This is a genomic window from Blautia sp. CGZ-1-C1, from assembly GCF_056504575.1.
Window position 1 is genome coordinate 1 of sequence record NZ_JBWLUT010000026.1, and the last position, 52,547, is coordinate 52,547.

General features: G+C 44.1%; 50 protein-coding genes and 7 pseudogenes. 5 read left to right on the top strand and 52 right to left on the bottom strand.

What is annotated here, in order from left to right; genetic code table 11:
* The 5 genes and pseudogenes from AC058W_RS01265 to AC058W_RS01285 form a co-directional block, all read right to left on the bottom strand.
* Positions 1-701: pseudogene (locus AC058W_RS01265) on the bottom strand (ABC transporter permease); the annotation flags it as partial.
* Positions 702-713: 12 nt separating this feature from the next.
* Positions 714-1,379, bottom strand: a complete 666-nt coding sequence (locus tag AC058W_RS01270) for an ABC transporter ATP-binding protein (RefSeq protein WP_479389597.1) — start codon at positions 1,377-1,379, stop codon at positions 714-716.
* A gap of 155 nt (positions 1,380-1,534) precedes the next feature.
* Positions 1,535-2,821, bottom strand: coding sequence for a sensor histidine kinase (locus AC058W_RS01275; RefSeq protein WP_479389598.1), 1,287 nt, complete (start codon positions 2,819-2,821; stop codon positions 1,535-1,537).
* On the bottom strand, positions 2,818-3,528 hold the full coding sequence (locus AC058W_RS01280) for a LytR/AlgR family response regulator transcription factor (protein WP_479389599.1): 711 nt from the start codon (positions 3,526-3,528) through the stop codon (positions 2,818-2,820). Before AC058W_RS01280 ends, AC058W_RS01275 begins: the two co-directional genes overlap by 4 nt.
* Before the next feature lie 4 nt (positions 3,529-3,532).
* The gene (locus tag AC058W_RS01285) at positions 3,533-3,706 is read right to left on the bottom strand and encodes a helix-turn-helix domain-containing protein (RefSeq protein ID WP_479389600.1); all 174 of its coding nucleotides are present in this window, start codon (positions 3,704-3,706) and stop codon (positions 3,533-3,535) included.
* Positions 3,707-3,877: 171 nt separating this feature from the next.
* Between AC058W_RS01285 and AC058W_RS01290 the strand changes: the two genes are divergently transcribed.
* Positions 3,878-4,234 carry a helix-turn-helix transcriptional regulator gene (locus tag AC058W_RS01290; protein ID WP_479389601.1) on the top strand — a complete coding sequence of 119 codons (357 nt, stop codon included), beginning with the start codon at positions 3,878-3,880 and terminating at the stop codon, positions 4,232-4,234.
* Positions 4,235-4,339: 105 nt separating this feature from the next.
* Here AC058W_RS01290 and AC058W_RS01295 read toward each other — a convergent pair.
* A pseudogene (locus AC058W_RS01295) lies at positions 4,340-4,648 on the bottom strand (tyrosine-type recombinase/integrase); the annotation flags it as partial.
* Positions 4,649-4,673: 25 nt separating this feature from the next.
* On the opposite strand from AC058W_RS01295, the gene AC058W_RS01300 reads away from it, so the two are divergent.
* Complete coding sequence (locus AC058W_RS01300) at positions 4,674-5,048, top strand: helix-turn-helix domain-containing protein (RefSeq protein WP_479389602.1); 375 nt, start codon at positions 4,674-4,676, stop codon at positions 5,046-5,048.
* Positions 5,049-5,103: 55 nt separating this feature from the next.
* Here AC058W_RS01300 and AC058W_RS01305 read toward each other — a convergent pair whose 3' ends face one another.
* The 13 genes and pseudogenes from AC058W_RS01305 to AC058W_RS01365 all read right to left on the bottom strand — a co-directional run.
* Positions 5,104-5,418, bottom strand: a complete 315-nt coding sequence (locus tag AC058W_RS01305) for a hypothetical protein (RefSeq protein ID WP_479389603.1) — start codon at positions 5,416-5,418, stop codon at positions 5,104-5,106.
* Between the two features lie 19 nt (positions 5,419-5,437).
* Positions 5,438-5,821: a metal-dependent transcriptional regulator gene (locus tag AC058W_RS01310; RefSeq protein WP_479389604.1), complete on the bottom strand. Its 384-nt coding sequence runs from the start codon at positions 5,819-5,821 to the stop codon at positions 5,438-5,440.
* 24 nt (positions 5,822-5,845) lie between these two features.
* Entirely contained in the window at positions 5,846-7,579 is a 1,734-nt protein-coding gene (locus AC058W_RS01315) for an ABC transporter ATP-binding protein (RefSeq protein WP_479389605.1), read from the bottom strand.
* A 3-nt stretch (positions 7,580-7,582) separates the two neighbouring features.
* Positions 7,583-9,397, bottom strand: coding sequence for an ABC transporter ATP-binding protein (locus AC058W_RS01320; RefSeq protein WP_479389606.1), 1,815 nt, complete (start codon positions 9,395-9,397; stop codon positions 7,583-7,585).
* Positions 9,398-9,399: 2 nt separating this feature from the next.
* Positions 9,400-10,878, bottom strand: a complete 1,479-nt coding sequence (locus tag AC058W_RS01325; RefSeq protein WP_479389607.1) for an ABC transporter ATP-binding protein — start codon at positions 10,876-10,878, stop codon at positions 9,400-9,402.
* A 10-nt stretch (positions 10,879-10,888) separates the two neighbouring features.
* Complete coding sequence (locus AC058W_RS01330; protein WP_479389608.1) at positions 10,889-11,590, bottom strand: energy-coupling factor transporter transmembrane component T family protein; 702 nt, start codon at positions 11,588-11,590, stop codon at positions 10,889-10,891.
* Positions 11,587-12,198: an MptD family putative ECF transporter S component gene (locus tag AC058W_RS01335; RefSeq protein WP_118630320.1), complete on the bottom strand. Its 612-nt coding sequence runs from the start codon at positions 12,196-12,198 to the stop codon at positions 11,587-11,589. Before AC058W_RS01335 ends, AC058W_RS01330 begins: the two co-directional genes overlap by 4 nt.
* Before the next feature lie 132 nt (positions 12,199-12,330).
* A complete protein-coding gene (locus AC058W_RS01340; protein WP_479389609.1) occupies positions 12,331-13,287 on the bottom strand; it encodes a helix-turn-helix domain-containing protein in 957 nt (318 codons plus the stop codon).
* A gap of 218 nt (positions 13,288-13,505) precedes the next feature.
* On the bottom strand, positions 13,506-14,312 hold the full coding sequence (locus tag AC058W_RS01345; protein ID WP_479389610.1) for a class I SAM-dependent methyltransferase: 807 nt from the start codon (positions 14,310-14,312) through the stop codon (positions 13,506-13,508).
* A 19-nt stretch (positions 14,313-14,331) separates the two neighbouring features.
* The gene (locus AC058W_RS01350; RefSeq protein ID WP_479389611.1) at positions 14,332-16,065 is read right to left on the bottom strand and encodes an ABC transporter ATP-binding protein; all 1,734 of its coding nucleotides are present in this window, start codon (positions 16,063-16,065) and stop codon (positions 14,332-14,334) included.
* A 1-nt stretch (position 16,066) separates the two neighbouring features.
* The gene (locus AC058W_RS01355) at positions 16,067-17,839 is read right to left on the bottom strand and encodes an ABC transporter ATP-binding protein (RefSeq protein WP_117846172.1); all 1,773 of its coding nucleotides are present in this window, start codon (positions 17,837-17,839) and stop codon (positions 16,067-16,069) included.
* A gap of 109 nt (positions 17,840-17,948) precedes the next feature.
* On the bottom strand, positions 17,949-18,563 hold the full coding sequence (locus tag AC058W_RS01360) for a TetR/AcrR family transcriptional regulator (protein WP_117846173.1): 615 nt from the start codon (positions 18,561-18,563) through the stop codon (positions 17,949-17,951).
* Positions 18,564-18,978: 415 nt separating this feature from the next.
* Positions 18,979-19,227: pseudogene (locus AC058W_RS01365) on the bottom strand (sigma-70 family RNA polymerase sigma factor); the annotation flags it as partial.
* Positions 19,228-19,445: 218 nt separating this feature from the next.
* Between AC058W_RS01365 and AC058W_RS01370 the strand changes: the two are divergent.
* On the top strand, positions 19,446-19,607 hold the full coding sequence (locus tag AC058W_RS01370) for a hypothetical protein (protein WP_015529866.1): 162 nt from the start codon (positions 19,446-19,448) through the stop codon (positions 19,605-19,607).
* A 106-nt stretch (positions 19,608-19,713) separates the two neighbouring features.
* Here the strand turns inward: AC058W_RS01370 and AC058W_RS01375 are convergent, their stop codons facing one another.
* From AC058W_RS01375 to AC058W_RS01405, 7 genes are all read right to left on the bottom strand, one after another.
* Complete coding sequence (locus AC058W_RS01375) at positions 19,714-20,082, bottom strand: metal-dependent transcriptional regulator (RefSeq protein WP_117677316.1); 369 nt, start codon at positions 20,080-20,082, stop codon at positions 19,714-19,716.
* Between the two features lie 17 nt (positions 20,083-20,099).
* Positions 20,100-21,851, bottom strand: a complete 1,752-nt coding sequence (locus AC058W_RS01380; RefSeq protein WP_479389612.1) for an ABC transporter ATP-binding protein — start codon at positions 21,849-21,851, stop codon at positions 20,100-20,102.
* Positions 21,844-23,625 (bottom strand): ABC transporter ATP-binding protein, encoded by a 1,782-nt coding sequence (locus tag AC058W_RS01385; protein ID WP_118609979.1) that lies wholly within the window; start codon positions 23,623-23,625, stop codon positions 21,844-21,846. Before AC058W_RS01385 ends, AC058W_RS01380 begins: the two co-directional genes overlap by 8 nt.
* 121 nt (positions 23,626-23,746) lie before the next feature.
* Positions 23,747-24,604 (bottom strand): AraC family transcriptional regulator, encoded by an 858-nt coding sequence (locus AC058W_RS01390; protein WP_181977732.1) that lies wholly within the window; start codon positions 24,602-24,604, stop codon positions 23,747-23,749.
* Between the two features lie 94 nt (positions 24,605-24,698).
* The gene (locus AC058W_RS01395; protein ID WP_119242525.1) at positions 24,699-26,234 is read right to left on the bottom strand and encodes an ABC transporter ATP-binding protein; all 1,536 of its coding nucleotides are present in this window, start codon (positions 26,232-26,234) and stop codon (positions 24,699-24,701) included.
* A gap of 4 nt (positions 26,235-26,238) precedes the next feature.
* Positions 26,239-26,976 carry an energy-coupling factor transporter transmembrane component T gene (locus AC058W_RS01400; protein WP_008728411.1) on the bottom strand — a complete coding sequence of 246 codons (738 nt, stop codon included), beginning with the start codon at positions 26,974-26,976 and terminating at the stop codon, positions 26,239-26,241.
* On the bottom strand, positions 26,976-27,554 hold the full coding sequence (locus tag AC058W_RS01405) for an MptD family putative ECF transporter S component (RefSeq protein ID WP_479389613.1): 579 nt from the start codon (positions 27,552-27,554) through the stop codon (positions 26,976-26,978). Before AC058W_RS01405 ends, AC058W_RS01400 begins: the two co-directional genes overlap by 1 nt.
* 709 nt (positions 27,555-28,263) lie before the next feature.
* On the opposite strand from AC058W_RS01405, the gene AC058W_RS01410 reads away from it, so the two are divergent.
* Entirely contained in the window at positions 28,264-28,590 is a 327-nt protein-coding gene (locus AC058W_RS01410) for a helix-turn-helix domain-containing protein (protein ID WP_479389614.1), read from the top strand.
* Here the strand turns inward: AC058W_RS01410 and AC058W_RS01415 are convergent.
* The 19 genes and pseudogenes from AC058W_RS01415 to AC058W_RS01505 form a co-directional block, all read right to left on the bottom strand.
* A complete protein-coding gene (locus AC058W_RS01415) occupies positions 28,483-28,803 on the bottom strand; it encodes a DUF1016 N-terminal domain-containing protein (RefSeq protein WP_479389615.1) in 321 nt (106 codons plus the stop codon). The genes AC058W_RS01410 and AC058W_RS01415 overlap by 108 nt on opposite strands.
* Before the next feature lie 170 nt (positions 28,804-28,973).
* Positions 28,974-29,174 (bottom strand): annotated as a pseudogene (locus AC058W_RS01420) (type IV toxin-antitoxin system AbiEi family antitoxin domain-containing protein); the annotation flags it as partial.
* Between the two features lie 223 nt (positions 29,175-29,397).
* Positions 29,398-30,189, bottom strand: coding sequence for a CPBP family intramembrane glutamic endopeptidase (locus AC058W_RS01425; protein WP_119242522.1), 792 nt, complete (start codon positions 30,187-30,189; stop codon positions 29,398-29,400).
* 110 nt (positions 30,190-30,299) lie between these two features.
* Positions 30,300-30,446, bottom strand: a pseudogene (locus AC058W_RS01430) (transposon-transfer assisting family protein); the annotation flags it as partial.
* Between the two features lie 31 nt (positions 30,447-30,477).
* A pseudogene (locus AC058W_RS01435) lies at positions 30,478-30,696 on the bottom strand (LPD16 domain-containing protein); the annotation flags it as partial.
* A gap of 139 nt (positions 30,697-30,835) precedes the next feature.
* On the bottom strand, positions 30,836-31,228 hold the full coding sequence (rpsI, locus tag AC058W_RS01440; protein ID WP_479389616.1) for a 30S ribosomal protein S9: 393 nt from the start codon (positions 31,226-31,228) through the stop codon (positions 30,836-30,838).
* 17 nt (positions 31,229-31,245) lie between these two features.
* Positions 31,246-31,674, bottom strand: coding sequence for a 50S ribosomal protein L13 (rplM, locus tag AC058W_RS01445; RefSeq protein WP_117677246.1), 429 nt, complete (start codon positions 31,672-31,674; stop codon positions 31,246-31,248).
* A 255-nt stretch (positions 31,675-31,929) separates the two neighbouring features.
* Complete coding sequence (gene truA / locus AC058W_RS01450; protein ID WP_008705977.1) at positions 31,930-32,670, bottom strand: tRNA pseudouridine(38-40) synthase TruA; 741 nt, start codon at positions 32,668-32,670, stop codon at positions 31,930-31,932.
* Between the two features lie 289 nt (positions 32,671-32,959).
* Entirely contained in the window at positions 32,960-33,763 is an 804-nt protein-coding gene (locus AC058W_RS01455; RefSeq protein WP_118630313.1) for an energy-coupling factor transporter transmembrane component T family protein, read from the bottom strand.
* Entirely contained in the window at positions 33,760-34,668 is a 909-nt protein-coding gene (locus tag AC058W_RS01460; protein ID WP_117677248.1) for an energy-coupling factor transporter ATPase, read from the bottom strand. Before AC058W_RS01460 ends, AC058W_RS01455 begins: the two co-directional genes overlap by 4 nt.
* Positions 34,659-35,504 (bottom strand): energy-coupling factor transporter ATPase, encoded by an 846-nt coding sequence (locus AC058W_RS01465; RefSeq protein ID WP_117677277.1) that lies wholly within the window; start codon positions 35,502-35,504, stop codon positions 34,659-34,661. Before AC058W_RS01465 ends, AC058W_RS01460 begins: the two co-directional genes overlap by 10 nt.
* Before the next feature lie 100 nt (positions 35,505-35,604).
* Positions 35,605-36,210: a ribosome biogenesis GTP-binding protein YihA/YsxC gene (gene yihA / locus AC058W_RS01470; protein ID WP_117677249.1), complete on the bottom strand. Its 606-nt coding sequence runs from the start codon at positions 36,208-36,210 to the stop codon at positions 35,605-35,607.
* Positions 36,211-36,320: 110 nt separating this feature from the next.
* Positions 36,321-38,636 carry an endopeptidase La gene (lon, locus tag AC058W_RS01475; RefSeq protein WP_118247526.1) on the bottom strand — a complete coding sequence of 772 codons (2,316 nt, stop codon included), beginning with the start codon at positions 38,634-38,636 and terminating at the stop codon, positions 36,321-36,323.
* A gap of 20 nt (positions 38,637-38,656) precedes the next feature.
* Positions 38,657-39,976: an ATP-dependent Clp protease ATP-binding subunit ClpX gene (gene clpX, locus AC058W_RS01480; RefSeq protein ID WP_117677251.1), complete on the bottom strand. Its 1,320-nt coding sequence runs from the start codon at positions 39,974-39,976 to the stop codon at positions 38,657-38,659.
* Positions 39,977-40,108: 132 nt separating this feature from the next.
* The gene (gene clpP / locus AC058W_RS01485) at positions 40,109-40,690 is read right to left on the bottom strand and encodes an ATP-dependent Clp endopeptidase proteolytic subunit ClpP (RefSeq protein ID WP_008705991.1); all 582 of its coding nucleotides are present in this window, start codon (positions 40,688-40,690) and stop codon (positions 40,109-40,111) included.
* Positions 40,691-40,784: 94 nt separating this feature from the next.
* The gene (tig, locus tag AC058W_RS01490; RefSeq protein ID WP_117677252.1) at positions 40,785-42,071 is read right to left on the bottom strand and encodes a trigger factor; all 1,287 of its coding nucleotides are present in this window, start codon (positions 42,069-42,071) and stop codon (positions 40,785-40,787) included.
* Positions 42,072-42,477: 406 nt separating this feature from the next.
* Positions 42,478-43,038 (bottom strand): DJ-1 family glyoxalase III, encoded by a 561-nt coding sequence (locus tag AC058W_RS01495; protein ID WP_117677253.1) that lies wholly within the window; start codon positions 43,036-43,038, stop codon positions 42,478-42,480.
* 122 nt (positions 43,039-43,160) lie between these two features.
* On the bottom strand, positions 43,161-43,739 hold the full coding sequence (locus tag AC058W_RS01500) for a zinc-binding metallopeptidase family protein (RefSeq protein WP_479389617.1): 579 nt from the start codon (positions 43,737-43,739) through the stop codon (positions 43,161-43,163).
* Between the two features lie 34 nt (positions 43,740-43,773).
* Positions 43,774-44,658, bottom strand: coding sequence for an amidohydrolase (locus AC058W_RS01505; protein ID WP_479389618.1), 885 nt, complete (start codon positions 44,656-44,658; stop codon positions 43,774-43,776).
* A 140-nt stretch (positions 44,659-44,798) separates the two neighbouring features.
* Between AC058W_RS01505 and AC058W_RS01510 the strand changes: the two genes are divergently transcribed.
* Complete coding sequence (locus AC058W_RS01510) at positions 44,799-45,254, top strand: CYTH domain-containing protein (RefSeq protein WP_055058348.1); 456 nt, start codon at positions 44,799-44,801, stop codon at positions 45,252-45,254.
* Positions 45,255-45,430: 176 nt separating this feature from the next.
* Here AC058W_RS01510 and proC read toward each other — a convergent pair whose 3' ends face one another.
* From proC to AC058W_RS01545, 7 genes and pseudogenes are all read right to left on the bottom strand, one after another.
* Positions 45,431-46,225 carry a pyrroline-5-carboxylate reductase gene (proC, locus tag AC058W_RS01515; protein WP_118138018.1) on the bottom strand — a complete coding sequence of 265 codons (795 nt, stop codon included), beginning with the start codon at positions 46,223-46,225 and terminating at the stop codon, positions 45,431-45,433.
* Positions 46,226-46,357: 132 nt separating this feature from the next.
* Positions 46,358-46,804 (bottom strand): D-aminoacyl-tRNA deacylase, encoded by a 447-nt coding sequence (gene dtd, locus AC058W_RS01520; RefSeq protein ID WP_008706007.1) that lies wholly within the window; start codon positions 46,802-46,804, stop codon positions 46,358-46,360.
* 429 nt (positions 46,805-47,233) lie between these two features.
* A complete protein-coding gene (locus tag AC058W_RS01525) occupies positions 47,234-47,860 on the bottom strand; it encodes a lactate utilization protein (protein ID WP_178762217.1) in 627 nt (208 codons plus the stop codon).
* A gap of 147 nt (positions 47,861-48,007) precedes the next feature.
* Entirely contained in the window at positions 48,008-49,375 is a 1,368-nt protein-coding gene (locus tag AC058W_RS01530) for a DUF6034 family protein (RefSeq protein ID WP_479389619.1), read from the bottom strand.
* A 123-nt stretch (positions 49,376-49,498) separates the two neighbouring features.
* The gene (locus AC058W_RS01535; RefSeq protein ID WP_119242519.1) at positions 49,499-50,782 is read right to left on the bottom strand and encodes a sensor histidine kinase; all 1,284 of its coding nucleotides are present in this window, start codon (positions 50,780-50,782) and stop codon (positions 49,499-49,501) included.
* Positions 50,783-50,787: 5 nt separating this feature from the next.
* Complete coding sequence (locus AC058W_RS01540) at positions 50,788-51,447, bottom strand: response regulator transcription factor (protein WP_025581106.1); 660 nt, start codon at positions 51,445-51,447, stop codon at positions 50,788-50,790.
* A 516-nt stretch (positions 51,448-51,963) separates the two neighbouring features.
* A pseudogene (locus AC058W_RS01545) lies at positions 51,964-52,547 on the bottom strand (DUF4179 domain-containing protein); the annotation flags it as partial.

The following is a 52,547-nucleotide window of genomic DNA, read 5'->3' on the forward strand; positions in this document are numbered from 1 at the left end:
ACATCTTCCAAATTGCTGTCGCTGTATAGGTCGATATGGAGCATCACCGTTCCTAATACCTGCCCGTTTGCCAACTGTTCCACTTGGTCGATACCTGCACACTGGCTTTGAACAAAGGCTTCGGAAACCCATGCCATACTTGCCATAGCAGCAGAATTTCCATCCCAATAGCCGGAGAGGGTAAAGGTGCTGGTGGTGATTTCTTCCCCGTTTAAGTCCTTACGCCATTGCAGGGTGATTTCCTGCCCCAATTCATAAGGCAGCCCCATTTTATCAAGGGTAATAGTGTCCAAAGCAATCTCATTTTCCTGCACCGGCATAGTTCCCTCGGTGGGATAGGAAAAGCTGGAACGGGCATAGTTTTCATCCCCATAGCGGATTTCTACCTGCCGCCCGGTCAATTCCTTGTTTTCAGCAATTCCAACCACAATGCTTTTGCCAAAGTCCCGGACAGCTTCATGGGTGGTGATCTTCTCCACATCCGCGTCCGTCATGATGCCGGAACTCAAATGGCTGTTATATCCGGCCTGCTGAAAATTCATGTTCCGCAGGTTTTCAACCATGCTCTGTGACAGGACAAACAGAGATGTAAACATTACCGTTGTCAGAACAATGGCAAAGATGGCAACCAGATTGCGCGTTTTGTTTGCCTTGAAACTGCGGTTTGTCAATATGCGTATCATTGATTTTTGTCTTTTCATGGTATCACCGCCTTACTCTGCAATCCGTCCATCTTCGATATGAATGGTACGATCTGCCTGCGCTGCAATTTCCGGGTTATGGGTAATCATTACAATGGTCTGATGAAATTTCTGGCTGGTGACTTTCAAAAGCTCGATCACTTCATCACTGGTCTTGCTGTCCAGATTGCCGGTCGGCTCGTCGGCAAGGATGATTGCCGGTTTGCTGGCTAAAGCTCTTGCAATGGCAACGCGCTGCTGCTGGCCGCCGGAAAGAGTGTTGGGCATATTGTAGAGCTTCTTTTCCAGCCCCAGCAAAGCCACGATCTCTTTGATAAATTTCTGATCCGGCTTTTTCCCGTCAAGCTGGATGGGCATAACGATATTTTCATACACATTCAAGACGGGAACCAGATTGTAGTTCTGAAAGATAAAACCGATCCGCTGGCGGCGGAACACAGTCAAGTCCTCGTCTTTCAGCTTGCCCAGCCCGTAATTATCTACTCTGACAGAGCCGGAAGTGGGGCGGTCTAATCCCCCCAGCATATTCAGCAGGGTTGACTTGCCGCTGCCGGATGTGCCGATGATGGCAACAAACTCGCCCGGCTCAATGGAAATGCTCACGCCGTCCAGCGCCTTAACAATATTCGGCTCGGTGCCGTATTGCTTTGTCAGTTGTTTGGTGCTTAAAATACTCATGTTCTATAACCTCTCTTTGCTTTTTGTGTTTTTTCTTCATTATATCCGGGCAAAAGAAAGGCACAATGGAAAATGCGTAAACTAACATCTACAATGAAAAAACTAAGTCTGCACAAAAAAGAAACGCCGCTTCGTGAAGAAGCGGCGTCAATCTGTTAAGGAATCGGGATCAGGATTTTCAGCAGGTAAGTTCCATCCCCCTGATGGAAGCTGCACTGTCCGTCGTATTTTTCAACGGCTTTTTTAATATTGGGAATACCAAAGCCATGTACGAAACGATCTTTCTTTGTGGTTCCCTCGGCTGGCCGTGTCCCCGGTAAGGTGTTGTTTTCCACCGCGATAATCAGCATATCCCGAACACGCTCGGCCTTGACAGTAACCAATCGTTGATCTTCCGGCAACCGTTCGCTGGCCTCCATAGCATTGTCGATGGCATTGCTGAAGATGGTGCTGATGTCCAACGGCTCTATGAAGTCCATACCCTTGAAATCAACCAAAGCCGAGAAATCAATCTGCTTTTCGCGGGCTTTTGCTGCCTTATCCTTTAGAATGATGTCAAGAAACTCGTTTCCTGTATGCACATAGTCCTCATAGTCTGCAATTTGAGAGCGGAGCGTTTCGGCCATCTGCCGGGTTTCTGCTGTATTCTGCCTGTTTTCCATGACAAGCAGGTGGTTTTTCAGGTCGTGGTAGATGGAACGGACACGTTCTTCTTCGACAATGCGCTCCTTGTAATAATCCCGCTGTGTTTCCATCTGCTGTACTCGGTATGCTGTCTGCATGGAATCATAGATATAGGCTGCCAGATACATACAACTGAAACTGGAAAAAATAGAAGCCCCACAGATGGGATAAACAATCACAGTATTTTCAGGCATAAAGTAGATAATTGTGAAGATTGCCACAAATGAGGCAAGAATCAGCATATCAATAATCAGCCATGTCTTTATGTTCAGATGGGACGGAATTTTTTCCAAAAACCTCCGCAAAACCAACCATGCACCAATCCAGAACATAAGTAACCGCAGCAAAAGGGACACCGTATGAATGGCTGTACTGGTGAGCATGAGTGTTGAGGATTGTAAAGCCTCCTCATAACTTGCTTGGGTTACGATTTTGAATAATCGACCCCCGGTGTCAAGCATTAAGTAGTTAATGGCAATGAGTGCCGGATAAAAAACAAGTATGACCGATAATTTCTCCATGAATGTCCCGCGATAAAACAGTAGAACATAGAGAAAAAACAAAAACATTGTACCAAACAGACTTCCAGCATCATTGGAATAGATAATGGAATCAGCTAAATAGCCACAAATCAGAAACGCTATAACTTTTAGTACCACATTTTTGCGGAGAGGAAGAAAGGATTTCAAAATAAGAAAGAAAATCGCTGTATATCCCCATGCCAATAAAAAAGAGAGAATTTCAAAAAAGCGGATCATAAGAAATTCCCCCAATAGTCCGTCAGCCGTTCCATAAATTCTTTCCGTTTGGGCTGGCTGATGGGAATGACCTCACCTGTAATCAATTCAATATCCAGCTTCTTGATGCCTTTCACATAGAACAGATTGACAATATAGCTGGTATGGCAGCGCACAAAGTCTTTGTCGCAAAGTTCCCGTTCCACTTCTTTCATGCTCTTATAGCAGATAATATTTTCCTGCTCGGTATGGAACATCAGATTGCGGTTATAGGTTTCAACGTATCGAATGGATTTCAGCGGCACTTTATATTTGCCGGTATCGTTGGTAATCACCAGAGAGGGGGTATCTTCTTTCTGGCTGCGCTCCACAAATTTGTCCATTTCTGATTTGAGCCGGGCATATTTCATGGGCTTAATGATGTAGTTCGTCGCATGGTATTTATATCCCTCAAGCCCATACTGTGTCAGAGTAGTGAGAAAAATAATACCCACGGTTTCGTCCATCTGCCGGATGCGCTCGGCAGCATGAAGTCCGTCTACCATCTTCATTTGAATATCAAGAAAAATCAGGTCTATGGTTGGATCGTATTTCTCGATTAGCTCCATACCGTCATAGTACGGGGTAATCTTTATGTTCCGTCCTGTTTCCTTGCTGTATTGGTTCAGTAAGTCGGTCAAATACTGAACAAAGTCTTTTTCATCATCACAAATTGCTATATGCAGCACTGTATCACCTGCTTTCGTTATACCGTCTGTCCTTTGGCTTCTCTGCCTCCTTGGGGATCAGCCAGACACCGGCCATTTTGACAGCACCGGGGATGCGTCCATCGGTGCAGTAATAATTTATCTGACGGGACGAAACGCCCCATTTTGCGCTTGCCTCTTTGAGCGTCATGTAATCCATGTTCACACCTCCGACAATTTATTTTATTATATTTCATTTGCTCGAAGAATACAAGCCCGCAACCATGCTGTTAAAAAAAGAAAATCGGTATAATCATACTGGCAAACCGGAATGATAAGGTTATTCCTCAAATTGAACCGGAACGATACAATATTATTGAGGTGAACGATAATGCCGATTGACGATTTAACCGCCTTGGGAGATGCGCTCCAAGCAGCACGAAAACAAAAAAATCTGACGCAGGAACAGCTGGCAGATGAATCCCATGTTTCTACCAAACAGATTGCCGATATTGAGAAAGCCAGGAGAAATCCTTCTTATCTGATTTTGAAAGCATTGGCAAAGGTGGTTCATCTTTCACTGGACTCGCTTATGTACCCGGATCTCTCGCCGGACGAAGCAGGGCAGAATGAGATGAAGCTACTTTATATGAACTGCCCGCCGGAGATGCGGGAAACCTTATTGCAACACACTCGTGGATTTACAGAGGAACTAAAGGAGCTTTCCAAGAAACTTGAAACAAAGTAGGCCAGTGAGCGAAATTTGAAGGTTTCGTCACTGGCTTATTTTATTCCTACGGGAAGAGCGAGACATCCTTGCCTCGCTCCTGCGTTGTTTCCTGCTTTTATAATGTTATGCCTGTGCTGCATCCCACTGGGCAAATGCACCACCCATTGTTCTTACCAGCTCATCCGGTCTGTTGTATTTGACCTTTGCGTAAATGTCCATCGTAATTTTACTGCTCTCATGTCCCGCCAGGTATTGAACCGTTTTCGGGTCTACGGACGAATGAATCAGATTCGTAATGTATGTATGCCGCAGCTGGTGCGGCGTCACTTCAAAATCTAAGCTGTAAATCACTTTTCCGTTATGTGCTGCCTTTTCACCGAGGACCGGCGTAACCGTATGCTTTACACGCTTTCCATCCTCGTAGCGATAAAATATGATTAAGGAGACGATAGTGCCTATGGAACTGATAAAAGAGCTGGGACGAAGAATACAAAAAGCGCGTAAGGAAAAAGGACTGACGCAACAGGAACTCGCAGATCAGAGCCATTTTTCGCTGAAGCACGTTCAAAGCTGTGAAAGAGGGGTAAGGAACCCTTCCTTTGAGGTTCTGCGTGCTTTTTGCAAAGTCTTGAATTTATCCTTGGATTCCCTGATGAATCTCGATTTGCCAGAAGATGAGCAAGCCGCCAACGATATGCGGCAGCTTTACCTTTCGTGCCCTCCGGCTGCCAGAAAAGTGCTGTTAAACTCGACCCGCGCGTTGGCTGATGAGCTGAAAGAGATGGTAAAGACAGCTGGGGTTGATCCAGATGAACATTTAGAGGATAAGTAAGCTGGTGGAGGAATAACAATCCTCCACCAGCTATTTTTTTGCCACTATGCGGCGGTCATATTATCGGGCCGTTCCCAGCAGACGCGCCAGTTTCTTCAGTCCGCTGCATCAGCGCGGCGTACACTTCCTCCCGTAGCTGCTTCTGCTCCAAGATTTCCTCCGGGATGAGCGGCCGGTTGAGGGCATCGTTTTCAATGCCATCCTCCCGGTTCAGAGAGTAATGGGCCTTGTGCCGGAACTTCCGGCGCTCGTAGGCAGCATCGTCCTTCTCCTGGCCCCGGATTGCCGCCAGTACTTCCTCGGCCACGTCCACAAAGACATCGGTTTTATACACATCGGGATACAGTTCCCGAAGATTGATCTTCTGCATTATGTACCTCCATTTCGATTCACAGGTTGATGAGTGAATCGAAATGAAGGCGGTGAGCGGCACCTTTCGGGGAAATTCCCGAAAAAACGACAAGCAAAAGCGCCAGCATCCGAAGAACGGCAGTCTTGGGGTCAACGCCTGCGGCGATAAGCTGCTCAGTAAAGAAGCAGTGACGCTTATAGATTTTTTCAGCCACCTCGCGGCCCACATCGGTCAGATGGAGAAAGTGATCTTCGTCCATCGTAAGAAAGCCGCCGTCTTTCAAAGTGTTTACTGCCACACATACGCTTGGCTTTGACACTCCCATGTGCCGGGCCACATCTACGGAGCGCACCATACCCGTTTTCTTATGGAGAACAAGGATGGTTTCCAGATAGTCCTCCCCGGACGCACGAAGTTTCATGGAACATCTCCCTTCTAAAACAATTTACACAGCCCAACCAAGACTCTCCTGTTGGATATGGAACAGTTTATGGTACAATCCGTTCTTTTTCATCAATTCATCATGTGTACCGTGTTCCACCAGTCTACCGTTATCAAGAACGAGAATTTGGTCGGCATCCACAACGGTACGAAGCCGGTGAGCAATCATAATGACTGTCTTACCCTCCACCAGCTTTGCAATGGCCCGCTGGATTAAAACCTCGTTCTCCGGGTCAAGAGATGCTGTTACTTCATCAAGAAGAATAATCGGGGCATCTTTCAGCAGAGCGCGGGCAATGGAAATCCGCTGACGCTCACCACCAGAAAGAGTGCTGCCGTTTTCTCCAAGGACAGTCTGATAACCGTCCGGCAACCTCTGGATAAATTCGTCACAGTATGCCGCCTTTGCCGCCGCCATGACCTGCTCCTCGGTAGCGTTCATATTGCCTACACGGATATTGTTAAAAACAGTGTCGTTGAACAAGGTCACATCCTGAAATACAAAGGACATACAGCGCATCAGGTGTTCCGGTTCAATGGTGCGAACATCCATACCACCAATGGAAATCAGACCTTTTCTTACATCCCAAAAGCGGGCAATGAGTTTGGAAATTGTGCTTTTGCCGCTGCCGGAAGGCCCTACCAGGGCCGTTACGCTGCCAGCAGGAATAGAAAAAGACACATCCTTGATAACATCGTCCTGGTTATATCCGAAAGTGACATTTTTCAGTTCAATGTCATACTTGGATACATCCTTATCCTCGCCCTCCATAGCGGGCGTGGTCAGCAGGGTACGCATACGGTTGGTGACAGTCTCCAAATGAAACAGAGAAGTCAACTGTGAGAGAATGGCAAGGATCGGGCCGTAAATCTGCGTGGAGAACATGAGCAGCACCAGCAGAGGGAGCAATTCGATTTTGCCGCCGGTTATCAGCACCGTTCCAATGAAAATAGTAATGCCAAGCCCTGCTTGCAGGATCAGGCTGGCTCCCTGAACCAGAATACCGGAGGCCAGTTCCACTTTAATGGCGATTTTTTTCATGGCCTGGAGTGCTTTATCCAACGCATCAAAGCGGGAACCGCCAAGACCACAAGATTTGATGATCTTAATACCTTCCAGGTATTCCTGAATCTGGCTGGACGCCTCCAGTTTCACATCCACCTGTTTGTCAAACAGATGAAGTTGCAGCTTGCGCCCGCCCAAGATGATAAGGAATGTAACCGGCATCGTGCAGAAAATCGCAAGGGCCATGCGCCAATCAAAAAACGCCAGACAAATACAAGTCAGAGTAACAGAGATTATATTCGCAATCAGCGGCGGGATGGTACTGCTGAGCATGGATTCCATGCTGCTGCAATCCGCCATCATGTTTGTGGTAATGTCGGACAAATCCTTTGTGTTAAAGAAGCTCATGGGGAGCTTGCGAAGACGCTCCGCGATCCGAAGTCTGGTCGTGCTGGCCTCCTTATAGGAAGCAATATAGGTTTTCCTATAATCGTTTTTCGCAGCCAGAAACACCAGAATAGCCGCCACCAGCCCCAAGCCGAGCAATTTCCACAATGCGGCCCACGAAATTGTTTCTCCAGTAAATGGCTTTAACAACTCCCAAAAGAGCAGGCAGGCTACCATAGACGGAAGCAACAGCGCAATATTAGTTATTGTGCAGGCCGTAATCGCTTTTTTCAGGTCGGAGTAGCCTTTCTCCGACAGCATTAACTTTTCTTTCAGCTTACTCATAGATCACACCGCCTTTCCTGTGCCAATTTTCCAGTTGATCGACTCCGTATAGCTGCTCCACATCTGCGCGTATTTTCCGTCCTTCTTCAGCAGCTCGTCATGGGTGCCGGATTCAATCAGACAGCCCTTTTCCATGACAAGGATCTGGTCAGCATTACGAATCGTAGACAGGCGATGGGCGATCATTACAACCGTTTTATTCTGAATCAGCTTTTCAAAGGCTTTTTGAATCAGGTACTCGTTCTCCGGGTCACTGAACGCAGTTGCCTCGTCCAGAACGATAATGGGCGCGTCTTTTACGATAGCCCTTGCAATGGCAATCCGCTGGCGCTCACCACCGGAAAGATGGACGCCGGTGCTGCCGATTACAGTCTGATACCCGTTCGGAAGCTGCTCAATAAATTCATGGCATCTTGCAGCCTTTGCCGCCGCAATCACCTGTTCTTCCGTAGCATCTGGATTTCCCATACGGATGTTATCCAGGATGCTCTGCTTGAACAGGAACGTATCCTGAAATACGAAGCTGACCTTATCCATCAGCGCATCCAACGGAATGTCCCGAATGTCAACGCCGCCGATCTGAATACTTCCGTCCGTCACATCATAAAACCGGGAGATCAGGCTGGCGATGGTACTCTTACCGCCACCGGAGGGGCCGACAATGGCTGTCACCTTGCCCTGATCCGCAAAGAAAGAAACATGAGACAGGGCCTTGACCTGGGAATCGGCTTCGTAGGAAAAGCTGACATCCCGGAAAGCAATCCCATAGTTTTCGATTGTTGCCGCCGTACTCTTTTCGGGCAGGGCCGGGATACGCAGGATTTCATCCATACGCTCCACGCTGCCGTCAATCTGCGTAAAGGACTCAGAGATATACATGATTTTATTCAGGACACCGGAAATCGCATGGACAATAATCAGGTAGAAAATAAATGTCAGCGAATACTCCCTGAAATCCGTAGTGTGCATCCCGATCAGAATGCCCACCGGAATCAAAAGCAGATAAATATTGTTGATGATCGTGGTAAAAGCAGGCATACAGTTTTGCCAGCCCAATGCGTACTCCAACACAAAAGAGGTATAGTCTGTAATGGATTTGCCCAACCGCTTAAAGGAATCGGCGGTCTGATTAAATGCTTTGATCTCCGACATACCGCGCACATATTCCACGGAGGCGCTGTTCATGTTTTCCTGAGCGGTCTGGAAACGGTGCATTTTTTCCTTTGCTTCTCCGTTGAAGCCTGCAAACTGCACAATAAAGGCCAGAACAATACCGACCAGACAAACCACGCCATACCGCCAGTCAATTCCAAGAAGAATGATGACCAGAACAAGCGGTGCGACCAGCGAGGCCACAAAGTCCGGGAGCTGGTGAGCGATGAATTTCTCAACGCTTTCAATGTTTTCGTCCATGATTTTTCTCATTTTGCCGCTGCCCAGGGTCAGATGATACCCAAGGGGAATCTGCATGATGTGGTCGGCAAAGGCCACCTTCAATTCATAAAGCGTTCCAAACGCCGCAACGTGGGAACACAACAGGGCAAAAAAGTAAAATACGATGTTCCCCAAAATTCCAGCCAGGGCCAGCCATCCCCAGGTCGAAATCGTGGAAACATTCAAGAGCGACATATCCGGGTAAACAAACAGGATTTCCCGAATGATGTAGTAGATTGATAAGTACGGTACAAAAGAACAGATCGCAGCCAGCGCCGCCAAAAAACCTGCCAGGAACACCAGCCCTTTATGGCCGGAAGCCAGCTCCAGGCAGCGTGCCAGTCCGGTTTTCGCTTTCGGCTGCTTCTCGTTTTGCTGTGCCATTTCTAACCCTCCTTTTTGTCATATCCAATTTTGTCTAAAAGAAGCTCTGCGCCTCTGATTTGAAAATCATCGGTAATGCAGCCGTTCTCCAGGCGTATTGCCCGCTCACAGCAGGCAAGCGCACACTCCGCGTCATGGGTAATGACGATAATGGTGCGCCCCATCTTTGCCAGCTTGCGGATCATCCGGCTGACATTCCGCATATTCGTACCGTCCAGCCCGCTTGTCGGTTCATCCAGTACGATGATCGGCGCTTCGTGCATTAGAGCCACGCCAAGAGCCAGCCGCTGCTTTTGCCCTCCTGACAGCGTAGAGGGATGCTGTTTGATGAATGGCGTCAGTTCCAGGGCCTCCAGGATTTCTTCCGCCGCTTGTTTCCGCTCCGGGTTGACTTCTGCGCCGGTAGTCAGTTCGTCAAGCAAATCCTCACCGAAAAGCTGGCTGTCTAAATCCTGGGGAATGTACCAGACCTTTCCCAAGCGGCCTTTCGGTCTGCAATGCTTTCCGAACAAAACGACTTCGCCGGATTTCTCTTTCAATAGCCCTGCCAGGATTCGTCCTATGGTGCTTTTGCCCGTCCCGTTAGGGCCAATCAGGGCTACCACTTCTCCCTTGCAGCATTGAAAGTCAATATCCTTTGCCACAATCGTCTCACCAAAAGAGTGGTTCAGCTTTTTCACTTCCAGAACAACCTCGCTGGTTGCCGCAGATGGGATTTCCGCCTGCTCGATCTGGTGCAGGTCAGGAGTGCGAAGCCCCAGCACCCGGATCTCCTCATTGGACAGGGCTTTCATCTGCTGCGCGGTAAATTCCCGCACAATTTTCCCTTTCTGCACACACAGGAAGCGGTCTGCCAGATCCATCAGATAATAAAGCCTGTGTTCCGCTATGATGATGGTTTTTCCCTGCTGTTTCAAATCGCGGATAATGTCTGCAAAGCGGTAGGTAGATGCAATATCCAGATTGGCAGACGGTTCATCCATGACATAGATTTCCGGGTCAATCGCCTCCGCAGACGCAATCGCAACTTTCTGGCGCATCCCATAAGACAGGCTGTGCAGACTGTGATCCAGAATGTCCTGAATTTTGATGTCCGCCGCCGCCCGGTGAACATGGCTCTGAATGTCCTCATGGGAATACCCGTAGTTCTCACAGCCGAAAGCAATCTCACCGGCTACCTCATTGGCAAAAAACTGGCTCCTGGGGTCTTGAAATACATTCCCTGCGATTTTGCCGCGCTCCCAGGACGGAATCTCTTTCAGCGGTTTTCCGTCCACAAAAACCTCGCCGCTTAATTTCCCCTCGTAAAAGTAGGGGATCAGGCCGTTAATCACTCTCGTCAAAGAGCTTTTCCCGCTCCCTGATGGGCCAGTCATAACAATGACCTCCCCGGCGGCAATATCTAACGATATATGTTCCAGTTGATTTCCGTTCCCGCCATAGGAAAAGGTCAGGTCACGGATCATAATTTCTTTTCCCATTCCATTCCTCCTATAAAAGACAGCAGCACACGGCAGCTCCCACGCTGACAACAATCAAAAAGTAATCCAGCGCAGCGATCCGGCTGACATAGTAGCTTTCTTTCTTGTAGGGGCTTTCAATTCCTCTGACAATGGCAGAAGCGGCTAACTCGTCCGCAATCTTTAAGGAGCGGAACACCATCGGAACAATGGCGTATTCCAACGTGTCCATCGGATGCCTCAAAACATTGCCAACCGATTTTAAGAAGCCACGGATTTTCATGGCTTCCCTGACTTCTCCAAATTCATGCAGCACAGTCGGAGCAAAGCGGAGCATGACGATCAAAACAAGCATGATACGGGTGGGGATAGGCATTTTCCTCAAGTTGGCCGTCAGTTTCCCGGACGGAATTTTCGCCAGAAGATAGGCTGGCATAGCGGGGAGCAGCAGCTTGTAAATCATGCTGAGTAACAGCGGTGACGGGATACTGATCTGATACTTTGTCTCGATCATCAGCCATACAATCGCTACCAAATAGACCGCAAAGCATCCAATAGCCTGCTTATACAAGCCGAACCAGCACAGGATCAGAAAAATCCAAAAGGTAAAAATCCCATGTCCCCAAAAACTCGTGGTAAGGAAAGTCACAAGGCAGGCGCACAGCGTCAGGAAAAGAACTGTGCGCCCGTCAATCCGGTCAATCCGCCTTTGCTTTTTTTCTCCGGCCATCATCCTACAATGCCAGCTTTTTGGAAATGCTTTCTGAGCAACCGCTGGCCGAACAATGTACCAAGAATTGCAAGAACCGCAGTAATGACAACACCCAGAAGCATCAGCGCCGGAGAAGTCACCATAGAGAGCTGCATATTCAAGGTATTTGCATCAAAACCGCTGCTTGCTGCCATTTCCTGATAGCTGTCCCAAGACCACCACAGCGGTACGGCACAGCCTACAAAATTTCCGATTGAGTTGACCATCCAGCCAATTCGGTTGCGAACTGCACTTCGGTATGTATTCTTGCCAACCATGCATAACTCGGCAATGAGGGCTACAATCAAGAAATAGGGAACCAAGAACATATAACCCATAACACCTTGGATTAGTCCATAAACCGTAGCCCAAGCAAACAACAATCCGTGTTTGTTAATGCGATTTGCCGCAACCAAATAAAATGTTGCTCCAATAAAGGCATCAATACCAGCAGAGCCGTATAAATATACTGCTGGGAAAGGCAATGTAACCATACTAATCACCATTGCAATTGCGAAATTGATGACCATCATTGCGGCAATCGTCATAATATCGCGAATGCCAAACTTTTTCTTCACCGTTTGTTCCATCTTTGAAACCTCCTTAAAATAAAATGACAGTGTAGTTAGTAACAACTAACTACGCTGTCATTCTACACCGGTTTGCAGTCTCTAACTACTCCAAAGGGAAAAGTAAATCAAGAAAACAGCCCAAAAGTTAAATCACTTTTTTGCTTTACGGTAATCCTTTGGAAGCATTCCAAACACTTCTTGAAAGGCTCGCGCAAATTTACTAATATTTGAATATCCAAGTTCACCGGCTATTTGCGTGATTGATTGATCTGTTTCCTGCAAATAAACAGCCGCAAGATTCATTTTATACTTTTTGATATGTGCATAGGGCGTATCGCCATAAATCTGTTTGAAAATAGCTTGAAATGTGACCTTGCTCATTGGCTCTTTTCGCAAGAGTTCTTCTATGGATAGTTTTTTGTCGAGGTTTTCTATAAGCTGATGTCGGATACGCTTAATGATTTCAATTTGCTCTTTGGAATAATATGTTGCTTCATACTGATCTTCAATCCGCAGTTGTTTGATATGGTAAAACAATTCCAATAATTTAATACGGAAGTAATCTTTTCCTTCCACGCCTTTTGCAGCGTATAATTCATCAAAGATATGTAACAATCGCTGTGGTGTCCAGCATAAAAACCACTTTTTTTCTATTTCCAATTCTTGTCCAAAATTTAAGACATTAATATTATAGTAAGAAAAAATTTGTTTTGTTTTCGCATCAATAGAATCTTTGTCAATCACACAACTCAATCCAACACTATATCCAAAGGGAAAAGAATATGCCGCAGGAACATTAGCAAGAGCATTGATACATAATTCTCCTTCTTTCATGTGAAAAACCTTATTATTCCTTAATTCAAACTCAACGCGTCCCTTTTGGTAATGACGAATTTCAATGATATTTTTATTGGGAATCGGTTCATGAAAAATATCTGAACAGTTAAAATCCATAAAAATTAAATTGATACCAGGGAATAATGAGTAATCATATAAAGTTCCAGTCCCATTGCATTTATATTTTATTTGAACATAATCATTATATTTGTCAGAAATTATAGCACATTCCCCGTACCATTCTGGTTTGTGGAGTTCACTCATGCTCATTTCCACCTCCCTATCAGTTGATATAAACTAATTATATAATATTTTTTTAAGTAGTTTAGTTACCAATTAGAAAGAATCACTCTGTGCTTAATTTTTATTTGAGTAATACATCATCGCTCTAATTTATTGGAAAACAAATCATTGTAGAGTTGATTGTGGTAACATTTATTACATGTTATAACAAGATTTAACCTCTTTTCTTTTCCACGCAAAAGCATCTATAGTTTCAACTGTATCATCTTCACCATGCAGAACCAATCAGAAACCGCCATACTGACCTTCGTGGACATCTTTAAGCCGTTTTTAGGGATGTAACGATAGTATGGTTCATCCGCAATCACCTTTGCATTACCCCCGATCTTTGCCGCCAGTTCTTCCACTGCATCGACATAAAAGAACATCTGCGCATCGGCATGGCCTACCTGCCTCATGTACTTCTTTTGCATCATTGCCATGCCTTTTCTGTTCACGGTATCAAAAACAACTTCCATATTTCCAAATTGTCCAATCATACGCAGAAGGGCAATGACCTTATTTTCCTCAAAATAATGGAATAGTCCACCTGAAATAACGAGAATCGGAGTATCAAGCACCTCATCGCGGACTTTTTTGATCCAGTCCTTTGCAAAGGCATTCCCGGAAATATAGCATTCACGCTCCGGTTCGGGAAGAAGCCCTCGCCGGTATTCGATCACATGAGGCAGATCCACAGCATACCAGCGTGCCCTTCCGTTATCACAGCGGTAATAGGTTGTCTCCAGGCCACAACCCAGTTGGACAATCGCACCGTTCGGTCTGCGTTCCAGAAAATCCCGAATAATCCGATCCATATTAGCAGACCGGGAAGCAGAGGCCAAAAGGGTATATTGGTTCTGCTTATTCTGCTCAATCAAGTCCGAGGGTAGCTTATTTTTCAATTCCAATGCTTTTTTATCATATAAAATTTGCGGGCAATGCTCACTGGCATAGATTCTGCCCAGCATAGGGACAAACAGGGTATCCTCCACAACGCCTAATTTTTGCATAACCAGCCCTCCTTTTTCTTTATGAAAGTTTCCAATTCTGGCTTTCTGTCTGCAGTTTTACCATATGGGCATATACACCATTCTTTTCTTCCAGCTCCTTTGGTGATCCTTCTTCTGCCACGGTGCCATCAGAAAGGACAACAATTTTATCTGCTCCTGCTACGGTACGCATCCTGTGGGCGATGACCAGAACCGTTTTATCTGCGATCAGACGAGAAAGGGCTGTCTGTATCAGAGTTTCATTCTCCACATCCAGGGAAGCAGTAGCTTCATCTAAAAGAATGATCGGCGCATTTTTCAGAAATGCACGGGCAATAGAGATACGCTGGCGCTCTCCGCCGGAAAGTTCACAGCCATTTTCCCCGATATTGGTATGCCATCCATCCGGCAGTTTTTCCGCAAATTCATCTACATTAGCAAGTTTCGCAGCAGCAATGACCTGTTCATCTGTGGCATCTTTGTTTCCGATTCGGATATTTTCCAGAATCGTATTGTCAAACAGTGTAACATCCTGGAATACGATGGAATACAGAGAAAGCAGTGTTTCCGGGTCAATTCGGGATACATCCATGCCTCCCACGGTAATCTTTCCTCTGTTAATATCCCAGAACCTTGCTGCCAGCCGGGATACGGTTGTTTTTCCGCCGCCAGATGGGCCGACCAAAGCCGTAACCTCTCCCTGTTTTGCCGTAAAGGAAACATCTTTCAATACGGTTTCTCCGGTATTGTAGGCAAACCCAACATGGTCAAAGACAATATCATACCCCTGATTGGAAAGCCTGTCGCTGCCCTGCTGGATCGGATGATCGAGAATTTCATTCATACGGGCAATGTTGGTTCGTGTACTGATGACTGCCGCAAGATTCTGGAGTGCGCCCTGCAAAGGGTCATATAAACGGGATACTACCAGAAGGAACATAAAGAATGTAAGCACGGAGAGGCTTCCTTGCATGAGCAGAACAGCTCCTGCCAGCGCAACCGTTGCAATACCAAGCTTCAGCACCAGCGATGCGGAAACCACAAAAACAGCAAGGCCGAATTCATTGAGGATGGAACGATGCTCCACGGCACGGATCTTCTTTTCCAGACCTTTTAAATATGCCTGCTCCGCGTTGTTCGCTTTCAGGTCACGAACCGTTTCAATGCACTCCTGTATCCCGTCTGCGCAGGCCATCTTCACATCCATCGCTTTCTGATTCAGATTTTCCTGAATCTTTGCGGAAAATCCCACAATCGCAAAGGCAACCGGCAGAACCCATAAGGCAGCCAGTGCCATTCTCCAGTCCGTAAAGAGCAGACCGATGGAAATCAGAACTGTAGAAATGATCGAACCCGCAAGCTCAGGGATAAAATGTGAAAAGCTCTGTTCCAGGAAGGTACAGTCCGCCATAATGGTGCTGGTAAGATCGGCTAAATCCTTTTTCCCGAAAAAGGAAAGGGGAATCTTACGCAGATGCTCTGCAAGGGTAATGCGGCGGATACCGCTTTCTTTGTAAGTGGCAAAATAGGTCGCATTATATTGAAAGAAAGTGGTCAGCAGAATCAGGCCGATACACACCACGCAGCCTGCCACATAAAATGGAATTTTCCCACCGGGAACACCTCCGTTCATCAGATCGCTGACCATGTAATATAAAAGACCTACCGGAAACATAAAAGACAGATTCTGAAGGACACAGGCCAGGCAGCCTTTGATCAGGTCTTTTGCTCCCTGTTCAGACAGGGCATATTTTTTCTGCAGTTTTTTGATCATATCACTGCACCTCCTTTGTTACCTTCCATTGCACGGAAGTCTGATAATTTTTCCACATACGGCTGAAAATGCCGTCTTTTGCAAGCAATTCACGACTGTTCCCGCACTCGGCAACCTGTCCGTCCTGAATGACAAAAATCTGATCCACATTTGTTACGGTAGAAAGCCTGTGGGCAATCATAATCACGGTCTTTCCCTCGGAAAGTCTTGAGAAAGCAGCCTGTACGCGGCTTTCGTTATCCGGGTCAGCAAAGGCAGTGGCTTCATCCAGAATGATGATCGGTGCATTTTTCAGCATTACACGGGCAATGGCAATTCGCTGCTGCTCGCCGCCGGAAAGATAGACACCCTTTGTACCGACAACCGTATCCACACCCTGTGGGAGTTTTTCCAGAATATCATCGCACTGTGCGTGATGAAGGGCAGCCAAAATTTCCTCACGGGTAGCTTCCGGTTTCCCCATACGCACATTTTCCAGAATGGACGCCTTGATCAGACGGCTGTTCTGAAATACGAAAGACACCGTATTCATGAGTTCCTCCTTCGGGATGTCTTTCACATTGACACCACCTATTGTTACCATTCCGCTCTGGGGATCAAAGAATCGGGAAATCAGGTTGGCAAGGGTTGTTTTACCACCGCCGGACGGGCCGACAAAAGCTACGGTTCGTCCTTCAGGAATGGTCAGTGAAATATCTTTTAATACTTCTTTTTCTCCGTCATAGCTGAAATGAACCGATTTCAGTTCCACGGAAGCGTTTTGCGGATGCATTGGGTGTTTGGTTTCCTCCAGAGGCTTCAAATGCAAAACGCTGTCAATTCTCTGTAAAGCGTCATCTACGATCATGGCATTTTCACTTTGGAACATGATGCGTGTCAGTGTAACAGAAATAACCGGCGTAATAATGATATAGAAAATGAGATCCAGTAAGAAACCGGAAGTCACACCGTCTTGTGTCAGCAACAGTCCTCCGGCGATCAGTGTGGCAAAAACTCCGTTGATCGCAGCTGTATAGAACATCATCGGTATCCGAAGCTGCTTGGTATAGGCGATCACCCATACTTTATAGCGGTCAATGGAGTCTTTAAACTTCTTAAAGGAAAAGATCGTCTGGCCAAATGTTTTTACCACCGGAATACCGCGGACATACTCTACCGCTTCGTTGGACATATCATCCAGCGCATTCTGGTATTCTTTCATCTTTTCCTGCATCTGCTTTCCGGTCATTGCCATCATAATCAGAAAGCCCAGCACAACCGGAACAAGGCTCAACAGCCCCAGTCTCCAGTCAAACACGAACAACAGCACCAAAAGACCGCAGGGGGTTGCAATGGCATTGGCTCTGTCGGGAAGCTGATGAGCGAGATAGGTTTCGGTGGCTGCACTGGATTCGTTGACGATTTTGCGCAGTTTTCCGCTGCCAAAACTCTCGGCAAATCCAAGAGGAAGCTTAACAATATGCTCCATGGTCTGGATACGCAGGTTTGTGGCAATACGAAATGCCCCTAAATGGGAACACATAAGCCCGGCTATGTAGACAAGCACCGCCAGGACAGCAAACAATACTGCCATCCAGCCATTGCCAGTCAGGTTCTGTGCCTGGCCAAAATCTGGTGCCACCTCCAGTACTTCCTTGATCATTTTCCAGATGTAATAGAATGGCACCAGAGCAATCAGGGCACTGATTGCAGAAAGCACCCAGGAAGCATAGGTCAGGTACTTATGGCTGCCTGCAATTTCCAGCAAGCGTGATAAATTGGATTGTTTTTTCAAAAAAATTCCTCCTTTTCTTTGTGTTTATGATAAAGAGAACACGTCTATGTTCTTCAATATCCGAATTTATGTTAGCTATAGCTAACTTACAGGCAAAAATTATAAGGCATTACTGCCCCATAATTTTCATCCATCCCGCCGTATAAAAGGCGCGCATTTCTCTAACGTAGTTTTCGGCATCTTTGAGCGGCATTTCGTGGATGATCAATTCAAAAAAAGTATGAAGCATTCCGGTGATCAGAATATGCTCCAGCGAAGGATCGATATGCGGAGAGGGCCGTCCAAGCTGCCTTAAGACATCCTGATAGGCATGCGTCCCATCTACCTCAATCTCCACCATTTCATCAATTAGCCCGGCAAATTTTGTCCCTTCCGAACAGCAGAGAATCAGTTTACATTCCTCTAAATGTTCGTACGCATAATAGAGAATATCGTACATGCAGATTCCCGAAATATCACTCATGACTTCCGGCTGCTGGGCAGCTGGTAGTTCGGCGAACTCCTGCTGTGCCTTTATAAAACGGTTACGAATATATTCATAATGTTCACCAACGATGGCTTCAAAAAGTTCTTCTTTGCTTTTGTAATATCCGTAAAAGGCTCCGGTAGTCATTCCCACGGATTTCACAATATTCCGCAGGGAAGCGTCTTTATATCCTTTTTCTAAAAATTCTGCTTTCGCTGCCCGGTGGATATTTTCTAAAGTCGTTCCATTTCCGTTAATTTTGCATACCTCCTATATAACAGTGATATATAACGCTGTTATAATTATAATCTCTAAAAATTATTTTGTCAAGAGCAGCAAGAAACAGTTGCATAAAAATAGCAATCCAAACGTTACTGTTCACTGGTAATATCCCGCGAGGTGTGAACAGTAACACCGAAAAAGATTTGCATAAATTTAATTTCTTCAACTGGTTGTATATGAATGTAGAATGATGTATAGTATTTGCGAGAGGCACCTTCTTTCGTAAATGTTGCAATGTTTGTTTGGTTACTTTCATTATACAACACAAACGATTTAAGGTGTCTTTCTTTTTATGCAAAATCACGAACTTGCTCATTTATAGCTTATTATATAAGCCTTCCGATTTCTTTGACAATGGAACAAGTGCCAGCCGAATATCGTCAGCAGTCACTTCTTCCATATACATCTCTCCCAGAGGTTTGATGATCTCCGGTGTTTGCGGCTTTAACAGCACCGCATTTTCAATGCCATTCTCGCAATCCAGAGAATACTGTGCTTTATAACGATACATCTTTCGCTCATACGCAGCCTCCGCACGTTCGGCTGCTCGAATAGTCTCCATTACTTCCTCTGTCACATCTACAAAAAAATCTGTTGTATAAACATCAGGATAAAATTCCCGAAGGTTAATTTTCTTCATTATGTACCTCCATTTCGATTCACGGGTGATTGACGAGTGAATCGAATGGAGGTGGGGAACGGCACCGGTATACAGCCGGATTATCTCCGAAAAAAAGGCAACAAAAAACGCCAGATTCCCGCAATGGGAAACTGGCACGCCAAGAACAGTCATTATTATACTGAATCACATGGAACGATAATGCCGATGCGATGCTATACTTGCCCGGAGGAGGGGCAATGCTTTTTTTAATTGATGTAGATCATGGGAGCTTTGAAAAAGCAAAAGAGACACGGCAAATTAACCTCCAAGCGGCTACCGTGTCCCTGCAAGTCGTCATTAGTTTGTGTAAACGCAAAGAAACGGCGGCTCTGAAATTGTCCTTCAAAACCGCCGATTGAGTTCAAACCTTAAAATAGCGCACGAAATTATCTGCCCCAGTCAACGGTTTTTTTCTTTCCCCGGACGGGGCAGATAACTTATTATGCAGAGCGGAGCCGGTGTGCGCTAATCGGTTCCTTGTACTTTCTCCTTCAGCTTTCGGAAAGATGTATCACTGATGGCGTGTTCAATCCGGCAGGCGTCTTGTTCCGCTGTTTCCTGATCGACGCCAGCAGCGACAAACTGCTCCATAAAAAACAAATGGCGTTCATAGATTTTCTCGGCAATCTCCCGACCTATGACGGTCAGATGAAGGAACCCATCATCAGCCACGGTCAGAAAACCTCCATTTTTCAAAACGCCTACCGCATGGCTGATACTCGGTTTGCTAAAGCCCATGTGCCGGGCAAGATCAATGGAGCGGACCATGCCCATTTTCTTTTGTAGAACAAGGATAGCCTCCAGATAATCCTCCCCAGACGCATGAATCTTCATCAGTTCCTCCTTTATGCTTATTGTTGAATCCTCCAGCCCTCAGTCTGTTCCCGAATCTTAATAAATTCCTGATAGGTTCCCCTTTGAGCCAGCAATTCCTTATGGGTTCCTTTCTGCACGACGGTTCCACCATCAATGACAAGAATTTGATCCGCATTTTCAATCGTCGCCAGTCTATGGGCAATCGTTATGATTGTTTTACCATGTGTCAGTGCGGAAATAGCCTCTTGAATCAAATGCTCATTCTCTGGGTCAATGCTGGCCGTGGCCTCATCCAAAATAACAATCGGCGCATCTTTCAGCATGGCTCGGGCAATCGAAATCCGCTGCTTTTCACCGCCGGAAAGAGAAGAACCGCCCTCCCCAATGACGGTATCATATCCATCTGGCAAGGCCATAATAAAGTCATGGCAGCGCGCTTCTTTTGCAGCGGCAATCATCTGTTCCTCCGAAGCGTCCGGGCTGCCGAATTTGATATTGTTACGGATTGTATCCCGGAACAGATATACATTCTGGAACACCATACTGATATTTTTTAGTAAACTGTCACAGGTAAATTCTCGAATATCTGTTTCTCCTAAAGTGATTTTTCCGGCGTCAACATCATAAAAGCGTGCAATCAGGCTGCACAGGGTAGACTTGCCGCTCCCGGAGGGACCTACAATCGCTGTTGTGGTATTCTGCGGAATCGTGAAATTCACATCATGCAATACAGTCCGTTTATCGTAACCAAAGGATACATCCTGAAAAGTAATGTCATACGAGGTCGGTGTAATATCTTTTCCGTCCTGGTCGATATATTCTGCATTTTCCAGAGCTTCCAGCTTATTCATAGCGGAATCTATAAGACCCAGCATGTGAGCCGCGTCGTTAATGTTTTCCACACTTCCAAAGATTACGAAAGAAAACAGAACAAACATCAGGAAATAAGCAAGACTCATTTGCCCGTTAAGTGTCTGCCATGCACAGATAAACACAATCCCCATAGATGCCAGTTTTAAGGAGAACAGATGCAAGCAGTTAAATGGCGTATAGCCTTTTTCTACTTTGATATGAATATTTTTCAAATCCGTATTTGCCTTGCGGAAACTTTCGATAGAAGCCCCTTCCTGTCCGAACGATTTAACGATGGACAGCCCGCGGATATATTCAATCGCAGAGCCAGACATATCCTCCATGGCCTGGTGCGTGATAGCAGCGGTCTTTTCACTATGCCTGCTGATACCATGTAAGGCCAATGAGGAAAAGGCAACGCCGACAACAGAAATCACTGCTGCGGCTGGACTCAGGAAAAGGAAACACAGGAGAATTGCAATAAACTTTGCATATCCGTTGATGATGATGTCAACCATCTTCATTCCCTGCAATTCGAGTGTGGATAGCTCCGTGGTAACACCTGTCAGAATATCGCCCACGCTGTTTTTGGAAAAATATCCCAGAGGAACCCTTTTCAGCACATCGCCTAAATGGATTCGCTGCCCTGCGGCTACTTCATAACCAATGCTTTCCTGCAACACCGCCCGCAAATAAGAGAGTAGAAAGTTAAGCGCAATCGAGCCAACAATAATCCAAAGCATCTGCCAGATCAGGGAGGATTCTATTGTGTTGCCTGCCCAATAAGCTGCGATTGCTTTATCAAGGGCATAAGCGGCAGCCATTGTAGGGATCGCCGTAGACAGGCTGCTGAAAAAGGAAAAAACAGAGCCAAGATAGAGGCGTCCCTTATATTTCCCCGCCCATTTAATGATCCGTTTCATAGACTTAAACATGAGCGGCCACCTCCTTCTTTTCACTCACAGACCAATTCTTCGCCCCGATGTGGGCTTTCCACATATCCGCATAAAGCGGACACCGCTTCAACAATTCTTCCTGCTTTCCGCAATCCACAATCCGGCCTTTTTTCAACACGACAATCTGATCTGCGTTCTGAATGGTGGAAAGGCGGTGGGCGATCACAAGAAGAGTTTTACCCTTTGATAACGCCATGATAGATTTCTGAATTTTATCTTCGTTCTGCGGGTCAGTAAATGCTGTCGCTTCATCCAAAATAACAATCGGAGCATTTTTGAGGATCGCCCTCGCAATCGCAATTCGCTGTTTTTCGCCGCCGGACAGCCTCTTTCCGGCATCACCGGCAGAGGTATCATATCCTTTGTCCAAACGCACAATAAATTCATCACAGCAGGCCGCTTTCGCCGCCGCATATACTTCTTCATCTGTGGCGTTTGGATTTCCAAGACGGATATTTTCTTTCAGGGAGCAATTAAACAGGAAGTTATCCTGTGTCACAAAACTGACCAGTTCGGAAAGCTGGCGTATAGACAACTCTTTGATATTCTTCCCCCCAATGGTAATGTTGCCGCCTGTCACGTCCCAAAACCTTGCAATCAGACGGGCAATCGTTGATTTACCGCCGCCAGACGGTCCTACAAGTGCCGTAAAACTTCCCTCTGGCAATTCCAAGTTCACATCATGCAGTACTTCATTTTGCTCGGAGCCGTCATAGGAAAAGGTTACATGCTCCAACACAATATCATTGCGGGGTATGGATACGATTTTCCCTGAATCCGGCAGCACAGGCAGGTTCAAAAGTTCATTTGCCGCCTCTACTGCATATTCCATAGACTTTGCTTCGTTAATGAAAGTGGTTGCTTTCATCAACGGCCCAACAATGCTGAGGGAAAGAATAATCCCCATTGCAAGCTCTGCGGGGGAAATACTTCCATTCTGTACCAGCAGAAGGCCGACAGGAAGAACCCCCAGTAGCGTTGTGGGCATAATCGCCATCATCAGGTTCATCGTTTTCCATGTGCTCTTAAACCATGCCAGGGTAAACTCTTTGAACGACTGGACAGCATTAACAAATTTTTCATAGGAGCTTGTGCTTTGATTAAAAGCCTTTACAACCTCGATGCCTTCCACATACTCAATAATAATACTGTTGACATGGTTATTTGCCTCCATATAAGCGGCGTACTGACTGTTATAATTCCTCATAAGGAAAAACATAGGAATCATGGCCAGCACCGGAGCAATCAGAACCGCCAATCCCATGCGCCAGTCAATGAGCATCATCCAGGTAAAAATTGCAACAGGGAGTAGGAGGTTAGAAGTCAATTCCGGGATCATGTGTGCCAAAGGCGGCTCTAAATCCTCCACCTTATCCATGATGATATTTTTCAGATAGCCGATTCGCCGCCCCATCACTTCGCCGAGAGGCGCTTTCATCAGCCGGTCCGCAATTTTAAGCCGGATTCCTTCCAAAATGGTATAGGCTGAAATATGCGCCAGGATCGTAGAGATTCCATGGCAGGCAACCCGCAGCAGGTAGCCCACTGCTCCAACCAGACACCAAATCAGAATGCCATTCAGGGTCACATTCTGATTGATAAATGCCAGCAGGATTTCATATACAGCCCAAAAAGGAATAAACCCTCCTGCAACGCTCAGAATGGCGCAGAATACCGAAAGAGCCATTTTCCCCTTGCATGGTGCGGCGAAGGAAAACAGAATTTTCACCCAATTATCTTTTTGCTGCTTCATTACAATCACCTTCCTTCTTTTTAGTCAGCAAAGAAAAAAGGATGGGTAGTCTTTGCTAACCATCCTCATTGTAGCAGTATTCAATTCTTCTTTCCTCTCCAAAACGGCATTTATGCACCGTTTAGAAAAAAGATTTTCGGTATTCCATCGGCGTCTGCCCTATCACCTGCCGGAAAGCTGTTGCAAATTTACTGGGGCTTTCATATCCCACAACTCCTGCAATTTCCGCAATCCCTTTTTTGGAATCCTGTCGGAGCATTGTGGCAGCAACGTTCATCCGATAACGGCGAATATAAGAATACATGGAATCTCCGTATATTTCCTTAAAGCAGGTTTTCATCCCCGTCAATGAAATCTGGAATCGTTCAGCTAATTCATCCATCGTGTAATGCTCCTGCAAATTTGCCGTAATAAGATCATGGATCGCTTTGATTTTTTCTACCTGCCCTTTATAGAAATAAGGGCGATCTTCTTTGGAATCAGAAAACTGCAAAGCGTCCAGATATAAAAGCAGCTCCAGGGCTTTTACTTTATAGTAGTCACCTTTGATCTGCTGCGGGACAAAGTAAAGCTCTGAAAAAATATGTTCAATTCCTGGCTCATTATGAATCACAAACGGTTTCTTGTCATTGCAATACTTTTTTTGAAGCTCGTACAAATCAACAGAAAATCCGCCAAAAAAGTCTTTCAGCGCCGGCACAGCAATGTCCAGATCAAATCCCAGGGTCATCCCATGATAGTGGCAGAGTGGAAAGTAGAACCGTCCCGAATGGGAACGCCGGTCATCCACACGCATCTCATTCTCTTGCAAATAGCTATACGCATGATTGTCAATCTCGCTTTCGATCCGTCCCTCCCTGCAATGGTCTATATAGAGAAGCGAACTGTCCGTACTACTCTGAAAGTAGGAGGTACATTCTTTCAGGTGCATATCGCTATACATCACAAAAGCGCCATCAAAAATTTTGTGGGCTGTCATGGTTCCCTCGCCGCTCTCGTCAAAAAGCTGCAGGACAACGCAATCCTCAGTTTCAATGACATTTTTAACATTTGAGCCGCAGTTTATTTTACCATCAAACAGTTTGATTTCCGCCGCCTCCTTCCATCATAAAGAAATTAAATAACCGTTCCCGTCCTTCCGTATCCTGGAGGAAATAGTTTTCTTCCAATCTGCCGTTTTCCAGATGGATCACATAATTGCAGCACCTGAGTATAAATTCAGGATCATGGGTCACAATCACAATGGTTTTTCCTGAATCGGCAAGTCCTTTGACCGAATCGGCCACCTGCCTCATATGAAAGAGATCAAGGCCGCTGGTAGGTTCGTCAAATAGTATAACCGGACGTTCAGAGGCAATCGCAGAAGCAATCGCCACACGTTGTTTTTGCCCTCCCGAAAGCCCCATCGGATGGCAGGCTTTGTACGGGAGCAAATCCATTTCTGTCAAGATAGCCTCTGCCTTTGCCACATTTTCAGGCGATTCATCGGAATCTTTCCCCGGCATACTTAACAGGACTTCCTCTAAAACGCTCTCCGTAAAAAGCTGATGATTTACATCCTGCATGACCATATAGCATATCTTCAGCCGCTGTTTGCTTGAATAGGAAGTACCTTCTTTTTCGAGGATACCTTTACATCTTTTTTCCAATCCGCATAAGCAACGGGATAGTGTCGTTTTTCCGGCTCCATTGTGCCCGATGACCGCCGTTACATTTCCGGCAGGAAGCTCTATATTTTCCAGAGAAAGCGTTTCCGGCTGTTTCCTGTATGCGAAATGGAAGTGGTTCAGTTTCCATATCCCCTGCCCTGAATGTAGACTGGCAGGCTCAATGTCTGCAAACTCACCCAGGCCAAGAGGCCGTAATCCCATTTTAGCTTTTTCCGCCGCCGGAATCAACTGAAATTCCGGCAAAGTATAATCCCCTTGTATTTCCCCGTCGCTTAAATATATGATCCTGTCTGCCAGATCATAAAGATAGTAGAGCCGGTGCTCCGCAATAATAATTGTTTTGCCCTGTGACTTCAATATTTTTAACAGTTTCCGAAAATCAGCGATGGAATAGGCGTCAAGGTTGGAAGATGGCTCGTCCAAAACAAATACATCCGGTTCCACAGCGGCGGCAGATCCACAGGCGATTTTTTGCTTTTCCCCACCGGAAAGGGAGAAAACACTTCTGTCCAGTAGATTTGTAAGGTTCAACTGCTCTGAGACCAGTTTTACCCGCTTTCGGATTTCTGCTTCTTCCAATCCATGGTTTTCACATCCAAAGGCAATTTCGCTGGTCGTATCCACATTAAAAAATTGAGAACGTGGATTCTGAAAAACAGAACCCACTTTTTTTGATATATCAAACAGGGAAAGCCCGCTCATATCTTCTCCATCAAGCATGACAGTGCCTTCCAGCTTTCCATCGTAATAATGAGGAATCAGTCCGTTAAACAGCCGTGTCAGTGTGGTTTTACCGCAGCCCGATGTTCCACAGAGCAGTACAAAATCCCCGTCGTTAATAGACAGGTCAATATTTCTTAATGTTCCGTGTCCTTCCCTGTCCCCAATGTCAGTTTCATTTGGATGGTAGGAAAAAGAAACTTTTTTACATTCGATCATAGACCTACCTCCCTGTAATCATCGTGACAATAGGAATTGCAAAAGCCACCACACATAGCAGCAGGAAAAAAACATCCTGCACATGAAAGCCGATCTCGCAGATGTTTGTCCTCTTGACCGGACCGCCCAATCCTCTTGTCAGGGCTGCCGCATTTAATTCTTCCCCGATCTTGACGGAACACATGATGACAGGGACAAGCCTGTATTCCAGCATTGCACTGGCTTTGCCCCCGCCAAAACGGATTCCTCTCATTTTCATAGCGTCCCCTATGGCATTATATTCTTCTACAACCGTAGGGAAAAATCGGAATATCACGGACATAGGAATGATAATCTGCTCCGGTAAATGCAGCTTCTTCATGGAGGCAACAAACTCGCTGACCGTCGTTGTCCTGACCGTGATGTATCCCATCATAATCCCCGGCACAAACCGCATAAAGAAACCGCAGATTGCAACAACAAGAAAGTTAGGAAGGCCGGACAGGTGGGGGAGCGCCCATAGTTGCAATATATAGCTGCCGCCATATAAAACAAAATAGATAACCGATCCCTTCCACGATTTTTCCGTGAGCAGCAGGATCAATGGAACAGCAGCCAAAATAGGAGCAAACTGTTTAGAAGCAGCCCCACCTCCGCCGCTCAAGACAAAGAGGGCAATCGTGATAAGCAATGCCAACTTTGTCCGAGGGTCTAACGACAGGCCGGTTTCCTTTTTTTTGCTTGCTAACAATTCACGGCGCATTATGCAATACCCGCACGCTTAAAGTGCTTTTTGAAAATTTTCTGGCCGATCACACCGCCGATCACGCCGCAAACGAACCCGGCAATCAAAAGAAGGGGGAGCGTATATTCCGAGATATAGCTCATAATGGAATCTGCATACTCTTGTCCATAACCGCTGATTAGCTGCTGATAGTAGCTGTCCCGTGTTGCAACAATGGGGATGTAGTTTCCGATGATCCACATAGAAAAAACACCATGCGATATGATTCCTTTTTTTGCACTCTTATAATCGCCGGATTTCAAAACAAGATCAGCCAGGACACCGAACACGGCACCGGTAATAATGCTCCAATACCCCATGCCGGTCAGCAACATTAAAATACCGCAGATCAGTCCTGTCAGCGATACCATTCCAAACTTCTGGACTTTAGAATAATACAGCATCATTACGATTCCGCCAATCAGCGGAACCAGCACGATCAGAAGCGGAAGAAAAATAGGGATAAATCCCAGCATGGCAATCGCCATCATCACCACAAAATAGATCGCAGTGAAGATTCCAACATTGATAAGGTCTTTTCCTTGTAGTTTATTCATTATTTGGTCCTCCTGTTTGCTTTTGTGTTAGCACCAACTAACCGCATTTCAGTATAGCAGATATGTCGGTATGTTTCTTCTCCAAAAAGGCATTTTCGCTCCAAATAGACAATTACTTTGCTTTGCTATCTTTACGGGGAGTGATTGCCTGCGTGTGTGCGTGAACATAGAACTATTCAACATTGAACAGAGGCGGTTCTTGCATAATTTGAAATGGAAACAGCCAAAATCTCCGCTTCAAATTGTAGTATTAGTAGAGGGAGAAATAGAAGGTAGGGTTTCGATAGCAAGCACAGCAAGCCAGTACCCGCTTGCGATTTTTCAGATTTTCAGGTCCCTTGCCCGAAAATGAAAAATGTTTGTTGAGATAATCTCAAACTCTTATGAAGAATGGAGGCAGCGCATGGCGAACCGGAAACGGAATATCCAGATGAATTTTTATGTCACAGAGAATAAAAAACGGCTCATAGATGAGCGGATAAAACTGCTAGCCTCCCTACCGCATTCAATATCATTCTCGTTTGGCAACGAACTAAAAGCTGAAATCTGCAATTCATCCTCATAGTTCAATTAGTAGCCGGAAACGCCATAATCATGGAGCAACCATGTTATCAAAAAGAAATCAGCATAATCAGTCCTGTTCTCAAGCACAATAAGGTTATTCCTTTGTGCAAATCGGAACGATAAAATATATTTGAGGTGAACGATTATGCCGATTGATGATTTAACTGCTTTAGGGCAGAAAATGCGGGAAGCACGAAAGAATAAAGAGCTGACACAGCAGGAACTTTCTGATCTGAGCCATGTTTCTGTAAAGCAAATCGCCAATATCGAAAAAGGGAAAATGAATCCTTCCTATTTGATTTTGAGAGCATTGGCAAAGGTCCTGCACATCTCTTTAGATACGCTTATAAATCCAGATATTTCTCTAGAGGATGAGGGTGTCAATCAGATGAAAATGCTTTATTCCAGCTGTCCGCCAGAAATGCGCGACACCCTGTTGTACGCTAAATCCCTTCCCAAATTCTGCTGTTAGCTGTTCAGATAAATACTGAAGCAGCTTCTTTCCATATTCTGCTCTGTCACTTTCTCCACACGCTTTATAAATCTGTTCCCCAATCTCCCAATAAGTTATTACCATTGTGGAGTTCACCGCAGCACTTAACCTATGCTGTGCTGATACAATAGACTGGCGAATGGAATGATAGGTCTGTTCCGCATTTTGATTTATTTGCAAATTGTTATCCATTTTGTACCCTCCTTACTTTAGGTGCTATTAAAATATTATACCACGGAATCAATAAAAACTCTCAAATCAATATCTATTGATTGATTTTGCATTTTTTCTGCAAAATCTTCAATCAAAATCTCTTTCGGCTCTTTTTCTGAGTGTCAATGACTTCAATCTGTCTTTTTTTATCATAAAAGCACCTCCAAATACTGCCGTAAAATCTTTTCCACCTTAAACATCCCAGCATATTGCATTAAAGCTCGCAGGTTCTTATCTTTTCTACGAGCATACGCTTTCAATGCCCCCTGAAATGTTTGAATTTCAATTCTACTTCGGCTTCTGAGCAAATCACAGATCGTTCGCTCCATATCATAAACCGGTACGGTATAGATCATCAGCTGCTCATGGAACGGGTACTTGTAAAGGCGGGAAGCAGTGGTGAGAAACCCCGCCCATTCCTGCCAGCTCCCCGTGAGATGTGTTGCCACCTTGTCCGCCATCTGTGCATATAGTTCAGCTTTGGTTGGCATGGTATTCTGTCCTCCTTTCGGTTTTTGGGTAAAAGAAAAGCAGGAAACCTAAAAGATTTCCTGCTTGTTGCTTTATGGCTTCTTATGCAATATTCTTCTTTTTCTTTGCCACAATAAATCCAATTATCATAAGCACATTCAAAACAAATACTACAACACTGCCTTCAATTTTATAAATTCCACCAGATAGCAGTTGATTGCCACCGAATGTCATATTAAACAAATGCGGATAGTCCTCTGCAAGTGATACTCCTCCCAAAATAATCGCTCCTACACTATTCCAGAGAAAATGAACGATTATAGGAGCAACCAAAGAATTTGTATATTCCAAAACTGCTGTCATAAACAAACTCATTGTCAAAACATTCAAAACAGGGAGAATTCCCGCTTCAAAAGCACCTCCATGTGCAAAAGTAAACAGCATGGTAGACACAATAGTTGCCGCAACTGCATTGTAGTTTCTCTTTATCATCTGATATAGATAACCACGAACCAACATTTCCTGCATAATTGTGTTGATAAAGGCTGATAGTATCCAGAGCCAAAGCATAGAAATATGATTAGTATCTTCTATCTGCGCAGACCCGGTAAAAAGCAAAATACCAACAGATATACCTAACCAGCTTAGTCCCACTATCCCTCCTAATGTACTATTATAGACAGGGCGTTGTGTGAGATGTAACTTGGTTTTTTTATGATCTACAAACCCAAAAATGACGGTCATAACAACAATCGCTAAAAACGGTATTAGTTCTGCAAAAAGCCTCCACAACGCTGCATTGTCAATATCAGGAATCGGTATAACTGATGCGCAAATTGCCCATCCAACAAAGAAAATGATAGATTTTAATGATACTTCTATTAGCTTTTTCATATTTCTAAAACTCCTTGGTGCTTTCTAATTTACACAAAGTACATTATACATCATCTTGTCAAGGAGCTACATCCTTTTTTAGTAAAACTCTACTTGAAAAAATAGTAGAATAAATAGCTGTCGGTCAGCTCCCTCAGTTCCGTTTCCTCCGGCGAAAGCTCGCCGCGCATTTCACGCAGGCTGTCAATCAGCCCGGTACGGCTGCCGGTATTATAAATGCACATCAGGTTCATTTCTTCAAAAGTAAAGTTTCCCATATCAAAGCTCCCTTTCCGCACTCTTTTTGGGTGCTGTCTTTTTATGTTTTGCTTTGGGCTGGTTTTTCAGCTGATCCTGCAAGGTCTCGATCATAGACAGGGGTGCGTGTCTGAGCAAAGTGCTGTCCGGATCGTTATCATCACAAATCTGGAGAACTGCATTTTTGCGGGAAAGCTCCAGTGTGTCCAACTGACCGCCATCCAGCTCTTTCATGGACGCGGTATCATAAAGGGTATAGTCCCATGCGGACCACTAAAAATTGGGTGAAATCGGCTCTCGTTTTGCCAAATTTGGTCAAACTATATCAGCCCATTTGGCATAAGAAAACCCCGGAAAACCTTGATTTTCCGGGGTTTTGTAAACCTTTTGATATAGTCTGAACAGTCGATTATCTCTTGCTGAACTGCGGAGCGCGACGAGCTGCTTTGAGACCGTATTTCTTACGTTCTTTCATACGTGGATCACGTGTTAAGAATCCAGCAGCTTTAAGAACTGGTCTGTAATCGTTGTCTGCCTGAAGAAGGGCTCTTGCAACACCATGTCTGATGGCACCAGCCTGTCCTGTGTATCCACCGCCATAAACGTTAACTAATACGTCGAATTTGCCTTCTGTTTCTGTTGCAGTTAAAGGCTGACGAACGATAACTTTCAGTGTATCTAATCCAAAATATTCATCGATATCTCTTTTATTGATTGTGATCTTACCGGTTCCAGGTACAAGATAAACTCTTGCGATTGATTTTTTTCTTCTTCCTGTTCCGTAGAATTTTGCGCTAGCCAATGTTTTCTACCTCCTAATTAAAATGTTAAAGCTTCTGGTTTCTGAGCTTCATGTTTGTGTTCCGGTCCTGCATATACGAAAAGTTTCTTGTACATGCTTCTTCCTAAAGGTCCTTTTGGAAGCATACCTTTAACTGCGAGCTCGATAACTCTCTCAGGTTTCTTTGCTAACATTTCTTTTAATGTGGTTTCTCTCATACCACCTACATAATCGGAGTGATTGTAGTAGATTTTCTGCTCTAATTTCTTACCTGTAACTTTGATCTTGTCAGCGTTTACGATGATTACATAATCACCTGTGTCTACGTGTGGTGTAAACTGTGGTTTATTCTTTCCTCTTAAAACGCTTGCTACTCCGGAAGCCAGACGGCCAAGAGTGCATCCATCAGCGTCAACTACATACCATTTTCTTTCGATTTTATCTGGATTAGCCATATAAGTCTGCATGGTTTTACCTCCTGTTATTTATCAACGATAGTTTAATTAACCGCGGAATTTCCCGCGAATATAAGTTATTGGAAACGCCGGTGCTAAAAAACGCGGAAATGTCCGAAACCGCTGATAAATACTTTCGCCTGGGCTATTGGCTTAAGCATTTCGCACTACGTCACATTTGGTTATTATATTATAATGACCTGTTTCTGTCAATAGATTTTATGTCGTTTTTTCAACTTTTTTCGTTACTCCCCCTTTTTTTATTTTCTAGTCAAAAAATTCAATTCCCATTAATGTGAGTCCCTGCGCCGGTGCTGTCGGGCCTGCCATTTCGCGGTTGCAGGCTTCCAGGATCGTTTTTACTCTTTCCGGTGGATACTGTCCGTTTCCTACCTCGATCAGGGTTCCGGAAATGATGCGGACCATGTTGTAGAGAAATCCTGTTCCTGTCACACGAATGGTTACGATGTCTCCGTCACGCCATACATCAATTCCTGTCACTGTGCGGATGGTGGTTTTTACCTGTGCTTTTGCACCGCAGAAAGAGGCAAAATCATGCTGTCCTATCAGATATGAGGTTGCAGCCTTCATCTTATCTACGTCTAGTTTATAGTGATAGAAATATGTGTATAACCGCTCTGTAGGAACCGGAAATTTGCGGTTCAGAATGCGGTATTCATACGTTTTCTCGCTGTCACAGTAACGAGGATGGAAATCCGGCTCTACTTCTTCAGAAAGCTGAATGCGGATATCCTCAGGAAGCCGCTGGTTAAGTGCATAGGAAATTTTTTCTCCAGGGATACGAGTGTTAGTGTCAAATACCGCCACGTTTCCCATAGCATGAACACCTGCGTCTGTACGGCTTGCACCAATCGTTTCTATTTTTTCGCCAAGAAGTTCTGACAGGGTATCATTTAATACCCCCTGCACGGTAATTCCGTTTGGCTGTGTCTGCCATCCACAGTAGTTTGTACCGTCATATGCAACTACAAGTCCAATTCTTTTCATCTGTTTTCCTCCATAAACAATATGCTGCAACCCACTCTATCGGATCACAGCATATAAATGATATCAGGGTCAAAAGGTCAGAAAGTCGTTCGTGTTTGCACGATAAGACTTTTGAACTTGGGACCCGCCAAACATGAGGAAGTAACGATTTACGTAGTAAATCTGCGGATTCCGAATGTTTGAGAATTGCGGGAGCTGCTTTGCAGCGGAGCAATTCGTAGATATCAAGTTAGGGGCAAAAGACCTTTTGACCCTAACATCATATAAATATCATTATAAAAAGTAAAAATCAAATTCCCACGACTCTGAATACAATCGCAATTCCCAGATAAGCAAACATCACCACATACGCAATATAGTCTCTGCTTTCATAATGCAGAGGTTTCATCTGGGTTCTGTTGTCTCCGCCGTGATAGCATCTTGCTTCCATCGCCATTGCCAGATCGTTGGCTCTGCGAAATGCGGAAATAAACAGCGGTACCAGAAGTGGAATCATGTTCTTAGCTTTCTGGATCAGATTTCCGTTTTCAAAATCTGCGCCACGTGCAATCTGTGCTTTCATGATCTTATCTGTCTCTTCAAGAAGAATCGGGATAAATCTTAATGCAATGGACATCATCATGGCAATCTCATGGATTGGTACATGAAGTTTATTCAGTGGTCTGAGCAGACGTTCCAAACCGTCTGTAAGCTGATTTGGCGTGGTTGTCAGTGTCATAACGGAAGAACCAATCACAAGATAAGTCAGGCGGATAGCCATTCTTCCGGCAAGTTTCAGGCCTTCTTCTGTTACATGAAAGATTCCCCACTGCCAGAGAACTTTTCCTGGAGTCAGCAGGATGTTAAATACTACAGTGATCATAAGCAGCATTACGATTGCTTTCAGTCCCTTGAACATGAATTTCGGCGGAACTTTTGAGATTATGATCATGCCTGCCAGAAATAAAGTTGCTACTGCATATCCCGGAAATGTATGAAATACAAATACAGAAATAATAAATACAAGTGTACCTACCAGCTTCGCTCTTGGGTCCATTCTGTGAAGAACAGATTTGGCAGGATAGTACTGTCCTAATGTAATGTCTCGGATCATGCTTCCTGTCCTCCCTTATTTTCCTTCTCATCTGTACGGAGCAGCTTCTCCGGAGCAGTCTTTTTCAGCACTGCCAGAATATTCTCTTTCGCTTCCTCCACCGTAGTTGCGGTCACATCTACATCCAGTCCTTTTTCTTTGAGAGCATGCATGATATATGTGATCTGAGGAGCTGCAAGTCCCATAGCTTCCAGTTCTCTGTAATGGGCAAATACTGCCTTCGGCGCATCATCATAGGCTATTTCTCCATCATTGACTACGATCAGTCTCTCCGCATATTTGGCAATATCCTCCATACTGTGAGATACAAGGATAATCGTAATTCCTCTTACTTTATGAAGCTCTGCAATCTGATCAAGGATATCATCCCGCCCTTTCGGATCCAGACCTGCAGTCGGCTCGTCCAGAATGAGAATTTTCGGGTTCATAGCCAGAACTCCGGCAATCGCAACTCGTTTCTTCTGTCCACCTGAAAGTTCAAACGGAGATTTGCTATAATTTTCTTCCTTAAAACCTACATGCTGCAATGCTTTCTTAGCTTCTACTTCTGCCTCTTCTCTGGACAGTCCCTGATTCATCGGTCCAAAGCAGACATCAGAAAGGACATCATTCTCGAAAAGCTGATGCTCCGGATACTGAAATACCAGGCCTACCTCACTTCGCAGTGCACGGCGGTCGTATTTCTCTCCCCAGATATCCTCTCCATTGTATGTGATCGTACCGGAAGTCGGACGGATCAGTGCATTAAAATGCTGGATCAGGGTAGACTTTCCGCTTCCTGTATGCCCGATAATTCCAATAAACTGTCCATCCGGAATAGAAAGATTTACATCTTTTAGCGCATGGATTTCATAAGCAGTTCCCGGACTGTAAGTGTATGTTACATTCTTTAATTCTATAGACATAAGGCATTCACCAGCTCCTCTGTAGTCAGTATTCCCTCCGGAATATCCACTCCGGCTTTATGAAGTTCATGTGCCAGAAGTGTTACCTGTGGCACATCCAGTCTGTATTCCTTCAGAGTCTCCACCTGAGAAAAAATCTCCTTCGGTGTTCCCTGCATCACTACTTCTCCGCTGTCCATCACATATACTTTATCTGCGCGTACAACCTCTTCCATATAGTGTGTGATCAGAATTACAGTCACTCCCTCCTGCTTATTAAGATCACTGACTGCCTCCAGAACTTCCTTTCGTCCATTCGGATCAAGCATCGCAGTTGGCTCATCCAGAATGATGCATTTCGGGCGCATTGCCATCACACCGGCAATAGCAACTCTCTGCTTCTGACCTCCGGAAAGCTTATTCGGAGAATGATAACGATAAGAGGTCATGCCTGTCTTTTTCAGGCTCTCATCTACTCGCTCCCAGATTTTCTCTGTCGGCACTCCCATGTTCTCCGGTCCGAAACCTACATCTTCTTCTACCACAGTTCCTATGATCTGATTGTCAGGATTCTGAAAAACCATGCCCGCTTTCTGGCGGACTTTCCATAATTCCGGCTCTTTAGACGTGTCAATCCCATCTACCCATAACGTCCCTTCCGTCGGAATGAGAAGCGCATTCAAATGCTTTGCAAGAGTAGATTTTCCAGAACCATTATGTCCCAGAATAGCCACGAATTGTCCGGCTTCAATGTCCAGGTTTACATCATTGACAGCACGCTGCGTATCCTGCACGTTGCCATCTTCATCATACTTGAGATAGTCAAATCCCAGCTTGAACGCCTTGATAATTCCCATAATATTTTTGTCCTCGTATTTGTATTCACTGTCCATTTTATTCCCAGAAAATGTACTCTGCAATCAACGGACAGCAACTATTCAGTAACATTTTATTTTCTCAGGCTTCTTCAGTAGCTGCCAGTCCGGTCAACTCATCGATCAGAGTCCAGATTTCATCTCTTCCCTGCTTTGTTTCAGCAGAAAAAGGAATGATGATGCCATCTTTGCTCAGCTTCAGCCCTTCTTTGATTGCTTTGATATTCTTCTGAACCTGGCTTCGTTTGAGCTTGTCAAGCTTGGTCGCTATAATGATCGGCTCATAACCATTATTCAGGATCCAGTCATACATCATCTTGTCATTTGCAGATGGATCATGACGGATGTCAATGAGAAGAAAAACAGCTTTGAGATCTTTGGATGTATGAAGATATCTCTCGATCATCTTGCCCCATTTTTCTTTCTCAGACTGTGAAACCTTTGCATATCCATAGCCAGGCAGGTCTACCAGATACATAGTTTCATTGATATTGTAAAAGTTAATGGTCTGTGTTTTTCCCGGCTGCGCACTTGTTCTGGCAAGAGATTTCCGATTCATCAGTCCGTTGATCAGAGATGATTTTCCTACATTTGATTTTCCTGCAAATGCAACCTCCGGTCTGTTGGTATCCGGAAGCTTACTGGTGATACCACAGACGATATCTAATGATACATTCTTAATAACCATTGATTTCCTCGCTTTTATTTTCACAGCAAAGAGTCAGTCATTTCCCAGACTGGCTCTTTGTTTGCTGTTCACTTCGATTCTGAGTAATGCTCTTTATCATTACTGTGTTATCAGGATACAAGTGCTTTATTCAGTACTTCTTTCATAGAACTTACAAATGTGATAGTAAGTCCGTCTGTGATTTCTTTATCTAATTCCTGAATATCCGGCTTATTCTCTGCCGGTACTAATACTTCTTTGATCTTCGCATATTTTGCGGCAAGAAGTTTCTCTTTTAAACCACCGATTGGAAGTACTCTTCCTCTCAGTGTAATCTCACCGGTCATGGCAAGGTCTGCTCTTACCGGCTTCTTGATAATAGCGGAAAGAATGGCAGTTGCCATGGTAATACCCGCGGATGGTCCGTCTTTTGGCACTGCTCCCTCCGGAATGTGCACATGAATATCGTTTTCCTGGAAAAATTCCGGTTCTACTTTATAATCTGAAGCAATGGAGCGAATGTAAGTGATTCCCGCCTGTGCAGACTCCTTCATCACATCGCCAAGCTGTCCGGTAAGCATAAGCTCGCCTTTTCCTGGCATTACATTGACCTCGATCTGAAGTGTATCTCCACCTACCTGTGTCCATGCAAGACCACGTGAAATACCAATCTCATCTTTCTTATTTGCCATAAGATAATTGAAATGTTCTTTTCCAAGAAAATCTGACAGGTTCTTAGAAGTAATTGTGACTTTTTTCTTATCTTCTTCCATGATCAATCGCGCAGTTTTTCTGCAGATCTGACCAATGGTTCTCTCCAGATTTCGAACTCCGGCTTCTTTTGTATAATTATTGATGATCTTCTTAAGGGCTGCTGTCTGAATCGTCAACTTTCCTTTCTCGATACCATTCTCTTCCATCTGTTTTGGAATCAGATGTTCTTTTGCAATGTGCTCTTTCTCATTCTCTGTGTAGCCTGCGATCTCGATCAGTTCCATACGGTCAAGAAGAGGTCTCGGGATTCCCTGAACATCATTTGCAGTGGCAATAAACAGTACCTCTGAGAGATCCTGTGGAACTTCTATATAATGATCCAGAAATCTGCTGTTCTGCTCCGGATCAAGCACCTCAAGAAGCGCTGCTGAGGTATCTCCTTTGTAATCACTGCTGGTCTTATCGATTTCATCAAGAAGCATCAGTGGATTACTTACGCCTGCCTGCTGTAATGCAGCTGTGATTCTACCTGGCATAGCACCTACATAAGTTTTTCTGTGACCACGGATCTCTGCCTCATCTCGTACACCGCCCAGACAGATGCGCACATATTTCTTATGCATAGCTTCTGCAATGGACTTGGCAATAGATGTCTTACCTGTTCCCGGAGGTCCCACGAGACAGAGAATCGGGCTTTTCCCTTTATGTGTCAGTTTACGGACAGAAAGGAATTCCATCACGCGCTCTTTTACATCTTTTAATCCGTAATGACCATCCTGGAGTACTTTCCAGGCTTCTTTCAGATCATCGGAATCCACAGATTTCTTATCCCATGGAAGCGACAGCATTGTCTCAATATAACCACGGAGTACCGCATTCTCAGAAACATTGGTGTTGGTATTCTTAAATCTCTCGATCTCCTTGCTGATCTTCTCTTTTACTTCATCACTGGCCTGAAGCTCCTGAAGCTTCTTCTTAAACTCCTCTGCATCATCTGCAGTATTGTCTTCTCCCAGTTCTTCACGGATCAGTTTCAGCTGTTCTCTTAGAATATATTCTCTCTGATTCTTATCGACTCTGGCTTTCACTTTCTTCTGAAGATCTCTGCCAATCTGCATGATCTCAATCTCATTACTTAAGATCGCACCCAGAACTTCATAGCGTTCTTCCAGTGTCAGTGCTTCCAGAATCTTCTGTTTATTCTGATAAGACAGCGGAATATTTACCGCGATCTGCTCAACAAGTTCCTCTATATTCTCTATATTTAAAATCTGTGCTACCAGCTCTTTGCTGACTTTTCCATTCTCCATGCAGTATCTGTGAAATAATTCTTTCAGACTCCTGTGCATGGCTTCCATCACTGGCTCAGGCATCTGCATTTCTTCTTCATCAACCGGTGTGATCTCTGTTTTAATAAATGGAAATTCCTGCTCAAATTTCACAAGTGTGGCGCGTCCTGTTCCTTCTACAAGTACGCGCAGAAGGTTCTGAGGAAGCTTCACAACCTGCTTGATATAAGCGATAGTTCCTACGCGGTACACGCCTGCCAGATCCGGTGTCTCCACCTCAGGATCAATCTGTGTTACCAGAAAAATCTTCTGGTCATGAAGCATGGCTGCTTCAATCGCCTTGACAGAGCGTTCCCGGCTTACGTCAAAATGAACGATCATCCCCGGAAGAATCGTTGTTCCCCTGAGGGCGATCGCCGGCAGCACCATATTCTGATTTGTCATTTATTGTTCAGTCCCTTTCATCAGGCTGTTTCCGGCTTGTCTTTCTTATGTGTCCGGGACGATCTTCTGCTTCCGGCTGTCTTCGCCTTTGCAGGAGCTTCTCCGCGGACGATCTCCGGCTCACCGGTGCCTTCTACTACATCTTTTGTAATTATGCACTTACGAATTGTATCATCTGACGGAATCTTATACATCAGATCCATCAGTGAACCTTCCATGATTGCACGAAGTCCTCTGGCTCCAGTCTTACGTTCCAGAGATTTCTTCGCAACAAGCTGCAGCGCATCATCTTCGAAATTAAGCTCAACGCCATCCAGCTCAAATAATTTATGATACTGTTTGGTAAGTGAGTTCTTCGGCTCTTTCAGAATGCTGATCAGTGCATTCTCATCAAGGGCATCCAGAGTTACAACTACCGGCACACGTCCGATAAACTCAGGAATCAGACCGAATTTGATAAAGTCTTCCGGCATTACATCCTTCAGAACTTCTCCTACATTCCTCTCTTCTTTTACGGAAACTTCTGCTCCAAAACCGATAGACTTGGTGTCCTGTCTGGACTCAATGATCTTCTCGATTCCGTCAAAAGCACCACCACAGATAAACAGGATATTGGTCGTATCAATCTGGATGAATTCCTGATGCGGATGCTTACGTCCACCCTGCGGAGGAACGCTTGCAACTGTTCCCTCAAGGATTTTTAAGAGAGCCTGCTGTACACCTTCTCCTGAAACATCACGTGTAATAGATGCATTTTCAGATTTTCTCGTGATCTTATCAATCTCGTCGATATAGATAATTCCATACTGTGCACGCTCAATGTCATAATCTGCCGCCTGAATGATCTTGAGAAGAATATTCTCAACATCTTCACCTACATAACCGGCCTCTGTCAGTGTTGTGGCATCTGCGATAGCAAATGGTACATTCAGAAGTCTTGCAAGTGTCTGGGCGAGTAATGTCTTACCGGAACCTGTTGGGCCAAGCATCAGAATATTACTCTTCTGAAGCTCTACCTCGGAATTTCTGGATGCAAGGATTCTCTTGTAGTGATTATAAACAGCAACGGCAAGAGCTTTCTTCGCAGCATCCTGTCCGATTACATAATCATCCAGAACTGCATGGATTTCTTCCGGTTTCAGAAGATTGATATCAGAGTTCATGATTTCACTGTCATCATAAGGATTTAATTCCTCTTCCATGATTTCTGAACAGATCCCAATACATTCATCACAAATGAATGCTTTACCATCCGGACCTGCGATCAGTTTTCTTACCTGGTCTTCTGTCTTCTGGCAAAAGGAACATCTTATTTTTCCTTCTCTCATCTTTTCTGCCATGAATTTATGTCTATCCTTTCTAAATTTGATTTAAAAAAGAATCCTGCTTTGCAGGATTCTCCGCCTGCGGCGGGTCGCTTTAGTGATATAATAAGACTCCTGTGATGATTCACAGGAGTCTTATCTTTCGCATTATTTATGCATGACTACACCGTCAATCAGTCCATATGCCTTTGCTTCTTCAGCAGTCATATAGTTGTCCCGATCTGTATCACGCTCAACAACTTCTATCGGCTGACCGGTATTTGCAGCCAATAATTCATTTAAAGTTCTCTTTGTCTGTGCGATATGATCCGCCACGATCTGGATCTCTGTTGCCTGACCCTGTGCACCACCGGATGGCTGATGGATCATGATTGTAGAATGCGGAAGAGCAAATCTCTTGCCCTTTGCACCTCCTGCCAGAAGAAATGCTCCCATGCTGGCAGCCATTCCAAGACAAATGGTGGAAACATCGCATTTGATGTACTGCATGGTATCATAAATTGCCATGCCGGCTGTTACGGAACCGCCCGGGCTGTTGATATACAGCTGGATATCTTTACCAGGATCTTCTGCTTCCAGGAAAAGAAGCTGTGATACGATCAGTCCTGCACTCACATCATTTACTTCCTCACCCAGAAAAATAATTCTGTCTTTCAGAAGCCTTGAATAGATGTCGTAGCTTCTCTCTCCCCTGCTTGTCTGTTCAATGACATAAGGTACTAAACTCATATAAACGCCTCCATTTTCGCGGCTGACTTTTTTCCGGGAAGAAGAAACAGATAAGTCTGCCTCTCTCCCGTATTAAAATTTGATTACTTTAAAATTAAACTTCTTTAGCAGCGTCAGCGATAACAGTAACTGCTTTCTGAACAGCCATGTCTTTCTTCATCTGCTCAAGTTCACGCTCTCCAAGTAATTCTTTTAACTTGTCAGCTTCCATTTTGTATGCTTCAGCCATCTTGGAGATTTCTTCATTTACTTCTTCCTCTGTTGGCTGAATGTTCTCAACTTCTGCAACTTTCTCAAGAACCAGTCTTGTCTGGATTCTCTTTAATGCCTGTGGTTTCATGTCTTCCATCATCTTCTCAGCTGTCATGCCTGTGAACTGGAAGTACTGATCCATGGATAATCCCTGAGACTGCATTCTTCTGCTGAAGTCATCAAGCATCTGACGGCACTGTGTCTGAAGCATAGCTTCCGGAATATCCATCTGTGCATTTTCGATTGCTTTATCTACTGCAGCATCTTCTTTTGCACGTTTTGCTTCGTTTTCTTTTCTTTCTACAAGGTTTGTCTTAATGTGTTCTTTGTACTCTGCAAGTGTATCGAACTCAGAAACATCTTTTGCAAAATCGTCATCCAGTTCCGGAAGTTCTTTTGCTTCGATTTTCTTAACCGCGCATTTGAAGATTGCTTCTTTACCGGCAAGTTCTTTTGCCTGATATTCTTCAGGGAATGTAACTTTAACATCTACATCATCGCCAACTTTAGCGCCAACAAGCTGATCCTCGAATCCCGGGATGAATGTGTTGGAACCAAGTGTCAGAGGATATTCTGTAGCCTGTCCGCCGTCAAATGGTACTCCGTCTACGGATCCTTCGAAGTCGATTGTTACAACATCCTGTAACTGAGCTCCGCGGTCTTCTACGTTGATTGTTCTGGAGTTTTTCTCCTGCTCTTTCTTGATCTCAGCATCTACGTCTTCATCTGTTACTGTGATCTCAGTCTTCGGTACTTCTACACCTTTGTAGTCACCTAATGTAACTTCCGGTTTAGTAGCTACTTCTGCTGTAAAGATAAATGCTTTTCCCGGCTCAGCCTGTGTGATGTCGATTGTTGGCTGGGAAACGATCTCAAGTTCGCATTCAGCTAAAGCTTTGCTGTAGTGTTCCGGAATCAGAGCGTTAACAGCATCTTCAAGGAATACTCCTTTTCCATACATCTGCTCGATCATTTTTCTTGGAGCTTTTCCTTTACGGAATCCAGGAATGGAGATTCTTCCTTTTGCTTTCTGATATGCGTTCTGCATAGCTTTCTCTAAATCTTCAGCGGCAACTTCGATAGTAAGTTTCGCCATGTTTTTTTCCATTTTTTCCACCTGTAAACTCATGTTACGTGTTCCTCCTTAATTTTCAGGTTATAATTTGCGACTGGTTTTTTCAGCTGCGTTATATCATTCACAGTTTTTACCTATTTCTATATATTCAAGTCTAAGCTCCGCTCCCACCATTTACAGAAGCGGGAGAGTCACTGTTCACTCCGTGCCCAGTAACACGCTTCGCGATGCACAGAATTTATGCTATCGCATAAATTCGCGCGATATGTCTCGGGTTTTCCGTGAACTCCGTTCACAAAAAACACCTCGCGGAATATTCCCCGTGGACAGTAACGCAAAAGGCCTGTCTATAACTTAATTATATATTTACAGTCATTGTAGCAGTATAGCACAAAAAAACTAAAAGTGCTAGTGTTTTTTCGCAGAAAATTCGCGGAAATACAAGGTTTCTGCGGATTCTTTAGCGTTTGTATACTATGGACTCTGCGATTTCGTCTGCTTTTTCTTTGCTTTCAAGCTGTTCGATGATGGAAAGTGCGAAATCTATGGCTGTTCCAAGACCTCGGCTGGTAGTGATATTTCCATCTGTTACTACACTGTCTTCACTGGTCTGGGCGCCATCTTTGGCAATGACTTCCATGAATGACGGGTAGGATGTGGCTTTTTTGTCTTTGAGGAAACCAAGTCCTGAGAATACGCTTGGAGCTGCGCAGATGGCTGCGATTTTTTTGCCTTTGTTGTTGAAATCTGTCAGGAGGTCGGTGAGTGGTTTGTATGCTGCAAGGTATTTTGTTCCTGGCATTCCACCTGGGAGAACGAGGATATCGGCATCGGTGAAGCTGGTTTCTGTAAATGTTGTGTCAGTGAGCATGGTGATGCCGTGGGATGTCTGGATCTGGGTGGTTTCTTTGATGGATACGGTTTTGATGTCGATTCCGGCGCGGCGGAGAAGGTCTACTACGGTGAGACCTTCGATGTCTTCGAATCCGTCGGCCAGGAAGATGTATGCTTTTTTGCTCATTTTTTGAGGTACCTCCTGGGTGATTTTTATTGGATTGTTCTATAGCAATTCTATAGTATTGTCTATTGTATTTCTGAAAAGGATTATAGCATTTTTTATGCTTAGTTACAATGTTTTAAAATCTACCAGATTTCTGGAATCAGATCTTCAGGTAAGGGGTTTGGATATGTTTCTCCATCTAAGGTCTCTATCAGCTCTTTTTTAGCATCTTCTACCAGTTTTGGAGTTTGCAAGAAATCTATAGCGGTGAGAGCCATGATTTTGGCGGCATAGAGCATTCCTTTGTGGGCAATGGTGGATCTGCCCTGGGCGACTGCCTGCCAGGAGTGGAGGGCGGTTCCGGCGGCGAATGTGGGGATGTTAAGGTGGACGGTTGGAACAATCCAGCTTACGTCACCTACATCGGTGGAGTATTTGAGGTCGCTGTACAGGTTTTGGTAGGCGATTGGCTGGAAGATTGGTTTTTTCATGGCTTCGGCGGCGTTTGATCCAAAGTAGTCCCGGGCAATTGCAGGGAGTTGGTTTTTGTCCTGATCTGAGAGGGACTGTTGGAATTTCTGAGCGTAGGCATATTCCTGCTCTGTATATGGAATTGGGCCGAGTTTTTCCAGGTAGGTGTTCATATGGTCTGCAAGGATTTTACTGGAGATTAAGTTGGAATAGGCAGCCACCTGGCGAATTTCTACGGTGGTTTCGGTCATGAGGGCAGCGCCTTTGGCTATGTTACATACGCGGTTATAGAGTTCTTTTACCTGAGTGATCTTCGGGGCGCGGATAGCATAGAGTACCTGAGCTCTGGACTGGACTACGTTTCGGGGCATCTCCGCCTGTGTCGGTGATGGCATAATGGATTCTGGCTTCGTCTATCATGTGTTCACGCATGTAGTTTACGCCTACGTCCATTAATTCTACTGCATCCAGTGCGGAGCGGCCCAATTCCGGACACATGGAGGCGTGGGCCGGGGTTCCATGAAATGTGAAGAACACTCTGAAGTTTGCCTTTGTGCTTCCGTAGCATGCGCGTCGTCCCTGCTCCGGGTGCCAGCAGAGGGCGAGGTCACAGTCATTGAAATAGCCGTCGCGTACGAGAAATGCTTTACCTCCGGCATTCTCTTCAGCAGGACAGCCGTAGTAGCGGATTGTTCCTTTCAGCTTGTGTTCTTTCATGAAGTCTTTTAATGCGATGACGGAGGCAAGGGTACCTGTTCCGATAAGCTGGTGACCGCAGCCATGGCCACAATTATCAGTATGTCCTGAATCTGGATTTTGTTTCTTTTCCCTTTCCTGAATGCTTTCATATTTTGAATCTGATATTTTTTCTTCCGGGATTCTCTCGGCAGCATCTGCTTTCTGCGAAAGTTCCGGCAGAGCATCGAACTCGCCAAGAAATCCTATAACCGGTTTTCCGGAACCGTATTCTGCAATAAATGCCGTTTCCTCACCTGCCAGATTTGATTTTATGGAAAATTCCTCTTCCTTTAATGACTGCTGAAGTAATTCAGAGGATTTATATTCCTGAAATCTGGGTTCTGCATACTCCCAGATTTTATTGCTGATTTCAGCATAATATTCTTTTTTATCTTCAATTTTTTCTGATATTTCTTTTATGTATTCATCCATATATTTTTCCTCCTGTCCCATGCTATTTCCTACTTTCTTTATCACAAAATTTTTATATTTTATTGTCTTTCTGTCTATGCTATTATCATTATAGCACACAATAAAAAACCGACACACTTTCAACGGAGGAACTGAATGAAATGGAAATCGAACGTAAATTTTTAATATCCAAGGAAAACCTGCCTGCAGATCTTGATGCTTATCCACATCATAAACTTGAACAGGGCTATTTATCCACTGCACCGGTAGTCCGTATCCGCAAAGAGGATGATAACTACTATCTTACCTATAAATCCAAAGGTCTTATGACCCGTGAGGAATATAATCTTCCACTTACAAAAGAATCCTATGAACATATGCGTCCAAAAGCTGACGGAATTCTCATTTCCAAAACACGCTATCTTATCCCGGAAAAAGATGGACTCACCATTGAACTGGATGTATTTGATGCTCCTTATGAAGGACTCTATCTCGCAGAAGTGGAATTTTCTTCTGAAGAACAGGCACTCAGTTATAATCCACCTGTATGGTTTGGCGAAGATGTTACGAACTCCGGTAAATATCATAACAGTCGTCTGAGTCAAGGAAATTTATAATAAAACAGCTTCGAAATATTGTTCTGTTAATATGTATTTGCAGGAATTGTAGTAACTCTTAGGTTCTGGAAATTCGCGTTATAAAAAATCCGCTCACTGTCTGAGCCGCTTTGCGGCGAGTTTGAGCGGATTTTTTATGGTTTTAGCGGATTTTCAGAGCCTTAGAGTTACTGAGATTACATCTTTTTACCTTTTTCAGCAGCTCCATTCAGAGCTTCAAAAACAGCACTTCTGAATCCATTCTGTTCCAGGATTCTTACCCCCTCAATGGTACTTCCGGCCGGTGAACATACCATATCCTTCAGTTCTCCCGGATGCATGCCTGTTTCCAGTACCATTTTTGCGCTTCCAAGTAAAGCCTGTGCAGCAAACTGATAAGCCTGTTTTCTTGGCATTCCCTGGGCTACCGCAGCATCTGCCATTGCTTCTATGAACATAAAAACATATGCAGGTGAACATCCGCTTACAGCACTTACTGCGTCCATCAGACGCTCCGGAACTACTTCTGTACGTCCAAAGCTGTCTGTGATCTCACAGATCTGAGCCAGTTCTTCTGCCGATACTTTCTCATTGGCACATACGCCTGTCATCCCCTCACCAACCTGAGCAGGAGTATTCGGCATCATTCTTACCACGTTCAGAGGCTGTCCACATTTTTCTTCTAACCAGGCAAGAGTTTTCCCCGGTGCAATACCTACGACTGTGTGTTCCGGTGTCAGTTCACCTTTTACTTCATTCAGCACTTCTTCATAAAACTGTGGTTTCACTGCCAGGAAAACCAGTTTTGTGTTTTTTACCACTTCATGGTTATCCAGGGTTGTAACCACTCCCAGCTTTTCTCTGCTTCGTTTACTTCCTTCTTCTGTAAGATTGGAAACAATAATCTCATCTTTTTTATAAAGTCCTTTTTTCAGCATACCACTGATCATGGCAGAAGCCATATTTCCGCATCCGATAAATCCGATTTTCATAAATCTGCTCCTCTCTTGCAATTCCTGTTGTTTTCTGATAATTTATAACTGCTTTTTTCATATCTTTTTCTTGTTATAGATAATGATAATCATCCAGCAATCTGCCGTAAAATACTGAACAGTTACAGATAATTATAATTCATTACTGTCCAATATGACTGTAAAGGGACCGTCATTCACAAGCTCCACTTTCATATCTGCCCCAAATTCTCCCTGCTCAACAATATCAATGTGTTCTTTGCATCTGGCAATTATGTATTTGTACAGATTTTCAGCCATATCAGGGGCCCCTGCTCTTATAAAGGAAGGTCTGTTTCCTCTTTTACAGTCAGCATATAATGTGAACTGGGAAATAAGCAGAAGACTTCCGCCCACCTCCTTCAGGCCAAGGTTTGTCTTACCGTTTTCATCTTCGAAAATACGCATATTAACCATTTTATGGATCATTTTATCTGCAATTTCAACGGTATCTTCCTCTCCTACTCCGATAAGAACCATAAAGCCCTTGCCTATCTGACCTCGTACTTCACCATTAATTGTCACTTTTGAATGCATTACTCTCTGAATTACAAAACGCATAATTCACTCTCCTTAATCAACGGATTTCTGTTTGTTGATAGCATAGCACATTTTTATCCGTTTTTCTATTGTAAAGTATCCCTTACGGCTGTTATCTCAAAATTTTATTACTCGCACTCGTCACTCCATTCTCAGTAATGCTGCACAATTTCCTTCATCATCTTATAATAAACCGGGATCAAAAGTGCACAGGCTCCGATCCATGCCATTGGACTGGCAATACATACAGATATATATCGCCGCATGGATATTATATTAGGATTCTGTGTCAGAAACCATTCCGGTATTGATTTACATGATACAGATATTGACTTTTTCAGACCTATTGTTTTCCAAAAAAGAACAGCCCCTTTGACTTATTATGCGTCAATGAGACTGTTCTTTTTTATTATTTGTGTTCAATCGAAGCCAGGGACTTACTTGATTTGGTTACATCCCAAGTGTGTCATTTACCAGAATCACATGGATTCTGTCTTTATGTCTGGAATATCTGGTGATCAGAAACTGACAGCAAATGGTATCCGGGGATTTGCAGTCAAAGCATTTTCCGGTTTCCTTACATGGAGTTTTGATATCAAATCTCTGTGCATTAGCTGTAGCTGCTACATTTCTGGCACGCTTCATTGCACTGTCAAGATCTGGACAGACTTTGTTTATACCTACAATAAAAATTACTTTTTTCGGGCCCTGGGCGATGCAGGATACACGGTTGGAATTGCCATCAATATTGACAAGGACGCCATCATCTGTGACTGCGTTGGCACTGGATAAAAAGAAATCTGCATCATAGGCTGCCATAAGTCCCTCACGAGGCTCAAGCTTTGCGCGGTCAATATAATTATAATCTCCATCCTGCAGAGCTTTGACCAGACCGATCTCATGTGCACTCATGCATCCGCCCATGGCGATTGTGCTTCCGTTTGGGATCAGTTCCAGGGCCTGCTTTAATGCTGTTTCTTTATCTTTTGCATAATACCCGGACATATTGCGGGATTCCAGTCCCTTAATCACTGTTTTTGCCAAAAGTTCATTTCTTTTTTTCATGTTTGCATCCATTGTTGTGTCCTCCTTAATATCTGGAGCATGCAGATTGTAGAAATTATTTCCAAACACGCTCTGGTTTTAATTGTTGTCCCAATCATACCATATTTCCGGTTTCATTTCTATTTTAACCAGATAAACACTGCACTTTTTTATTACCGTTTATTCACATTCTCCAATACCACCAGGAAACGTAGTCGATGATCCGCCCTGTACTCTTTGTACGACACTGCCATCTCGTGCATCGATTGTGAGAAGCGGTACACCGATGCGATCCATAGTAACGCTGTCTATACCCATTTCATCACCGCCATCTGCATAGGCCGGTTCCTGGGAATTCCAGGTTCCATAGAAATCCCACACCGGAATCAGACTTCCCTCTGTGCTGCTGTTGCCCTCCCGCACGCGCATATATCCAAGCTGGACTTTTGTTATCATCATCTCAACACTCTGTGCATCAATAGAGGGATAACGGCTGAAACTTATGCCACCTACTGCCGGCAGACGGTTTTCCTGTTCTGTCATAATCTGCATGGTGATTGTTTTTTCGAAAATATCTTTGATTTCATCAAATGGCAGAAGAAACAATGCTTCGTCCGAAGCATCTGATACCTCAATTGGATCACTGTGTTGGAAACTCTGAAGTGTTCCGCTGCAGAAAATCATTGTCAGCGATTCATTATCCCACACATCGCACTTCGCTTCATGAAAATTATCGTCTTCATCTATCCAGGGACGGGATAATTCATCATATGGCAGATAAGAATTCCGTATATAATTAACAGGTACACCATCGACCATTCTTTCAAAGAAAAAAGAGGTCTTTTCCAAAGTGCAGTTTTCTTCTGTGAGTTCTTTTGATGCACTGTCAAACAGGTGCCATTCTCCAGAAACAATATCCTTTACATAATTTTCTGCGCCGTCATCAGTCATATTCTGATTTCCTGCTTTTATATAATTCTGAAATCGTTCTGCTCTTTGTTTTTTCTCATCCTGAGACATATTTTCTTCGTTCACATCATCAAACGCAGCATATTTTTCCCAAAAACTAAATGCTTCTAAATCGGGGAATGTACCTGTATACTGGTACGTCAGTCCATCCACCTCATATGTTTCTGCCAATCCATCATAGTCTTGTTTCAACAATTGCCCTTTGGCAAAAGTATCCAGTACTTTCTGTGGCTCTTCTTCAGAAATTGTCGCTTTTTTTACATTTTTCAGACATATGGCATCCACATCCGGCACTTCCACCGGTGCATCGGCTGTCAGGGTAAATTTCATAGGATTTTCCTGATCTGTTCGCTCTGAGGATCTTAAATCCGACTGAATGGTTGTCTGATAGGTTTCCGGAGCCTGAACCTGTTCAGCGACTGTTTTCTGAACTGTTTCTTTCTCTTTGTTTTCCTCTTTCTTTGCAGCAGTCTTATCCTTTTCTTCTACAACAGCAGAATGAACGACCTTATCACATCCTGATATTGTAAAAAGATTCATACATAAAAAAGCTCCCAGAAATATTTTTACTTTCTTCATTTCTTTCTCATCCTTTCTTAATTTGTCAAAAAAGGTACCCTCTTCATATGAGAAAAGAGTACCATACTGTCTTTCCAATGTATTCATCAAGATGTAAACAAGTTGTAAATTCCATCTGCTAGATCAGGTTAATTCTTTATCTTTTTTATCAAATATTACTCTTACTTTCGTTCCTGTTCCAAGCTGGCTTGTGATGTCCAGTCTGCCTCCATGAACTTCTGCGATTTTTACACATAACGCAAGTCCAAGTCCTGCTCCGCCCTCCTGGCGGCTTCTGGATTTGTCTACCATGTAAAAAGCTTCCGTAATTTTTCCCAGTTCTTCCTGTGGTATTCCCCGACCGTTGTCTGCAACTTCCAGAATTTTCCTACCCGATTCTTTATATGCTTTTACGGTAATACGACCTCCTGCTTCTGTAGCACGGAGAGCGTTATCTATCAAATTTACAAGAAGACTTTCCATTAATTCATCATCCATTTTCATAGAAAAATCTTCGTATTCTGTCTGTAATTGTATCTGTCTCTGCGCTGCCTGTTCTGCCTCTAGCTGAACTACATGTTCCAGCAGTTCTCCTATAGAGTGTGACTCCATTTTTATTGAATCATTCTGATGGAGCCCCAGCATCTGGAGCATTTTTCCGGAAAGTTTTTCAAGTCTTTTTCCCTCACGGCTGATATGTTCCAAGGCACGGTCTTTTTGTTCATCGTTTAGTTTTACATGCCGCAGAGTATCTGAATATCCAATAATAGAAGTAAGAGGTGTTTTCATTTCGTGGGCAAGTGCTCCCATAAGCATTTCCTGTTTTCCGGCTACTTCCTGCAGTTTTTCCATTTGCTGTACGGTCCGCTTCATCATTAGATAGATAAACAGACCAGCAATGCAAAATACTGCCAGATAGATTCCCAGGAACCAGGCTGCCGTCTGTCTCAGTTCCATAAACATAGAAGTAACATCACGGACTGAAAGTATTTCGTAACCCTCTGGATTTGTAAGCAGCGCATGCTGTAAAAGTAAGTATTTGTGATTCAGTTTCTGGATTTTGTACCCATAGGAATCCGTTTTGTTGTTTAAACCGAGATTATCCATGCTGACAATCTCATAATCTGTGCGGTTTACTACGGCTTCTTTACTTTCGGAACTAATGAGGAGCATTTTCTCACCGCAGCATCTCAGAAACTGGAATTCCAGATAAGATTTTTTTCCCGTTTCTGACATCTGCTCATATTTACTGTTGTCCCAGAATTGTTCCAGGAGATTTTTTCCATTTGCAAGCTGTCGTCCATAGGTTTCAGCAGCATTATTCAGGCTTCTTTTTCCTGTGACATACAGGCTCAGGACACCGACCGGTATCAGAGAGCACAAAAGTGTTATCAGCATAAGTGCTACTGTCCGTTTCCACAACTTCATAGCGGTTAGTCCTCCAGTCGATAGCCAAGTTTTGGGATTGTTTTTATTTCATCGTACAACTCCAGTTTCTTGCGGAGCTGGCCGATATGCACGTCTACAGTTCTGCTCTCTCCCAGATATTCTTCGCCCCAGACACGTTTTAATAGTTCTTCTCTTCCAAGTGCGATGTTTTTGTTCTGTAAGAGCAGGATAAAGAGATCGTATTCCAGTGGTTTCAGGTTTACGGGAATCCCATCTTTCAGAATCTGATGGCTCTGGAGATCTGCCTGAATATTTTTGATTGTGAGAATTCTCTTTGCACGGCCGGTTCTTTCAAGGATTTTTTCAATCCGTACAAGAAGTTCCAACATTTCGAAAGGCTTTACCATATAATCTTCTGCACCGAGTTTCAGGCCTTTTACTTTGGATGCTACGTCATCTTTTGCAGTAAGGTAGATCACCGGGAGATTCTTTGCGCGGAAATCTTCCATCAGAGCAAAGCCATCTTTGCCGGGAAGCATAATATCGACAACTGCAAGGTCTGCATCTTCATTCCATAGCAATAGGCGCTGGGCTTCTATTCCGTCGTAGGCGGCTACTGTTTCGTATCCAGCTATGGTTAGGTTCATACATAATAATTCGGAAATTGCTCTGTCATCTTCGATTACCAGGATTTTGTTTTTCATTTTGGGATCACCTCGATTAGTTTATGGAAATAGTATAACGTTTCGAAGATGTAACGTCTACAAAGATATATATTTTACTTCATTAGTCATACTATTCTATCCACTCATATACCAGATAATCAACCCCTGCATCTATCATAACAGGGGCATCTGAATGCAACTTAGTTATAATCGAACAGTATCCTACATTATGGTACAAATATTCCAGACGTTTGCGGGGTAATTTTGTAATTTTCCTGGTATTCTGGCGTATATAGCATTCTTTATTTAAGATTCGTTTTAAAGTTTTACTACACTTATATACAGAAAAGTCTTCTGGATTACTTAGATGATATTTCAAAATCAAATTCCTGATGTTTGGGCTAAGTTTTCTGACAGAATCATAATAGGATGTATCATTGTCAAAGGTAAATATCAGCCATTTGTGCTCTATACGGATTTTTTTAATTATACAATCATGTGGTACCGGGATTGTCGGCAGAACATCTTTGTTTAAATAATATGTCTTCTTCATTTTCATCTTATCTGTACTGTAAACTTGTCTCCTATTGGTATTGCGTCATCTGTGGGGCTTTCTCCCTCATTATATACATAGCCTGCAGATTCTACGTAGACATCATCTGAGGAATCTTTATCTGTTTTTTCTTCGAATACCTGGTGGGCTGTATCGTTTTTTACTTCATATAATTGTAATGTGATTAATTTTGCTTCCGGAGAGATTTCTTTGTAGCCGGTGAATTCAGGGTCTATGGTTTGTTGGAATGCAGTTTCTTCGCCATTTCTTCCTGTCTCCTGATAGCAGATTTTGTTTCCCTGATCGTCTGTTCCGATCAGATAATAGTCACTGTCAATATACACTGTTCCATCATATGTTCCGTAAATTGTACTTTCGAATGGATTCCATCTGAATTCTGTAAGGTTGAGAATGTTGGAATCGAATTTAATGTTCTGATCCAGATTTATATCTACGGTGTTTTTCTCCAGCTCTTCTTTTGATGTTGTGAGTTTAAATGTATAAGGTTGTGTATTGGCCTGTATTTTCTGGATGTTTTCCCATGTTTCGGCATCAGACATTGCGATCGACCATACTTTGAACTCTA

Bases quoted from the DNA above. Each gene is read 5' to 3' on its own strand.
- AC058W_RS01270 (WP_479389597.1), bottom strand. From the start codon at position 1,379: ATGAGTATTTTAAGCACCAAACAACTGACAAAGCAATACGGCACCGAG.
- AC058W_RS01275 (WP_479389598.1), bottom strand. From the start codon at position 2,821: ATGATCCGCTTTTTTGAAATTCTCTCTTTTTTATTGGCATGGGGATAT.
- AC058W_RS01285 (WP_479389600.1), bottom strand. From the start codon at position 3,706: ATGGATTACATGACGCTCAAAGAGGCAAGCGCAAAATGGGGCGTTTCG.
- AC058W_RS01290 (WP_479389601.1), top strand. From the start codon at position 3,878: ATGCCGATTGACGATTTAACCGCCTTGGGAGATGCGCTCCAAGCAGCA.
- AC058W_RS01300 (WP_479389602.1), top strand. From the start codon at position 4,674: ATGGAACTGATAAAAGAGCTGGGACGAAGAATACAAAAAGCGCGTAAG.
- AC058W_RS01305 (WP_479389603.1), bottom strand. From the start codon at position 5,418: ATGCAGAAGATCAATCTTCGGGAACTGTATCCCGATGTGTATAAAACC.
- AC058W_RS01310 (WP_479389604.1), bottom strand. From the start codon at position 5,821: ATGAAACTTCGTGCGTCCGGGGAGGACTATCTGGAAACCATCCTTGTT.
- AC058W_RS01315 (WP_479389605.1), bottom strand. From the start codon at position 7,579: ATGAGTAAGCTGAAAGAAAAGTTAATGCTGTCGGAGAAAGGCTACTCC.
- AC058W_RS01320 (WP_479389606.1), bottom strand. From the start codon at position 9,397: ATGGCACAGCAAAACGAGAAGCAGCCGAAAGCGAAAACCGGACTGGCA.
- AC058W_RS01325 (WP_479389607.1), bottom strand. From the start codon at position 10,878: ATGGGAAAAGAAATTATGATCCGTGACCTGACCTTTTCCTATGGCGGG.
- AC058W_RS01330 (WP_479389608.1), bottom strand. From the start codon at position 11,590: ATGATGGCCGGAGAAAAAAAGCAAAGGCGGATTGACCGGATTGACGGG.
- AC058W_RS01335 (WP_118630320.1), bottom strand. From the start codon at position 12,198: ATGGAACAAACGGTGAAGAAAAAGTTTGGCATTCGCGATATTATGACG.
- AC058W_RS01340 (WP_479389609.1), bottom strand. From the start codon at position 13,287: ATGAGCATGAGTGAACTCCACAAACCAGAATGGTACGGGGAATGTGCT.
- AC058W_RS01345 (WP_479389610.1), bottom strand. From the start codon at position 14,312: ATGCAAAAATTAGGCGTTGTGGAGGATACCCTGTTTGTCCCTATGCTG.
- AC058W_RS01350 (WP_479389611.1), bottom strand. From the start codon at position 16,065: ATGATCAAAAAACTGCAGAAAAAATATGCCCTGTCTGAACAGGGAGCA.
- AC058W_RS01370 (WP_015529866.1), top strand. From the start codon at position 19,446: ATGCTTTTTTTAATTGATGTAGATCATGGGAGCTTTGAAAAAGCAAAA.
- AC058W_RS01375 (WP_117677316.1), bottom strand. From the start codon at position 20,082: ATGAAGATTCATGCGTCTGGGGAGGATTATCTGGAGGCTATCCTTGTT.
- AC058W_RS01380 (WP_479389612.1), bottom strand. From the start codon at position 21,851: ATGTTTAAGTCTATGAAACGGATCATTAAATGGGCGGGGAAATATAAG.
- AC058W_RS01385 (WP_118609979.1), bottom strand. From the start codon at position 23,625: ATGAAGCAGCAAAAAGATAATTGGGTGAAAATTCTGTTTTCCTTCGCC.
- AC058W_RS01390 (WP_181977732.1), bottom strand. From the start codon at position 24,604: ATGACAGCCCACAAAATTTTTGATGGCGCTTTTGTGATGTATAGCGAT.
- AC058W_RS01395 (WP_119242525.1), bottom strand. From the start codon at position 26,234: ATGATCGAATGTAAAAAAGTTTCTTTTTCCTACCATCCAAATGAAACT.
- AC058W_RS01400 (WP_008728411.1), bottom strand. From the start codon at position 26,976: ATGCGCCGTGAATTGTTAGCAAGCAAAAAAAAGGAAACCGGCCTGTCG.
- AC058W_RS01405 (WP_479389613.1), bottom strand. From the start codon at position 27,554: ATGAATAAACTACAAGGAAAAGACCTTATCAATGTTGGAATCTTCACT.
- AC058W_RS01410 (WP_479389614.1), top strand. From the start codon at position 28,264: ATGCCGATTGATGATTTAACTGCTTTAGGGCAGAAAATGCGGGAAGCA.
- AC058W_RS01415 (WP_479389615.1), bottom strand. From the start codon at position 28,803: ATGGATAACAATTTGCAAATAAATCAAAATGCGGAACAGACCTATCAT.
- AC058W_RS01425 (WP_119242522.1), bottom strand. From the start codon at position 30,189: ATGAAAAAGCTAATAGAAGTATCATTAAAATCTATCATTTTCTTTGTT.
- rplM (WP_117677246.1), bottom strand. From the start codon at position 31,674: ATGCAGACTTATATGGCTAATCCAGATAAAATCGAAAGAAAATGGTAT.
- truA (WP_008705977.1), bottom strand. From the start codon at position 32,670: ATGAAAAGAATTGGACTTGTAGTTGCATATGACGGTACAAACTACTGT.
- AC058W_RS01455 (WP_118630313.1), bottom strand. From the start codon at position 33,763: ATGATCCGAGACATTACATTAGGACAGTACTATCCTGCCAAATCTGTT.
- AC058W_RS01460 (WP_117677248.1), bottom strand. From the start codon at position 34,668: ATGTCTATAGAATTAAAGAATGTAACATACACTTACAGTCCGGGAACT.
- AC058W_RS01465 (WP_117677277.1), bottom strand. From the start codon at position 35,504: ATGGGAATTATCAAGGCGTTCAAGCTGGGATTTGACTATCTCAAGTAT.
- yihA (WP_117677249.1), bottom strand. From the start codon at position 36,210: ATGGTTATTAAGAATGTATCATTAGATATCGTCTGTGGTATCACCAGT.
- lon (WP_118247526.1), bottom strand. From the start codon at position 38,636: ATGACAAATCAGAATATGGTGCTGCCGGCGATCGCCCTCAGGGGAACA.
- clpX (WP_117677251.1), bottom strand. From the start codon at position 39,976: ATGGCAGAAAAGATGAGAGAAGGAAAAATAAGATGTTCCTTTTGCCAG.
- clpP (WP_008705991.1), bottom strand. From the start codon at position 40,690: ATGAGTTTAGTACCTTATGTCATTGAACAGACAAGCAGGGGAGAGAGA.
- tig (WP_117677252.1), bottom strand. From the start codon at position 42,071: ATGAGTTTACAGGTGGAAAAAATGGAAAAAAACATGGCGAAACTTACT.
- AC058W_RS01495 (WP_117677253.1), bottom strand. From the start codon at position 43,038: ATGAGCAAAAAAGCATACATCTTCCTGGCCGACGGATTCGAAGACATC.
- AC058W_RS01500 (WP_479389617.1), bottom strand. From the start codon at position 43,739: ATGACCGAAACCACCGTAGAAATTCGCCAGGTGGCTGCCTATTCCAAC.
- AC058W_RS01505 (WP_479389618.1), bottom strand. From the start codon at position 44,658: ATGGATGAATACATAAAAGAAATATCAGAAAAAATTGAAGATAAAAAA.
- AC058W_RS01510 (WP_055058348.1), top strand. From the start codon at position 44,799: ATGGAAATCGAACGTAAATTTTTAATATCCAAGGAAAACCTGCCTGCA.
- proC (WP_118138018.1), bottom strand. From the start codon at position 46,225: ATGAAAATCGGATTTATCGGATGCGGAAATATGGCTTCTGCCATGATC.
- dtd (WP_008706007.1), bottom strand. From the start codon at position 46,804: ATGCGTTTTGTAATTCAGAGAGTAATGCATTCAAAAGTGACAATTAAT.
- AC058W_RS01525 (WP_178762217.1), bottom strand. From the start codon at position 47,860: ATGGATGCAAACATGAAAAAAAGAAATGAACTTTTGGCAAAAACAGTG.
- AC058W_RS01530 (WP_479389619.1), bottom strand. From the start codon at position 49,375: ATGAAGAAAGTAAAAATATTTCTGGGAGCTTTTTTATGTATGAATCTT.
- AC058W_RS01535 (WP_119242519.1), bottom strand. From the start codon at position 50,782: ATGAAGTTGTGGAAACGGACAGTAGCACTTATGCTGATAACACTTTTG.
- AC058W_RS01540 (WP_025581106.1), bottom strand. From the start codon at position 51,447: ATGAAAAACAAAATCCTGGTAATCGAAGATGACAGAGCAATTTCCGAA.